The sequence below is a fragment of the Microbulbifer regidiadema (SeqCode) genome (genome assembly GCF_052466995.1).
The window spans coordinates 576714-634384 of the sequence record NZ_CP174297.1 but is presented as its reverse complement, the minus strand read 5'-3'; the positions used below and the strand labels follow the sequence as shown (position 1 = coordinate 634384).

At 52.0% G+C, this 57671-nt stretch carries 54 protein-coding genes, 2 tRNA genes and 2 pseudogenes (1 of these 58 only partly in view); 18 read left to right on the top strand and 40 right to left on the bottom strand.

Translation table 11 applies throughout. The features are described 5' to 3' along the window. The 18 genes from ACJJIK_RS02755 to ACJJIK_RS02670 all read right to left on the bottom strand — a co-directional run. Positions 1–313, bottom strand: the 5' portion of a protein-coding gene (locus ACJJIK_RS02755; RefSeq protein WP_444931288.1) for a helix-turn-helix domain-containing protein. Its footprint begins 134 nt before the window's first position; the window shows 313 of its 447 coding nt (coding positions 1–313); it begins with the start codon at positions 311–313; its stop codon lies beyond the left edge, outside the window. Positions 314–734: 421 nt separating this feature from the next. Next, a complete protein-coding gene (bcp, locus tag ACJJIK_RS02750) occupies positions 735–1211 on the bottom strand; it encodes a thioredoxin-dependent thiol peroxidase (RefSeq protein ID WP_444931290.1) in 477 nt (158 codons plus the stop codon). 83 nt (positions 1212–1294) lie between these two features. Further along, a complete protein-coding gene (locus ACJJIK_RS02745) occupies positions 1295–1816 on the bottom strand; it encodes a DUF2244 domain-containing protein (RefSeq protein ID WP_444944132.1) in 522 nt (173 codons plus the stop codon). Between the two features lie 173 nt (positions 1817–1989). Continuing rightward, the gene (locus ACJJIK_RS02740) at positions 1990–2970 is read right to left on the bottom strand and encodes a malate dehydrogenase (RefSeq protein ID WP_444931292.1); all 981 of its coding nucleotides are present in this window, start codon (positions 2968–2970) and stop codon (positions 1990–1992) included. A 133-nt stretch (positions 2971–3103) separates the two neighbouring features. Next, positions 3104–3727: a dUTP diphosphatase gene (locus ACJJIK_RS02735; protein ID WP_444932318.1), complete on the bottom strand. Its 624-nt coding sequence runs from the start codon at positions 3725–3727 to the stop codon at positions 3104–3106. 27 nt (positions 3728–3754) lie between these two features. Beyond that, positions 3755–4531, bottom strand: a complete 777-nt coding sequence (locus ACJJIK_RS02730) for a TatD family hydrolase (RefSeq protein WP_444944131.1) — start codon at positions 4529–4531, stop codon at positions 3755–3757. A gap of 7 nt (positions 4532–4538) precedes the next feature. Further along, a complete protein-coding gene (locus ACJJIK_RS02725; RefSeq protein WP_108733558.1) occupies positions 4539–4892 on the bottom strand; it encodes a PilZ domain-containing protein in 354 nt (117 codons plus the stop codon). 105 nt (positions 4893–4997) lie between these two features. Beyond that, positions 4998–6023, bottom strand: a complete 1026-nt coding sequence (locus ACJJIK_RS02720; RefSeq protein ID WP_444944130.1) for a DNA polymerase III subunit delta' — start codon at positions 6021–6023, stop codon at positions 4998–5000. A 59-nt stretch (positions 6024–6082) separates the two neighbouring features. Continuing rightward, positions 6083–6703, bottom strand: coding sequence for a dTMP kinase (gene tmk / locus ACJJIK_RS02715; RefSeq protein ID WP_444931295.1), 621 nt, complete (start codon positions 6701–6703; stop codon positions 6083–6085). Next, a complete protein-coding gene (gene mltG, locus ACJJIK_RS02710; protein ID WP_444944129.1) occupies positions 6703–7767 on the bottom strand; it encodes an endolytic transglycosylase MltG in 1065 nt (354 codons plus the stop codon). The genes tmk and mltG overlap by 1 nt, the downstream gene beginning before the upstream one ends. Next, complete coding sequence (locus ACJJIK_RS02705) at positions 7764–8534, bottom strand: aminotransferase class IV (protein WP_444944128.1); 771 nt, start codon at positions 8532–8534, stop codon at positions 7764–7766. Before ACJJIK_RS02705 ends, mltG begins: the two co-directional genes overlap by 4 nt. A gap of 45 nt (positions 8535–8579) precedes the next feature. Continuing rightward, complete coding sequence (gene fabF, locus ACJJIK_RS02700) at positions 8580–9821, bottom strand: beta-ketoacyl-ACP synthase II (protein WP_444931298.1); 1242 nt, start codon at positions 9819–9821, stop codon at positions 8580–8582. A 189-nt stretch (positions 9822–10010) separates the two neighbouring features. After that, entirely contained in the window at positions 10011–10247 is a 237-nt protein-coding gene (gene acpP / locus ACJJIK_RS02695) for an acyl carrier protein (protein ID WP_152453358.1), read from the bottom strand. 225 nt (positions 10248–10472) lie between these two features. Further along, positions 10473–11228 (bottom strand): 3-oxoacyl-ACP reductase FabG, encoded by a 756-nt coding sequence (gene fabG / locus ACJJIK_RS02690; protein ID WP_444944127.1) that lies wholly within the window; start codon positions 11226–11228, stop codon positions 10473–10475. A gap of 41 nt (positions 11229–11269) precedes the next feature. Continuing rightward, positions 11270–12214, bottom strand: coding sequence for an ACP S-malonyltransferase (gene fabD, locus ACJJIK_RS02685; protein ID WP_444944126.1), 945 nt, complete (start codon positions 12212–12214; stop codon positions 11270–11272). A 50-nt stretch (positions 12215–12264) separates the two neighbouring features. Next, positions 12265–13323, bottom strand: a complete 1059-nt coding sequence (plsX, locus tag ACJJIK_RS02680; RefSeq protein WP_444931301.1) for a phosphate acyltransferase PlsX — start codon at positions 13321–13323, stop codon at positions 12265–12267. A 3-nt stretch (positions 13324–13326) separates the two neighbouring features. Further along, the gene (rpmF, locus tag ACJJIK_RS02675; protein ID WP_108733564.1) at positions 13327–13521 is read right to left on the bottom strand and encodes a 50S ribosomal protein L32; all 195 of its coding nucleotides are present in this window, start codon (positions 13519–13521) and stop codon (positions 13327–13329) included. A gap of 73 nt (positions 13522–13594) precedes the next feature. Next, positions 13595–14137: a YceD family protein gene (locus ACJJIK_RS02670; RefSeq protein WP_444944125.1), complete on the bottom strand. Its 543-nt coding sequence runs from the start codon at positions 14135–14137 to the stop codon at positions 13595–13597. 105 nt (positions 14138–14242) lie between these two features. Between ACJJIK_RS02670 and ACJJIK_RS02665 the strand changes: the two genes are divergently transcribed. Continuing rightward, positions 14243–14839 carry a Maf family protein gene (locus ACJJIK_RS02665; protein ID WP_444944124.1) on the top strand — a complete coding sequence of 199 codons (597 nt, stop codon included), beginning with the start codon at positions 14243–14245 and terminating at the stop codon, positions 14837–14839. On the opposite strand, the gene ACJJIK_RS02660 is transcribed toward ACJJIK_RS02665, so the two are convergent. Together ACJJIK_RS02660 and rluC are read right to left on the bottom strand one after the other, a co-directional pair. After that, entirely contained in the window at positions 14836–15477 is a 642-nt protein-coding gene (locus ACJJIK_RS02660; protein ID WP_444931304.1) for an HAD-IA family hydrolase, read from the bottom strand. The two genes, ACJJIK_RS02665 and ACJJIK_RS02660, sit on opposite strands and share 4 nt — an antisense overlap. A 14-nt stretch (positions 15478–15491) precedes the next feature. Then, positions 15492–16487 carry a 23S rRNA pseudouridine(955/2504/2580) synthase RluC gene (gene rluC, locus ACJJIK_RS02655; protein WP_444931305.1) on the bottom strand — a complete coding sequence of 332 codons (996 nt, stop codon included), beginning with the start codon at positions 16485–16487 and terminating at the stop codon, positions 15492–15494. Between the two features lie 782 nt (positions 16488–17269). On the opposite strand from rluC, the gene rne reads away from it, so the two are divergent. Further along, the gene (rne, locus tag ACJJIK_RS02650; RefSeq protein ID WP_444944123.1) at positions 17270–20242 is read left to right on the top strand and encodes a ribonuclease E; all 2973 of its coding nucleotides are present in this window, start codon (positions 17270–17272) and stop codon (positions 20240–20242) included. 165 nt (positions 20243–20407) lie between these two features. Then, a tRNA-Ser gene (locus tag ACJJIK_RS02645) sits at positions 20408–20495 on the top strand. On the opposite strand, the gene ACJJIK_RS02640 is transcribed toward ACJJIK_RS02645, so the two are convergent. Further along, positions 20496–20732 carry a hypothetical protein gene (locus tag ACJJIK_RS02640; RefSeq protein WP_444931307.1) on the bottom strand — a complete coding sequence of 79 codons (237 nt, stop codon included), beginning with the start codon at positions 20730–20732 and terminating at the stop codon, positions 20496–20498. A 190-nt stretch (positions 20733–20922) separates the two neighbouring features. Then, positions 20923–21474 carry a hypothetical protein gene (locus ACJJIK_RS02635; protein ID WP_444931308.1) on the bottom strand — a complete coding sequence of 184 codons (552 nt, stop codon included), beginning with the start codon at positions 21472–21474 and terminating at the stop codon, positions 20923–20925. 2294 nt (positions 21475–23768) lie between these two features. On the opposite strand from ACJJIK_RS02635, the gene ACJJIK_RS02630 reads away from it, so the two are divergent. Together ACJJIK_RS02630 and ACJJIK_RS02625 are read left to right on the top strand one after the other, a co-directional pair. Then, positions 23769–23856: transfer RNA gene (locus tag ACJJIK_RS02630), tRNA-Ser, on the top strand. A 1139-nt stretch (positions 23857–24995) separates the two neighbouring features. Beyond that, positions 24996–25859: a sulfotransferase domain-containing protein gene (locus ACJJIK_RS02625; protein ID WP_444931309.1), complete on the top strand. Its 864-nt coding sequence runs from the start codon at positions 24996–24998 to the stop codon at positions 25857–25859. Positions 25860–26207: 348 nt separating this feature from the next. On the opposite strand, the gene ACJJIK_RS02620 is transcribed toward ACJJIK_RS02625, so the two are convergent. The 4 genes from ACJJIK_RS02620 to rmuC all read right to left on the bottom strand — a co-directional run bounded on the left by ACJJIK_RS02620 (position 26208) and on the right by rmuC (position 29702). Next, positions 26208–26822, bottom strand: a complete 615-nt coding sequence (locus ACJJIK_RS02620; protein WP_444944122.1) for a DUF1287 domain-containing protein — start codon at positions 26820–26822, stop codon at positions 26208–26210. A 103-nt stretch (positions 26823–26925) separates the two neighbouring features. Further along, complete coding sequence (locus ACJJIK_RS02615; RefSeq protein ID WP_444944121.1) at positions 26926–27390, bottom strand: DUF2489 domain-containing protein; 465 nt, start codon at positions 27388–27390, stop codon at positions 26926–26928. Beyond that, a complete protein-coding gene (locus ACJJIK_RS02610) occupies positions 27387–28319 on the bottom strand; it encodes an AEC family transporter (protein ID WP_444944120.1) in 933 nt (310 codons plus the stop codon). Before ACJJIK_RS02610 ends, ACJJIK_RS02615 begins: the two co-directional genes overlap by 4 nt. A gap of 6 nt (positions 28320–28325) precedes the next feature. Further along, positions 28326–29702 (bottom strand): DNA recombination protein RmuC, encoded by a 1377-nt coding sequence (gene rmuC / locus ACJJIK_RS02605; protein ID WP_444944119.1) that lies wholly within the window; start codon positions 29700–29702, stop codon positions 28326–28328. A gap of 258 nt (positions 29703–29960) precedes the next feature. Here rmuC and murI point away from each other — a divergent pair, with 258 nt between their 5' ends. The 3 genes from murI to ACJJIK_RS02590 all read left to right on the top strand — a co-directional run bounded on the left by murI (position 29961) and on the right by ACJJIK_RS02590 (position 37037). Continuing rightward, positions 29961–30794, top strand: a complete 834-nt coding sequence (gene murI, locus ACJJIK_RS02600) for a glutamate racemase (RefSeq protein ID WP_444944118.1) — start codon at positions 29961–29963, stop codon at positions 30792–30794. A gap of 88 nt (positions 30795–30882) precedes the next feature. Beyond that, positions 30883–33582, top strand: coding sequence for a PD-(D/E)XK nuclease family protein (locus ACJJIK_RS02595; RefSeq protein ID WP_444944117.1), 2700 nt, complete (start codon positions 30883–30885; stop codon positions 33580–33582). Beyond that, entirely contained in the window at positions 33579–37037 is a 3459-nt protein-coding gene (locus ACJJIK_RS02590; RefSeq protein WP_444944116.1) for a UvrD-helicase domain-containing protein, read from the top strand. The genes ACJJIK_RS02595 and ACJJIK_RS02590 overlap by 4 nt, the downstream gene beginning before the upstream one ends. A gap of 571 nt (positions 37038–37608) precedes the next feature. Here ACJJIK_RS02590 and ACJJIK_RS02585 read toward each other — a convergent pair. Then, on the bottom strand, positions 37609–37821 hold the full coding sequence (locus ACJJIK_RS02585; protein WP_444944115.1) for a hypothetical protein: 213 nt from the start codon (positions 37819–37821) through the stop codon (positions 37609–37611). A gap of 11 nt (positions 37822–37832) precedes the next feature. Continuing rightward, the gene (locus ACJJIK_RS02580) at positions 37833–38726 is read right to left on the bottom strand and encodes a WYL domain-containing protein (RefSeq protein ID WP_444944114.1); all 894 of its coding nucleotides are present in this window, start codon (positions 38724–38726) and stop codon (positions 37833–37835) included. Positions 38727–38806: 80 nt separating this feature from the next. Between ACJJIK_RS02580 and ACJJIK_RS02575 the strand changes: the two genes are divergently transcribed. The 5 genes and pseudogenes from ACJJIK_RS02575 to ACJJIK_RS02555 all read left to right on the top strand — a co-directional run bounded on the left by ACJJIK_RS02575 (position 38807) and on the right by ACJJIK_RS02555 (position 42218). Beyond that, positions 38807–39268, top strand: a complete 462-nt coding sequence (locus tag ACJJIK_RS02575) for a TIR domain-containing protein (RefSeq protein ID WP_444944113.1) — start codon at positions 38807–38809, stop codon at positions 39266–39268. 11 nt (positions 39269–39279) lie between these two features. Further along, the gene (locus tag ACJJIK_RS02570; protein ID WP_444944112.1) at positions 39280–40257 is read left to right on the top strand and encodes a caspase family protein; all 978 of its coding nucleotides are present in this window, start codon (positions 39280–39282) and stop codon (positions 40255–40257) included. A gap of 16 nt (positions 40258–40273) precedes the next feature. Continuing rightward, positions 40274–40768, top strand: coding sequence for a toll/interleukin-1 receptor domain-containing protein (locus tag ACJJIK_RS02565; protein WP_444944111.1), 495 nt, complete (start codon positions 40274–40276; stop codon positions 40766–40768). A gap of 35 nt (positions 40769–40803) precedes the next feature. Next, a complete protein-coding gene (locus tag ACJJIK_RS02560) occupies positions 40804–41514 on the top strand; it encodes a hypothetical protein (RefSeq protein WP_444944110.1) in 711 nt (236 codons plus the stop codon). 535 nt (positions 41515–42049) lie between these two features. After that, a pseudogene (locus ACJJIK_RS02555) lies at positions 42050–42218 on the top strand (carbon storage regulator). A 220-nt stretch (positions 42219–42438) separates the two neighbouring features. On the opposite strand, the gene ACJJIK_RS02550 reads toward ACJJIK_RS02555, so the two are convergent. Beyond that, positions 42439–42729: a hypothetical protein gene (locus ACJJIK_RS02550; RefSeq protein ID WP_444944109.1), complete on the bottom strand. Its 291-nt coding sequence runs from the start codon at positions 42727–42729 to the stop codon at positions 42439–42441. Positions 42730–43299: 570 nt separating this feature from the next. Here ACJJIK_RS02550 and ACJJIK_RS02545 point away from each other — a divergent pair. Together ACJJIK_RS02545 and ACJJIK_RS02540 are read left to right on the top strand one after the other, a co-directional pair. Continuing rightward, positions 43300–44286: a transposase gene (locus ACJJIK_RS02545; protein ID WP_444944108.1), complete on the top strand. Its 987-nt coding sequence runs from the start codon at positions 43300–43302 to the stop codon at positions 44284–44286. 208 nt (positions 44287–44494) lie between these two features. Continuing rightward, positions 44495–45592, top strand: a complete 1098-nt coding sequence (locus ACJJIK_RS02540) for a PD-(D/E)XK nuclease family protein (protein ID WP_444944107.1) — start codon at positions 44495–44497, stop codon at positions 45590–45592. Between the two features lie 156 nt (positions 45593–45748). Here ACJJIK_RS02540 and ACJJIK_RS02535 read toward each other — a convergent pair whose 3' ends face one another. Together ACJJIK_RS02535 and ACJJIK_RS02530 are read right to left on the bottom strand one after the other, a co-directional pair. Next, complete coding sequence (locus ACJJIK_RS02535) at positions 45749–46240, bottom strand: gamma-glutamylcyclotransferase family protein (protein WP_444944106.1); 492 nt, start codon at positions 46238–46240, stop codon at positions 45749–45751. A 181-nt stretch (positions 46241–46421) separates the two neighbouring features. Beyond that, positions 46422–46712 carry a hypothetical protein gene (locus ACJJIK_RS02530; RefSeq protein ID WP_444944105.1) on the bottom strand — a complete coding sequence of 97 codons (291 nt, stop codon included), beginning with the start codon at positions 46710–46712 and terminating at the stop codon, positions 46422–46424. Between the two features lie 411 nt (positions 46713–47123). On the opposite strand from ACJJIK_RS02530, the gene ACJJIK_RS02525 reads away from it, so the two are divergent. Beyond that, positions 47124–48047 (top strand): hypothetical protein, encoded by a 924-nt coding sequence (locus ACJJIK_RS02525; RefSeq protein WP_444944104.1) that lies wholly within the window; start codon positions 47124–47126, stop codon positions 48045–48047. After that, the gene (locus ACJJIK_RS02520; RefSeq protein WP_444944103.1) at positions 48047–48496 is read left to right on the top strand and encodes a hypothetical protein; all 450 of its coding nucleotides are present in this window, start codon (positions 48047–48049) and stop codon (positions 48494–48496) included. Before ACJJIK_RS02525 ends, ACJJIK_RS02520 begins: the two co-directional genes overlap by 1 nt. 504 nt (positions 48497–49000) lie before the next feature. Here the strand turns inward: ACJJIK_RS02520 and ACJJIK_RS02515 are convergent. The 5 genes and pseudogenes from ACJJIK_RS02515 to ACJJIK_RS02495 all read right to left on the bottom strand — a co-directional run bounded on the left by ACJJIK_RS02515 (position 49001) and on the right by ACJJIK_RS02495 (position 51933). Next, entirely contained in the window at positions 49001–49210 is a 210-nt protein-coding gene (locus ACJJIK_RS02515) for a hypothetical protein (RefSeq protein ID WP_444944102.1), read from the bottom strand. Then, positions 49210–49386: pseudogene (locus ACJJIK_RS02510) on the bottom strand (hypothetical protein); the annotation flags it as partial. The gene ACJJIK_RS02515 and the pseudogene ACJJIK_RS02510, both read right to left, overlap by 1 nt. Before the next feature lie 162 nt (positions 49387–49548). Beyond that, positions 49549–50001, bottom strand: a complete 453-nt coding sequence (locus ACJJIK_RS02505; protein ID WP_444931330.1) for a hypothetical protein — start codon at positions 49999–50001, stop codon at positions 49549–49551. After that, positions 49988–50662 carry a response regulator gene (locus ACJJIK_RS02500; protein ID WP_444944101.1) on the bottom strand — a complete coding sequence of 225 codons (675 nt, stop codon included), beginning with the start codon at positions 50660–50662 and terminating at the stop codon, positions 49988–49990. Before ACJJIK_RS02500 ends, ACJJIK_RS02505 begins: the two co-directional genes overlap by 14 nt. Continuing rightward, positions 50662–51933, bottom strand: coding sequence for a sensor histidine kinase (locus tag ACJJIK_RS02495; RefSeq protein ID WP_444944100.1), 1272 nt, complete (start codon positions 51931–51933; stop codon positions 50662–50664). The genes ACJJIK_RS02500 and ACJJIK_RS02495 overlap by 1 nt, the downstream gene beginning before the upstream one ends. Before the next feature lie 189 nt (positions 51934–52122). Here ACJJIK_RS02495 and ACJJIK_RS02490 point away from each other — a divergent pair, with 189 nt between their 5' ends. Next, complete coding sequence (locus tag ACJJIK_RS02490) at positions 52123–52950, top strand: DUF2306 domain-containing protein (protein WP_444944099.1); 828 nt, start codon at positions 52123–52125, stop codon at positions 52948–52950. Positions 52951–53022: 72 nt separating this feature from the next. On the opposite strand, the gene ACJJIK_RS02485 is transcribed toward ACJJIK_RS02490, so the two are convergent. The 4 genes from ACJJIK_RS02485 to ACJJIK_RS02470 all read right to left on the bottom strand — a co-directional run bounded on the left by ACJJIK_RS02485 (position 53023) and on the right by ACJJIK_RS02470 (position 56896). After that, complete coding sequence (locus ACJJIK_RS02485; RefSeq protein ID WP_444944098.1) at positions 53023–53901, bottom strand: DMT family transporter; 879 nt, start codon at positions 53899–53901, stop codon at positions 53023–53025. Between the two features lie 318 nt (positions 53902–54219). Next, entirely contained in the window at positions 54220–54765 is a 546-nt protein-coding gene (locus ACJJIK_RS02480) for a PIN domain-containing protein (protein WP_444944097.1), read from the bottom strand. Between the two features lie 135 nt (positions 54766–54900). Beyond that, complete coding sequence (locus tag ACJJIK_RS02475; RefSeq protein WP_444944096.1) at positions 54901–55590, bottom strand: type VI secretion IcmF C-terminal domain-containing protein; 690 nt, start codon at positions 55588–55590, stop codon at positions 54901–54903. Positions 55591–56578: 988 nt separating this feature from the next. Continuing rightward, on the bottom strand, positions 56579–56896 hold the full coding sequence (locus ACJJIK_RS02470) for a hypothetical protein (protein WP_444931337.1): 318 nt from the start codon (positions 56894–56896) through the stop codon (positions 56579–56581). Positions 56897–57671 lie beyond the last annotated feature (775 nt).

Genomic DNA, 57671 nt, shown 5'->3' with positions numbered 1-57671 from the left:
CTTTGAGGAAATGCACAGCGTGACGAAAACGGACGTGGTCACGTAAAGATGCAAAGCTGAGGTTGTGTTCCTGCAACCGGCGCTGCAGAGTCCGGGTGGACATGCTTAAGTCGGACGCTACCGGGCGAATAGCAAGAGAGGCCTTACCGATACGCTGCTCCAGCACATCTATCACCCGCGCAGCAATACCAAAACTGGTTGCTTCGGGGGGAGCCAACAGCTGGTCGAGAATATTCGATTCTCCGGATATTCTGGCCTGCTGAAGTGATTTGTCTTCAGAGAGCGAAGTCTGGTCGGGCTGAGTATGGTTCATCGAGCTGCTCCTTTTGAGTTCCGTGAGCCGCAGTTATTTTTCTATGTCCGCATCCAGCAAATCCCGGCTGCCCCTGCCCACACCAACACAACATCAACTTCGGCGGACGACTACATGATGCGGGATGCACCAAAAACAGACATCGAATCCTTCACAGAGATGTACAATTTTTAAACTAACCGCTCCGGCAATTCCCACAGAGAGACTCTCTCTAGCCGGCGCACCTTTCCTTTACAACTGCCAGTATAGACCAAGAATTAAGAAAGCAAGGGGCGACAGTGCCTTTTTTCATCTTATTGTGTATCAAGAGCCAAAAAAACGAACTTTCAGCACTTACCTGTCGCCTTTAAGTCTGAAAAATGGAACTCTGGTAAACCTAACACCAGGCCAGCTCCGCCCCTCAGAGTCTAGAGTCTGGCAATTAATCCAGATTCTCGCCAATCCAATTCAACACATCGGTGTCGTGGGTTTTGGTTTTCACCTTGTCGATAATGTGGCGAAGACGCCCGCTCTTATCGATAATAAAAGTAGTCCGCAGGAGCCCCATATACTCTTTGCCCATAAACTTTTTCAGACCCCAGCAGCCATATTTGTCTGCAATTTTGTGATCTTCATCGGACAACAAATCAAAGTTCAGTTCGTGCTTGTCGATAAAGCGCTGCAACTTGGCTTCCGGATCTGGGCTTACCCCCAGGACAACGGTGTTGGCGCTGTTAAATTCTGCCGCACTATCGCGAATACCACATGCCTGAGTGGTGCAGCCGGGAGTCAGTGCCTTCGGGTAAAAGTAGAGGACAACATGACTTTTGTCACGAAAATCCTTAAGCGACACCTTCTCGCCACTTTGGTTGGTCAGCGTAAAAGCCGGTGCCAAATTACCGATCTTCGGAAAAGCCATCTGATATCCCCTATGAAGCTTATTGAAGTAAAGCGGGGATTATAGCGAAAAGAAACAAATGGGACGTCAGCTCAAAGTAAAAATCAGAACTGCTGCAAGCGAAACTCCTTCTCTTTCCTGGCGCAAATACCAAAGCGACCCAACTTTTGTACCAACTCAGCTTTCTCTGCTTCAGAGAGGAATGTCCCAATCTCAAGACAGCCCTCCGGACCGCTAAAATTAACCGAGGCCATTTCAGTAACGGTGCTTCCCATACGCACAAGAACTGCCAGCTTGTCGCGGTCGAACTCCCGGTGATACACCGTCTGCTGCCGAAATCCTTTACAGCAATCCAGTATTACCCGCTTTTCACTAATACGTATCACTTCCCGGCGAGTACCCTCAAGGTATACATAGGTAAAAAGGACACCCAACAGGAGCATTTCAATCCCGGCAAAAGGCAGAATCATCCAGGCACCGGCCAGTGCAAAAGCGAGACTAATACCGAGAGACACCCCAACCAGAGAGAAGAACACCCACAGGTTGCCGGAGAGGGACAGGGACTGGTTGGGCTGTAATAGGATACAGGCACAACGGGCGGTGTTGCGTCCAACTTCAGTGACCATAGCAGGTACACTCCGGCAGACATATACAGCTAGTGTAGTGCCGACAGCGGCCGCCCACACTGAGATCCAGGCCAGCGGGCCCCGCAGCGCAAGTTTCAGGCATAAAAAAACCCACACCAAGGTGTGGGTTTTGGGGTGCGCCCCGGGCAAAGCCCGAGGCAGGCCACGCCTTATTACGGCAGCAAGTGTGCTACTGCATCACGCTCTTCCGCCAGCTCCTGCTCGGTAGCAGACATTTTCTCGCGGGAGAAGTCGTTGATGTCAACGCCCTGAACAATTTCCCAGTCGCCGTCTTTGCAGGTGCAAGGGAAAGAGTAAATCAGGCCTTCCTGAATGCCGTAAGAACCATCGCTGAATACAGCCATGCTGGTCCAGTCACCTTCAGCGGTGCCCAGAGCCCAATCGCGCATATGGTCGATGGCAGCGTTGGCAGCGGAAGCCGCAGAGGAAGCGCCACGGGCTTTAATAATAGCCGCACCGCGCTGTTGAACAGTGGGGATGAAGTCGTTTTCGTACCACTCCTGCTCCACTTGATCCATAGCCGCAGCACCGGAAACCTTCACTTGATGCAGGTCTGGGTACTGAGTGGAAGAGTGGTTACCCCAAATGGTCATATGGGTAATGTCGTTAACGCTGGAATCCGTTTTGTTGGCCAACTGGGACAGAGCGCGGTTGTGGTCCAGACGGGTCATCGCGGTGAAGTTACGCGGATCCAGGTCTGGTGCATTGCGCTGAGCGATCAGGGCATTGGTGTTCGCCGGGTTGCCAACAACCAATACTTTTACGTTACGAGAAGCAACGTCGTTCAGGGCTTTACCCTGCGCAGAGAAGATAGCAGCGTTAGCTTCCAGCAGGTCCTTACGCTCCATACCCGGTCCACGGGGGCGCGCACCTACCAGCAAAGCGTAGTCGGCATCTTTGAACGCAACGGTAGCGTCATCGGACTGAACGATACCCGCGAGCAGCGGGAAAGCGCAGTCTTCAAGCTCCATGGCAACGCCTTTCAGCGCTTCCAGTGCTGGGGTGATTTCCAGCAATTGCAGAATAACTGGCTGATCTTTACCCAACATTTCGCCAGAGGCGATGCGGAACAGCAGCGAATAGCTAATCTGACCGGCAGCGCCGGTAACAGCAACACGTACAGGTGCTTTCACGATAGTTCTCCCTCGTTTGTAAGCGGCCGCATTATAGGGCTTCGCGAGTAAATTTCATCTTACACAGGCGAAATAGCGGCTCAATTTGTATGACAAAACCTCTCAGACTGTAATGGACAGTCTTTGCGAGTGATTATGTCAGCGCCAATTCCCGGTAGCGTTCTTGCAAAGCCTTGTACACCTGCTCGCTGTAATCAGCGGCAGATGCGTCCAAAAGTCCGGCAATTTCCGCAAGGTGCTCATTGTCTTCGCGGCCCGCCCAGTTTTTCACATAGCTGCCATCTTTGTAGCCGTTATCCTGACGGAATCGGTTGAGTACATTTTTACCAACATATCGCTGGTACAACTCGGCAAAAGACATTTCTGCATCGGCCAATAATTGAGCAAAACCAGCCACATCAAACTGCTTGCCCGCCAGGGTGTTGAGGGTGAAAGACTCGAGGTTTTCACGGAAATCGCCCGCTGTGCGCTCGGAATCTGCAAACGCCTTCAGCATGATTTCAGCCACTTCCTGCGGAGAGCCTTTTTGCAATTCCAGGCTCAAACCGAAATGCCAGATATCCACCAGCTCAAGCTTTACCTGATCCATTTCCGGAAGTTGCTTTTTCCACCACTTCCAACCGTAGTGATCCAGCAGCTCTGCACTTTCCACCCAAATTGCGCGGTACCAGGCAAAGTTTTGCTCACGCCAGTTTTCATTAACTACCGTATTAATCTCATCTTGCAGAGTCAGCATGACTTGCAACTGCTGCTTCATCATAGGGGTACATCCAATAGATCCGGATCAAACTGCCCGGGGGAATAATCTGAAAAAGTTTTCTGAGGTAATCTCGGCCAGCTGCTCGTAGGGAATACCGCGTAAATCAGCGATAAATTCCGCCACTTCACGGACGTAGGCCGGAATATTGGGCTTGCCCCGATAGGGCACTGGCGCCAAATAAGGGGAGTCAGTCTCAACCAGCAGGCGATCCAGCGGCAGCTTGCGGGCAACATCCCGCAGCTCCTCGGCATTTTTAAACGTGACGATACCGGACAAAGAAATATAGTAATTGAGATCCAGAGCGGCCTTAGCCATGTCCCAGCTCTCGGTAAAGCAGTGCAGAACACCTGCCGTATTGGTATTGCCGTGCTCTTTAATCAGGGCCAGCGTATCTTCCCGCGCATCTCTCGTGTGTACAATAACGGGGAGTTCAGCCTGCCCCGCCGCCTTGAGGTGTGCGATAAAACTCTGCTGCTGGGTTTCCTGGGTATCGGTACTGTAGTAGTAATCGAGCCCCGTCTCCCCCAGTGCGACGACACCGGGCTGATTAGCCATTTCCACCAGTCGCTCAACATCGGCCATACCGGAATCGACATCCAGCGGATGTACACCAACAGAGCAGACTACATCCTCGTAGCGGGATGCAATTTCAACAACGGCATCGGCATTTTCCAGACTGATACCGACACAGAGAAATTTGCCAACGCCGCGACTGCGAGCCAGGTCCAGCACGGCATCCAAGTCGCCGTCAAATTTATCGAGCTTAAGCCTGTCCAGGTGACAGTGAGAATCAACAAGCATGGGAGAATTACAACGTATGGGTTGGGCGGCTGGATTCTAAGGTTCCCGCCAGGTGGGTTTCAATCTTGTTTTGCGCGATATTGTCCTTATCGCCAAATTGAACTCCGATACCGGGAGTGCGGTTGCCCTGAGCCCCATTAGGGGTGATCCAAATCACCTTGCCGGCAACCGGAATTTTCTCCGGCTCATCCATCAAACTCAAAAGCAGAAAAACCTCATCGCCGAGGCTGTACGACTTATCCGTACTAATAAACAGGCCACCATTCTTTACGAAGGGCATATAGGCCGCATAGAGCACCGATTTATCCTGGATTTTCAGTGACAGGATGCCGTTGCGGGCACCGCCTCCCATGGCTTTCATGGACAACCTCAATGTTAATATTTCTTAAATGATGCGCTAACTTATCTAAGCCCGCTGCCCGTGTCCAGACAGCGTCACAGAGCCACCCCGGCTGGGGCGGCACGTCTAGGCAAAAAGTTTTGCCCAGCGGATAAACAGTTCTTCCAACAGCAGGCGACGATTCGGGTTGGCGTTCCCCAACAATCCTTTGCGCGCCTGGAGCAGGTGATCGTAGAAGGCAAAAACCGATTGCAGGCTCTGCTCCCCCGCCCCCGGCAACCTCTGCAACAGGGCCATTAGCTGGGTATCACCGCTGAGGTCACAGCTGCGAATCTGCGCCATCTGGGTCAACCAGTGCTGCCAGAAAAGTAACAGCTGGACCAGCTCCACACCGTCGGCTGGCGTCTCCCAGCGGCCCGCGCTAGAAACAGGGCTCGCCATCCCCTCGGCCACAGCTACCAGGTCTTTGAAGAACTGCTCGCGCACCTCCCTCGACTTGGGCTCCGCCAGTTCGGCAGCCAGTAGTGGCGCCCCGCCAGCCAGGGTCAATACGCGCTGCGCCAGCGGCTCTTCAAGACCACTGCCGTACAACCACTGTAGCGCGACCTCTTCGCTTGGCGGTGGAAAAGCAATGGACTGGCAGCGACTTCTAATTGTCGGCAAAAGGCCTGTGGGCGCATCGGTGATCAGCACAAAGATAACGGAGGACGCCGGCTCTTCTAAGTTTTTCAACAGGGCATTAGCCGCGTTGATATTCATGGCCTCCGCCGGCGACAACCAAACCAAGCGCGCCCCGCCCCGTCCACTGGTGCGAGAAACAAAGTTACCCAGCTGGCGGATTTGCTCCACCTTCAAAGGACCACCGGGCTTTTCGGGCTCAACTTGCAGGAAGTCAGGGTGCGAGCCCGCCATCCACAGGCGGCAATCCTTACACTCCCCACAGGCCTGCCCCGCCCTCGGCTGCTCACATAGAGCCAGCGCAGTAAAGGCCGCTGCAAACTGGCGCTTGCCCAAGCCCTCCGGCCCCGTCAACAGCAAAGCGTGCGGACAGCGGTCCGCCTGCAACTGCAAACCCAATCGCTGCCATTGCTCGGAGTGCCAGGGTAAAGGTACCGGTATCGATTTATACTCAAAAGTTTCAGGCACGGACATCAGCCATAGTTTTTATCATTTAAGAAGAAGCTCAGGGCGCAAGATAGCGCCGCTAGCATTTAAAGCAATAGCTCCAGCTGCCTGGCCAGGTCCACCTGCACCTGTTGCAGCGGTTGGCCGGCATCCACTATCGCATAATGGGCTGGCGCCGCTTCAGCGCGCTCGCGATAGGCGGCGCGCACCCGCTGAAAGAACGCGAGATGTTCACTTTCAAAACGATCGGCCTCGCCGGTGCGCGCAGCTCGCTGTAGCCCCACTTCGGGATCGAGATCCAGCAACAGCACTTTATCGGGGCGTAAATCTCCCTGCACTGTCTGCTCCAGCTGCTCGATCAACTGTCGATCCAGCTTGCGGCCACCGCCCTGGTAGGCATAGGTGGCATCGGTAAAGCGATCACAAATCACCCACTCCCCGCGCCTCAAGGCGGGCAAAATAACCTGCGACAGATGCTGGGCTCGGGCTGCAAACACCATCAGTAGCTCTGCGGTGGGATCAACCGCCTCTTCCCGCTTGCTCAACAGCAGCTCGCGCAGCTGCTCCGCCAGCGGCGTGCCCCCGGGCTCCCGGGTCTGAACAAACTTAATATTGTGCTTTTTGAGCCACTCGGTGATAAAGAGTAAGTTGGTCGACTTCCCCACGCCCTCTACACCCTCGAGGGTAATGAACTTGCCGTGCGACACTAATTTTTTCCTTTTGCCGGACTCGAGCGATAATCCGCCCGCCTCTTCAGCTGATACTCCCGCACCGCACGGTTGTGCTCGGTCAGAGTTGCTGAGAAATGATGGGAGCCATCCCCTTTGCCGACAAAATACAAACTCTTGCCGGGCTTCGGATTTAAAGCGGCCCGAATTGCCGCCCGCCCGGGCAGGGCAATCGGCGTGGGGGGAAGGCCATTGATAACATAGGTATTATACGGTGTTGGCTGACGCAGGTGGGTGCGAGTCAAATTCCCGTCAAAATCCTCACCCAGGCCATAGATAACCGTGGGGTCTGTTTGCAAGCGCATCCCCATATTGAGCCTGCGTACAAAAACACCGGCTATTTCACTGCGCTCGGAGGGCTGGCCGGTCTCTTTTTCGATAATCGAGGCCATGATTAAAGCCTCATAGGGAGACTTATAGGGCAGGTTATCCCCTTTTAACTGCCACTCCTCATCCAGGACTTGTCGCATCCGATCATGGGCCTGACGCAGCAATTCTACGTCTGTAGTACCGGAGCGATAGACGTAGGTATCTGGAAAAATCCAACCCTCAACCTGATGCTCCTCTAGGCCCAGTGCCCGGGCGGCCGCACGGATATCACTGCCCGCTTCAGACTGGACAACACTTTCCCCGGAGCGGATTTGTTGCAGGGCCTGGCGAAAAGTCCAGCCCTCCAGCAAGGTGACCCGATAGCGGGTGACTTCGCCGCGATTCAGGCGCGCCATCAGATCCCGCGCACTACTGCCGAAGGGGACCAGGTACTCGCCGGAATGGATTTCTGTTGTCCCCTCCCAGTAGGCGTAGGCGAGAAGTATCTGCGGCCACTGGATAACGCCCTCCCCGTGCAAGCTTCGCAGTGTCCGAGACAGACTGCCGCCCTTTTCCACTTGGAGTTTAAGCCCCTCCTGCCCGATCGGCAGAGGAGACTCCAGGGCCTCCCTGGCCACCCAAAGGGAAGCTACGGCAACCAAGCAGGCCAGTACCAGCCCGCCAAACAACAGCTTTAATACCCGCCAAGCGAAACTCGCTTGCTTTTTCTTCACCACAATTTATCCAATATCAGCTTCTGTAGCCTGCGAGTCTCCGAACCCACAGCCCAATTTTTGTAACCGATGATCTCGATCACCGGCAATACACCCCGGACACTGTTGCAAAGGACCAGCTCATCGGCCCCACAGAGCTCTGAAAGATTTATGTCGCGCTCCTGCCAGTGGAGGTGCGGCAAAAGCCAATGCCGCATCACGCCGTGAACACCGCAGCGGTGCAGCGCCGGCGTCACCCAGTCCCGACCAAACCGGGCCAGAATATTACAGCGCAAGCTTTCGATTACCCTTCCGGCAGAGTCCAGCATCAATCCATCGAGAAACTGCCCTTCTGGCAGCTCCGCTTTTGCCGCATTATATCGGTTGCGGAGCAAAGTTTTGCAGCCCTGGTTCGAATTACTATCTATTGGTAAGCGGGTCGAACAGGGGTATAACCTGGCGCCCACCTGTGCCTCAGCGGTCAAATCCAGGGGCCGAAGGGTCAGATCCCAACACCTTTGCCCATCGACAAGACCGGTGCGCAAGCGGGCAATAGCCTCGGGCCAAGGGCAGTCAGCAGCCAATTCTAGCGTCAACCGCTCAATGTCCCCCAGACCGGCTTTATCGAGCACGCCTGAGCGCTCCAGACGAGCACGGTGCAAAGACCAAAGCGGGAGACTTTTGTTGTGACAGCGCATTGTTTCGAGGATTCCACCCGCGTAATCAGCATCATCTGGCAACTGATCAGCGGCCAGCCCCCGAAAGTACATTTGAGGTAACTGGTCCATGGAATCCCCAAGGCAGGTGTGCCCACCGCAAGGTGGGCGCAGAAATTAGACTCGCTTGAATATCAGTGACCCGTTGGTGCCACCGAAACCAAAGGAGTTAGAGAGGACCGCATTGATCGCCATTGATTGCGCCTCATGGGGTACCAGATTGATACCGGCGCAGACCTCATCCGGAGAGAAGAGATTGATTGTAGGAGGGGCAACCTGATCGCGCAGCGACAGCACCGAGAACACAGCCTCAATGGCTCCGGCAGCGCCCAGCAGGTGGCCCGTCATGGACTTGGTAGAGCTCACCGCCAGTGAATCCACTGCGGCGCCAAATACTTTCTGTACCGCCAGGACCTCAGCCTTATCCCCCAACACTGTCGAGGTGCCGTGGGCGTTGACATACTGAATATCACTGGGGCTCATACCGGAATCTCTCAGGGCATTCGCCATCGACAGTGCAGCGCCAGCGCCATCTTCCGGTGGGGAGGTCATATGGTAGGCATCGCCACTCATACCAAAGCCGGCAACTTCCGCATAAATTTTCGCGCCCCGCGCCTTGGCGCTTTCGTACTCCTCTAAAACAAGTACCGCTGCCCCCTCACCCAATACAAAACCATCGCGGTCTTTATCCCAGGGGCGACTGGCAGATTGCGGATCATCATTGCGAGTCGACAGCGCCCTGGCCGCACAGAAGCCGCCGAGCCCCACCGGGGTGGTAACCATCTCTGCACCACCACAGACCATCACATCCGCATCACCGTGCTGAATTGCACGGACACCGAGGCCAATTGCGTGGGTTCCCGTAGTACAGGCTGTTGTCACTGCAAGATTGGGGCCTTTGAGGCCGTATTTAATCGACAGGTTACCCGCCACCATATTGATAATGGCACCAGGTACAAAGAAAGGAGATACGCGGCGAGGGCCCTTTTCCGCAATTAGCAATGAATTGTCTTCAATGGCCTGAATACCCCCCATACCGGAACCGATGCAGGTGCCCACGCGCGGTCCGAGCGCTTCGGTAACTTCCAGGCCGCTATCTTGCATAGCCTGAATACCGGCAACCAGCCCGTACTGCAAAAAAGTATCCATCTTGCGCGCGTCTTTTGCGGGCATATATGGTGTGGGATCAAAATCTTTTACAGTAGCGGCAAAGCGGGTCGAAAAAGATGAGACATCAAATGTATCGATCGGAGCAGCGCCATTTGCCCCCTGTAAAACCCCGGACCATGTATCTTCTAGGGTGTTACCCAGCGGGCTAACAGCCCCCATTCCGGTTACAACAACTCTCCTTTGTGACACTACACTTCCCCCTAAAATTTTTTACTACCGCCCAGCGCCAATGCAGTTAAAAGAACAAAACCCGGCCAGCAGTCACGATTTCACAGCTCCAACAAAAAGAAAGCCGCACTATGAAACATAGAACGGCTTTCAGAATCGCTTGGCTAGTACAGCATATTGAGCTGCCGAGCCTAAACTACCCAGCAGGAATTAACCAAGGTTGTCCTTGATGTAGTCGATTGCCAGCTGAACAGTAGTGATTTTCTCGGCTTCTTCATCGGGGATTTCGGTTTCGAATTCCTCTTCCAAAGCCATTACCAGCTCAACTGTGTCGAGTGAGTCAGCGCCCAGATCTTCAACAAAAGAGGCTTCAGGCTTAACGTCTTCTTCCTTAACGCCCAGTTGTTCAGCAACGATCTTTTTAACGCGCTCTTCAATGCTGCTCATGATTCAATTTAACTCCTAGTGGGTAAAAATCTGTTTTAGTCGCTATTGTCTTTCACCGTATCCAATATTGTTGGTGATAACGACCGGCTCTCACAGCTTTTGGATAATTCAGAGGCCATTGTACCCCAAGTTTTTCGGGATGTAATGTGCGGCCTCTGAACACCCGCAGCCAACACAAAAATATCTCTAAAATCAATAGGTTAAAGAGACATTCTGAAACACAAACTACGCCATGTACATACCGCCGTTGACATGGATTGTCTCACCGGTGACATAGCCCCCCGCATCGCTGGCCAGGAAGGAAACCACCGAGGCGATCTCTTCGGGCTTACCGAGTCTAGCGAGAGGAATCTTGCCCAGAAGCAGTTCGCGTTGCGCCTCGGGCAAGACTTTTGTCATATCAGTATCAATAAAACCGGGAGCTACAGTATTTACGGTGATTCCACGGGAACCCACCTCTGAAGCCAGAGAGCGGGCAAAGCCTGCCACCCCCGCTTTGGTCGCCGCATAATTGCTCTGACCGGCATTACCCATACTGCCGACGACGGAGCTGATATTAATAATCCGCCCCCATCGCGCCTTGGTCATATCCCGCAGGCAAGCCTTACTCATGCGATAGACCGCTGTCAAATTGGTGTTGACAACTGACTCCCACTCATCGTCCTTCATGCGCATCAACAAGTTATCCTTGGTGATGCCCGCATTATTGACCAGGATGGTGGGAGCACCAAACTCATTTTTAACGGCGGCGTGAAACTCAGAAATACTTTCGCCATCGGTTACATCCAGCACTTTTCCCGCACCGGAAATACCCGCCTCAGTAAAGCGAGCACTAATTTTTTCAGCGCCGGACTCACTGGTGGCAGTGCCAACCACTGTAGCACCCATACCGCCCAACATATCCGCAATTGCCGCACCAATACCGCGACTGGCGCCAGTCACCAAGGCCACTTTACCCTGAAGGGAAATCTGTAAGGTCATTCTCACTTATCCTTTTTCGATTCTGAACTGCTTCGAGCGGCTTAAACCGCTGTAGCTCGCAGGGCTTCATTAAAGTTACTGGGACTGTCGATTGCATGGCTGGAAACGCTTCGATCGACACGCTTGATCAGACCGGATAAAACTTTACCCGGACCACACTCGACCATCTGCTCTACGCCAGAGGCGATAATTTTTTGCGCACAAGCTGTCCAGCGCACCGGGCTGTAAATCTGCTCAATCATCAGCGATTTAATTTTTCCCGGCGCCGCCTCAAGCTCGGCGTGGACATTGTGTACGACAGGAATCTCTGGCGCGTTAAATTTTGTCGCCTCAATTTGAGAGGTTAACTTTTCCGCTGCCGGGCGCATCAGCTCGGTGTGAAATGGCGCACTCACCGGAAGAGGCATAGCCTTCTTGGCACCGGCAGCCTTACAAGCCTCAATAGCGCGCTGCACTGCCGCACCGCTGCCGGCGATAACAATCTGGCCGGGAGAGTTATAGTTCACTGCGGCAACCACTTCACTCTCGGCAGAAGCGGAGCACGCCTCTTCGACAGCTTTATCCTCGAGACCGATGATCGCCGCCATAGCGCCCTCCCCTGCGGGGACCGCCTCTTGCATCAGGCGACCGCGCTCGCAAACCAGGTGAACGGCATCTTTAAACCCAAGCACTCCCGAACACACCAGCGCAGACCACTCGCCCAGGCTGTGGCCCGCCATAAATGCCGGCTGGACACCGCCGCGAGCGCGCCACAAGCGATAGAGGGCAACACTGGAAGTCAGTAAGAGGGGTTGGGTGCGCTGGGTGAGGTTAATCGCCTCCTGCTCGCCATTCTGGCACAGGTCCCAGAGGTCATAACCGAGCACATCTGAAGCCTCGGCAAAGGTCGCCTGAATCTCAGGCGCCTCTTGGGCAATCTCAGAAAGCATACCTATCTTCTGGGAACCCTGCCCCGGAAAGACAAATGCAAGTGCAGCATTGGTCATAAGATGTCCTTAACCTAAATGTGGCTGATTTCAGTAAGGGATACGACTTCTTACCCTTCATCCATGGAGCGCCTTTCGCCGGATTGCGCCATAGCGGCATCAACCCTGGCGGCCAGGTCAGCGTCGGCACACTCCTTCGCCGTAACCATCGCCCGATAAAAAGCTTCGCTGCTGGCACCGCCGTGACTCTTGATCACGTTGCCCTTTACCCCTACAAAGCTGGCGCCATTATAGCGAGCAGGTTCCACCTGTGTACGCCATTTTCGCAACAGCTTTATGGCCAATTGGCCAAAAAAACGCTTAAAACACCCTCTTTTCTCGATTGTGAACGCTTTTTGACCCATTAGTCTAATGACACCCTCGGCAGATTTCATTGCAACATTGCCCATCAGGCCATCGCAAACAACCACATCTACCGAACCGGCAAAAATATCATGGCCCTCGACAAAGCCGACATAATTGACCCCGGGGTCCGCATGGAGCAACTCTGCCGCCCGGCGAATTTCCGCACTGCCCTTGTGCGCCTCCGCCCCGATATTGAGCAGCGCCACCCTGATATCCTTTACGCTCTTGCGCGCGGTGTGAATGCGCTGAGCCTCGATACCCATACGGGCAAACTGAAGCAAATCCTCAGCACTGCAATCCACATTGGCTCCGAGATCCAACAGGTAACAGGAGCCCATCCCCGAAGGTACAGACTTACCGAGCGCCGGCTTCCTAACACCTTGAATATTGCCGAGGATACTGCGGCTCAGCGCCAGCAGGGCACCGGTATTACCGGAAGTGACCGCAGCCTGCGCCTCTCCTGAGGCAACGCTCTTCAAGGCCATAGCCATGGTTGAATCGCGCTTGTGGCGAACCGCCTGCAACGGATTGCACTCTTGCGTGATGATTTGCTCGCAGTGGACGATTTCGAGACGGCGGGTAATGCGGCGACGGTGAAGCTGCAGCTCTTGCTGAACCAAAGCCTGAAGTTCTGCACGCGGGCCAAATAGCTTTAGCTGCGCCTTGGGGAAGTGTTGAAGGAATCTAATACAGGCCGGAACGACAGAGCGGGGACCTAAGTCCCCGCCCATTGCATCCACGGCCAATCGCAATTGGCTGGACAAAGCTTACTCTTCTTCAGAGCCGCCGCTAACTTCGATCACTTTGCGACCACGGTAGAAACCGTCTTTGGTCACGTGGTGACGACGGTGCTTTTCACCGGTAGTCGGATCGACGGAAAGGGTAGCACCTGCGCCCAGCGCATCGTGGGAACGGCGCATACCGCGACGGGAACGAGTCTTCTTGTTTTGTTGAACAGCCATTGCTAGCTCCTAAAATAAACAAATTTCACTGGAACCGGGGCGCCTACCGGCGAGCCCAAACTCATCGGAAAACCTAAGGTTTACCCGACGAACCCTTCAACTGCTCCAGCACTTTAAAGGGGTTTGCCTGTTGCTCATCCGCCTCGGCAACTTCATCACCAAAATGAAAGCTCTCCTTGGAGACACATTCTTCCTGGTGATAGGCCACCATTGGCAAATTGAGCAAAATTTCATCTTCAAGGATTTGGTGCAAGTCCAGCTCATCGCCGTCCTGGATCACCGGGTCCAGATCTTTGGGCAGGGCCTTACCCTGCTCCTCAGTCCATACGATACCCCAGCTAAACCGAGCCTCGATCTGCTCGTGGACCGGCGCAAGACAGCGCTGACACAAAAGATCAACCGCAAGCTGGACTTTGCCGCTCACGGTTTGGTGACCTTGCAAGTCTCGCTCGAACTGCAACTCAGCAGAAATCTGTCCGTGGACAGACTCAACTGCACTACTGACCCGAGGCAGGGACTCCAACGGCAAAACGCCATCGAGCAACTGCTCTCGCTGCACCAATTTCCGAGCATCAATGCTCTTTGGTAATACTGATTTAGAGGGGGCTATCGACATAAGCGCGCAATTCTATGGACTCGCCCCACCCTTGTCAAAACAAATCAGACATTGCAGTATCACCCGGTCATAAACATCCACTCGACCAGCGGAAAATTCACCAGAATGCCCCTCCCTCTGATACTAGCCTCCAGCTCACCTTACCGCAGATCACTACTACAGCAGTTAGGCATCCCCTTTCAGCAGGATTCACCCCATATAGATGAAACACCTCTCGCAGGAGAGGATGCGCACGCACTCGCCCAGCGCCTCGCTAGCGAGAAGGCCCGCGCCCTGCGCGACAGACACCCCGAGGCGCTTATTATCGGCTCAGACCAGGTCGCCTCCTGCAGAGGACAAATTCTCGGCAAACCTGAAAACAGAGAGCGCGCCATCAAGCAGCTGCTAGCCTGCAACGGTGAAAAAGTGGCCTTCCACACCGGCCTGAGCCTGCTAAACAGCGCCAGCGGGGAACAGCTGAGCTGTGTCGAAACTTTTACCGTCTACTTTCGCCAACTGAGTAACGCGCAAATCGAGCGCTATGTCGAGCTGGAGCAACCCTACGATTGCGCCGGCTCATTCAAGGTGGAGGGGCTGGGTATCGCCCTGTTTGAGAAACTGGAAGGGAAGGACATCAACACCCTGGTTGGACTGCCGCTTATCCGCCTAACGGCCATGCTAAATCACTTCGCTATCGACCCACTGGGCCCGCAGAGCACCTAGAGCAACGGGGGCCAGCTGAGCAGCTCGGGAAAACGATCAATAATAACCCTGGGACCGCAATCCCTTAACCGGGTCGGGCAGTGGGCGCCGTAACTCACACCGATGGAGGGCATACCTATGGCCGCCGCCATCTCCAGGTCGTACACGGTATCTCCCACCATAACCGCCCCTTCCGGGGTGCATCCGGTTTCATCTAGCAATTCATTCAGCATTAAGGGGTCCGGCTTGGAAGCGGTTTCATCTGCGCAGCGGCTTGCCGCAAATAGATGTCCGAGCCCGTGCTCTTCAAGCTCCCGATTGAGACCGCGCCGACTCTTGCCAGTAGCCACCGCCAACCGGTGACCGCCGCACAACAGCCGATCCAAGGTGTCCAAAACCCCCTCAAATAAAGGAAGGGGGTCAACCCGGGCGAGCATCCACTCCTCGAAGTAGAACTCGCGCAGGGCGAGCCTTTCATCGCTGGCAGCCTCTGGAAAAAGGGAAGAAATCGCCTCCGGCAAACCGAGCCCGATAATATTGCTTACCGCCTCAGGGGCCAGCACCGGCAGCCCCGCTCGCTCCGCCGCGCGCAGCATACACTCGACGATGCGCGCCTCAGAATTACAAACCGTTCCATCCCAATCGAGGACAACCAACATAACGATACAACGCCCTACTCTTGCCGCAATCGGTTTAACACTGCATCCAGCTCTGCCGGTAGGGGTGCCTCCACCTCGACCTTGGAGCCATCGGGCAGCGAACAGCGCACCGACGCCGAGTGTAAAAACAAACGCTTAAGGCCCCGCTCGCGAAACTCTCGATTAACCTCATCCGGCGTGTACTTACTATCCCCCGCCAGAGGGCAACCGACAAATTGTGCGTGGACACGAATCTGATGTGTCCGCCCGGTAACCGGCTCCGCCGACAGCAGGGTCGCCGCAGGGAATCGCTCGATCAGCCCGAAACGGGTCTCCGAAGGTTTTCCCTCCGGGTGCACCGACACCATCCGCTCACCGCTTTTCAGCGTGTTTTTACGCAGGGGCGCCTCGATAACCCGGCGGCCTCGCGGCCATTTACCCACCGCCAGCGCCCGATAGGACTTGCCAACGCGCCCGGCCCGCAACTCCGACTGCACATGCTGTAGCACCGAGCGCTTGCGGGCCACCATAATGGCACCGCTGGTATCCCGGTCCAGGCGGTGGACCAGCTCGATAAACGGGCTCTGCGGAAACATCTGCCGTAAAACTTCGATCAGGCCCAGCCTGACACCGCTACCGCCGTGGACCGCAAGGCCCGATGGCTTGTTGATCACCATCAGCCCATGCTTATCGTAGAGTATGGACTCTTGAATCAACTGGCGCAGAGATTCTCCAGCCAGAGGCGCCTCCGACTGCTCGGCGACACGAATTGGCGGCACGCGCACCATATCGCCCGCCTTTAACTTGTATTCAGCCTTTATTCGACCTTTATTTACCCTTACCTCGCCCTTACGCAGGATTCGGTATATACGTGAACGGGGCACACCCTTGAGGCGCGCCAGAAGGAAATTGTCGATCCTCTGTCCCGCCAGCTCTTCAGGCACAGTTAAAAACTGTACGCCGCCAGATGGAGTTGAGGTTTTTGATGGGGTCTCGGCCGGAGCCTTTTTTTGGGGGGGTATACTTCGCATGACGCGCATCATAGCGCTGCCGGGGATACAATTGAAGCACCTCCCGGCCCGTGCTATATTCGGCCGTCCTGAATTCGGCGTATTTTCAGTCACCGGCGGCTTCCCACATGAAGAGACAGTCGTGGCTTCGGAGAAAATATCGCCATTCGGTCGGTGCGCGGGGATGCCGCGTCATTGATGAAACTTAGCCGTTGAGGCATCCCCCAACTACCAGAACCTGAGGGGAGCTCACCGGCAACAACAGCTCGCAGTTACGCGGGTAATTATCGCGAAGGTAAGACGGGCCGTGACCCGCAGCGCTTGAAAGGACGACTCAAACTTGCGTCCGGTTTTGCAGAATACGACGAGCCAGCAACCGAACTGGCAACCAGGGCAGCACAGTTTCCGCAAGCCCGGCAAAAATTAAGAAGAATGGGTATCAGCCAAAAGCTGAACTGCAAAACCTTTGACGATTGACGCAAACCTTGCCGCCCAGTATGAAACGAACCGAGGGGCGGCGCCCAACCCAGCCACAGAAGTCTGCGGCACAGGTACAGGGCAGTACTAACAAAAGGTATTAAAGGTACCAACGGATGGCGCGATAGCAACGCGCCTCCGGAGTTTTTGCAGAGCGAATAACTGGTGAGCACCAGCCTCAACAAGCCGCATAGATCCATGGCGCGGTAGAGCTGGCTTACCTTATCTCCCTGCCCTATCCAGTGGTCCTCTCCACCGGGTAGCCGACAAGCAAGCCTGTGAGTAGCGGTGTCACACCTTTGCGCAACGCAAGGAAAACGACACGCATGAAAAGAATGCTAATCAACGCAACCCAACCTGAAGAGTTGCGTGTTGCCCTGGTCGACGGCCAGTGGCTCTATGACTTGGATATTGAAAACCGAACCCGCCAACAGAAAAAAGCGAACATCTACAAAGGTAAAATTACCCGCGTAGAACCCTCCCTCGAGGCCGCATTCGTCGACTACGGCGAAGAGCGCCACGGGTTCCTCCCCCTGAAAGAAATCTCTCGCGAGTACTTCCTCAAGCAGCCCAAAGACATCGAAGGCCGCATCAAAATCAAAGATGTTGTCAAAGAGGGTATGGAAGTTATTGTCCAGGTAGACAAAGAAGAGCGCGGCAACAAAGGCGCCGCCCTTACCACCTTTGTCAGTCTCGCCGGTCGCTACCTGGTATTGATGCCCAACAACCCCCGCGCCGGCGGCATCTCTCGCCGCATTGAAGGCGATGAGCGCTCCGAACTGCGCGACGCACTGGCGAGCGTAGAAGTACCCTCAGGTATGGGTATCATTGTGCGCACCGCCGGCGTTGGCCGCAGCGGAGAAGAGTTACAGTGGGATCTCGACTACCTGCTCAAGCTGTGGAACTCCATCAACGGAGCCGCAGAAAACTACAACGCACCCAAATTCCTCTTCCAGGAAAGCGACGTCATTATCCGCGCAATTCGCGACTACATGCGCGATGATATCGGCGAAGTTATTGTCGACGACAAAGGCGCCTTCGATCTTGCCAAGGGCTTTGCCGAGCAGGTAATGCCTCACTACACCAACAAGGTGAAGTACTACGAAGACGCAATCCCGCTATTCAATCGCTACCAGATCGAAAGCCAAATTGAGACAGCATTTGAGCGCGAAGTAAAACTGCCATCTGGCGGCTCCATCGTTATCGATGTGACCGAGGCCCTGGTATCTATCGACATCAACTCCTCCCGCGCAACCAAGGGCGGCGATATCGAAGAGACCGCGCGCAATATCAACTTGGAAGCCGCCGATGAAATCGCCCGCCAGCTGCGCCTGCGCGATATGGGCGGCCTGGTCGTGATCGACTTTATCGACATGCAGAACAAGTCCAACCAGCGCGAAGTTGAAAAGCGCATGGAGAAGGCCCTCAGCATGGACCGCGCCCGCGTTCAGGTTGGCCGTATCTCCCGCTTCGGCCTGCTGGAGATGTCCCGCCAGCGCCTGCGTCCCTCTCTGGGTGAAACCACCTTCCGCGTCTGCCCGCGCTGTAGCGGCCAGGGCACCATTCGCGGCACCAAATCTCTCGCCCTCTCCATTCTCCGCCTGGTAGAAGAGGAGGCGAAGAAAGAGCGCAGCGCCGAGATACGCGCGATCACCCCGGTGAATGTCGCAACCTACCTGCTGAATGAGAAGCGCAAAACGATCTCCCAGATCGAATCCCGCAACTCCACTCGTGTAGTGGTTGTACCCAGTGCCGAAATGGAAACTCCGCACTTTGAGGTTCAGCGCCTGCGCGACGACGACACCGCCACCCTGGAAACCTCCTACAAGATTTCTGGCACTGCCGAAGAAGCCGTGACCAAGAAGGAGGAAAAACCCCAGCGCCCAGCGCCAGTGCAACAAGCCGCCGTGCAACAGATTGCCCACACGGCCCCGGCTCCCACCCCAGAGAAAAAAGAAGAGCCGGGATTATTCAGCCGGCTGATCAGCGCCATCGCCTCACTCTTCACCCGCGAAGAGGAAGAGCCGAAGAAGCATCAAAAATCCAAGGGACGCGGCAAGGACTACCAGCAACGCAATCGCAACCGCAACCAGCGCGGAAATCGCAATAACCGCAACGGCCGCCCGACTCGCCGCAAGGATGATCGCCGCGACGACAGCAAACGCGACGATCAACGCGAAGAGAAGCGCAGCGCCAAGCTGGATGAGCACGACAACGCCGCCGAGCGCCAGGGTGAAGGCCAGCGCCGCCGCCGTCGTCGTCGCAACGACAACCGCCGCAAAGACGACAACCGCACCCAAGCCGTTGAAACCCAGAGCCCGGTTGATACTGACGAGCAGACCGGTGAAATGACCGAACAGCAGCGCCCTGCCCGTCGCCCGAGCAATGTGCGCGGCCGCCCGCAGGCGCGCCGTCGCGGAGGTCGCCGCAGTGAAAACACCGCAGCGGCAGCGGTAGCTCACAACCAGGAAGAGCTGAATCGCGAAGTTCACGAAGCTATCAATGAAGCGGAAAGTGAGGCTCGCAAAACCAAGGAAGTAGTCAAAGAGGCTCGCGCCGAAGCTCCTGCTGAAAAACCCAAAGCCAAACCCAAGGCGGCGGAAGCCAAACCACAGAGAGCCCCCAAACCGGCAGCTGCCGAGCCGGCCGTTACCGTTCCGGTGCGAACCGCCATTGAGGAGCGACCAAAAGCGCAAGCAGCGGCCAAACCTGCTCCCCAGCAACCGAGCAAACCGGCAACCGCCAAGCAACCGCCGGTAGCCGAGCCCGCAGAAACCAAAGCGGCAGAAGCCGAAACAGTAACGACACCGGCCTCAGAGCCCGCAGTGGTAACGGCACAAGCTCCGGCGCAAGAAGCTGCTCCAGTTGAAGCGTCAAAGGCCCCCAAAGCCGAAACCGCTCCTGCCGAGGCGAAGGCGGATATCGCCGAGGAGATCGTACTCGAAGAAGCTCAAGCCGCAGTTGAGGTACTACAGGAGCAGACTGGCACCAGCGAACCGGAGGTCCAAGAGGCCGCAGTAGCCGCTGAGCAGGCAGCCTCAGAGGAAGCGACTGCACCCAACCGGGGGCGTGCAATTAACGATCCGCGCATCAACCCCAAACCTCTGGGTGAGTTTTCCATCGTTACCGAGCGCCGCGCAGTGGGCTCCCAACAACCGCTGGATACCGCGCAGCCGGCAGCGATTGAACACAGCCCCCGCGCCCTCGCCCGCCCAGCCAACGACCCGCGTATCAGCCGCAAGGCTGTGGACGTTGACGCCGGTGTAGATATCGATCGCAACTCCGCAGAAGCGAGCTAAGCGATATCTACAGCGCCGCCCCTGCCGATGCCGGGGCGGCGCTGTCAACCTGACGGCAAGCTCTGGGCTGGTCAATAAACCAGCTAACTTATTGAACTATATAAAAAATTTTTAAAATGACGCTTGTACATCCTGAGAAGCCATGTATAATGCGCAGCACAATTTGGTGGGGTGGCTGAGTGGTCGAAAGCGGCGGTCTTGAAAACCGTTGACTGTAACAGGTCCCAGGGTTCGAATCCCTGCCCCACCGCCATTATTCATACAGAAAGCCCTGATTTTTCAGGGCTTTTTTGTTTCTACCCTTTGCAGGATGACTCCGTAGCGTTTCAGGCGATGCGTACCCTACGATCACCCACCCCTTAACCTTATAAAAAGCCCATACGCTGACACAGAAGCCAGAGCGTAACTTCTGGCCGATCTGATCAATGGCCTGCATGGTCTCACCGGTGAACATATCGCCCTGGCCTGGCGAGCAGGGAATAAGCTCCACCAGCCCCACCCCGACTTTCAGGAACCCATGCCCCTGCAGAAATAGCCCTGAATCTGTATGCCTGTTACGCCAAGCCCGATAGCTACTGCGATGAATACCAAATACCAGGCAAAGGCGTTGGACAGGGTGACTTTTCCACAACCGCTGGGCTATCGATAATTTTTCAGCGAATTCAACATCAAGATTATAACTACCCAGTTATCAGCTCGTAGCGTGGCCGGTATAATTCATAGTATTGCTCTGCCCTCCGAGTTTCAGAGCTTGATAGATCAGGATTATTCATAAAGAGCAGCTTTGATGACCTGCCAGCGGTATATATCATGTAGGCATGTATGGCAAAAAAGAGGGCGTCCAAAGTATTCGCATCAAGAGCCTTATGTATAGCGAAATATTGCAAGACAAGGTTGCTTTCCCCTTGCTTGTAAGCCCCCAAGGCGAGACTTGTCACAACGTCCCCCTCCCAGGAGGCACATTCAAATCGCCTGTGGTTCCCTTTTAATCGATTCAGCCCACCTAAAAATATCTTTTTAGTTTCGCCTGAAAAATTTTTATACGCGGGGTTATCAAAATGCCCCTCCCAAAAATCATCAAAATCGAGGTTGGGCGGGAAAGCTAAGTTTATTTTCCTGGCACGATCCAGACCATACTGGAATGATTTTTGCCTATTCTCGCTATTATCACCCTCCGGGTTCTTTGAGAGCCGTAGACACATTTTGGGGTGTTGTTGGTTGTTGTAGCTCATAAGGAATCCTTTCCATCGCCAAGGTCGGGGGTGAGCCTGCAAGCTAGCACTCCCCCCCTGATCAAGTCCAGTTAAAAATTAGAACCTATTGGTCCACGCGGTTAATTCTGTAACGATTAGTTTTCCTACCCGGCCACCTTTAGAGCCTGCATTCAACTCTGAAGTACATCATCCTTAGATATTCAGCCCCCAGAATCACCGCAAGAAGCGACAAGTATCCAGCAGAAATCAGCGCTATAAGTCCAAGCTGCCTTGCAGCAAGCTGTGGAGATGCACCAATCAATGCCATCAAAAAGTACGTACAACAGCAGAGAATACTACATTAGCCAGCTATCTCCGCCGCGCTTTCGATAAAAACCTATGAATACAGGGTTCAAAAGCCTCAGGAGTTTAAAAAGCACTCCACCTACAGATGCCTTATATCTATATTTAGCTTAATGCAGCCCACTAGATTCCAATTTTTAACTGGACCTAGTCAAGGGGGGTCAGCTAACTTGTAACTCCCACCCAGCCCTAGAGATGGAAAGGATTCCACGCAATGTCTTACCCTCCAAACCCAAACCTCCCAGAACCCCCCAAACACCCATACCCACGTACAGCACCGCCCCCTCTCTCAAGTCGCAGCTATGACGAGATCAGATTTCTAGCGCTCTGCAAAGGAATACAACTTGCCAAAAGACATCACCCCGACCTCTCGTCTGAAATAGAATATATACTTCTTCAGACAACGCTCATTCACGAACCTCCGCGCGAAAATTATTCACTGGGTCCCAAAAATATTCCACCCCAAATAGCAAGATGGTTTTCACGGAGATGGCGCTTTGCGGAAAAACATGAACCCGACCGATTTGAATGCGCCACCAGGAATAAAGAGACAGGAACCGTAACAGGCCTTTTCATGGCGACCTGCCAACGTGACAAAGAGATTTTTCTCTTAGAGGATTTTGTCTTAACCAAATCAGACCATAGAATTTTTGACTTCCTCTTTTATTCCATACATGCCTATATGAGGTACGTTAACCACGATAACTGCGGAATTTTTACACTAGTCTTTTCTGTTCATCCCGGACCAGAAAACCTTACGGCTAATTTTGCAGAAAGCTACTATAGACATAACGAATTAAAGTACAGCCTGGCAACCGGCTTCTTACCTATTTACACATCATAAGGGGGAGGCACCTTAAACTTCTTACCCCGCCAAATAGGAGATCCCCCATCGCTAGTCTCAAAAGTGTATCGCCAACTGTGACTGCATTAATATAACCCATTAAAGATGACTTCCATTATAAAAAGCCTATGAACACAGGGTTTAACAACTTCAGGAATTTAAAAAATAATCACCTCTATAGGGATCTTATATCTAGCCAAGAGGAGTCGACCGACTTATAGCGTTGGCCCCACCTTAAAGATGGAAAGGATTTCACATGAATAATTACCCCCCAGAACCCCCACGATACCCATCATCACATCAATCGCGTCCTATCTCAGAGGAAGACCATAACAAGGTCAGACTTCTATCACTCGCCACAGGGGTACAATTTGCCAAGGAAAGAAGTCCCAACTTCCCACCTAGTATTAAGTTGACACTTTTTGACCAAACCCCTGTTTACGAACACCTAAAAACAGACATCCAACCATGCGGACGCATTCCATCCTATTTCACACTATGGTTTTCACGTAGGGGGCTCCTTGCGAAAAAATATGAACCCGATCGCTTCGAATGCGCCATCTGGCACAAGGAAACCCTAATAGGCCTTGTCATGGCAACCTACGATTCGCAAAAAAAGACTCTTTACCTGGACGATTTTCTTTTAATGATTCCGGATGTCGACGCACACATTCTAGACGCCATCTTTTTTGCCATGCGCGCTCATATGAAATACATCGGCCGCGACTCATACAGGGTGATCTTTAAGGTAAGGAAATTCTTAGTATCCCATATAAGTCATTTTGCAGAACGCCATTACCGTGACAACTATGAAAGATTTTTACACAGAACAAGAAGCCTACCTAATTACAACCCATAGCGGAGAGGGGGGGGTAAGTGGAAACTCTCCTACACAAACACAAGCCAGGCCCAATCACCCTTATAGAGCAACTCCTGGGCTCGACTGATATTAGAGAGCCAACATACGGCATCGCTTGAGGCCGCATCCACCGACCGATAGATAGGGCCACTCTCAAGCCAAGCCCCAAAACTGTCCAATAAATCGCCTAAACTGCTGAATTTCTTAAAAAATTCAACATGGCACTTGTATATTCTGAAAAGCCATGGATAATGCACCGTTCAATTTGGTGGGGTGGCTGAGTGGTCGAAAGCGGCGGTCTTGAAAACCGTTGACTGTAACAGGTCCCAGGGTTCGAATCCCTGCCCCACCGCCATATCAATAAAAAGCCCGGCTATATGCCGGGCTTTTTGTTTTTGGGCAAGAGCTCCACACAAGGCGCAGCCAATCTCTACCTCTCCACCATTAAATATTTACAGCTCCGCGTCTAACTGAGGAGCCTCTGAACAACTCCGCGATGGCTCTGGCCTTCAGAATACCTCCCGCCAAGACATGACTTCGCAGGAATAGGAGTTCTATGGAGTCCCTTAAAGGCCGCAACTACTCCATTGCGACTCTTGTAAAGGAATACGACCATACGCCTAAGACTATACTCACCAAGACCCACAAAGATGCTACAGAGTTCTGAATGCTAGCGAGAACCTCTAGATACCAACCAACAAGCCGACACAAAACGCAATAGTACTCTTATCTGTTTGCACTATCCGACAGAGTAATCCAGCCGGAAAACTGCTTTACCGCCCTTTAATAAGCTTGCATTTTATTTAATACTTTTAGCAAAGAAAGTACTGACTTTTAGGAGCCCTTTCTCCAGACACAAAAGCTACGGCACCTTTCATAGTTTCTGATTTAAAATACCAACATCCCCTTACTGTCATATTTCATCTCGCCGGACAGCTTTTCTGTCTTAACCAAGAGCCCAGAAGCATTAGATCACTACATGGCTCAACTCAATTTGATCAGATGACTGAGCAGCCAAAAGAAATAGCCTTGGAAATCATTGCCCCAAACAAATCCCAAGTTCAAACACCCACTCCTCCATCATTAATATAAAAAATCCAGTCATATACCGAGCTTTCAACTTTCGACAAACGGATTTAGGCCGAACCTTATTTAAATACAAGACGCAGAGACTAACAGTTCCCATCCCTTTTTTATAGGTAGCCAGAAAAAACGTCTACCAAACTTCATCGCGCAACTACATTCGCCTAAGAAAACCGAAAATAAAGCTATTAACCTAAAGCCAAAGTACGCCTGAAAAACCCAACCAAAGTCTACCATCGCGAATACAGCGAAGATAAACACTGGTTAAGGCCAAGCCCCCACACAACCCCACTATTCAGTACCAAATACCGCACAACTCAACACCCAGGCCAGCTTTGCTTCTTGCCTTATGAATAGCAATCGGCATAATAATTACCCATCGATGTACATCTAATACAGCAAGGGCAAAGCGTGGAAAAGAATTTTATCCTAGGGGTTGGATGCCAAAAAGGCGGTACTTCATGGCTACATTCCCAACTGAATAAGTCGAAAAATGTTGATACGGGGTTCAAGAAGGAGTATCACGTATTTGATGCCTTACATATTCCAGAGTGCAAACACTTTTTAACCCAAAAATTTAAGGATCTAGAGGCCGCCCCAATTACCCAAGAAGCATCCCCCGAAAAAGGCCGACTCCTGAAATACCTCAGCTTCTACATGGACACTCAAAATTACTACGATTACTTTGACTACTTGTGGCACAAAGGAGGTCCAGAAGTTACTACTGTTGGAGATATCACTCCAAGCTACTCAGCCCTCCCCCCGACAGCACTAAACGATATCAAGTTAAATCTTGAGGAGCGAGGATTTAACGTTAAGGTCATATTTATAATGAGGGACCCTATAGAGCGATGCTGGTCAATGGTTAGAATGAAACGAAGAAAGAAGCTGATAGCAGACCCATCTGCCCATCTACCAGATGAACAAAAACAACTAGAAGCAGAGTTTGGACTCAGAACTACAGAAATGCGCACTAGGTATGAAACAACAATCCAAAATCTAGAGCTTATCTTTCAACCAGAAAATATTTTTTACTCACTTTACGAAGAGCTTTTCGAAGAAAATACCATTGCCAGAATAAAGAAATTCTTAGCGCTAAATGAATTTGAAGCCGACACAAAACAGAGAGTTAATGTATCCAAAAAAAGTGACTCTCTTCAGGAGCTAAACCGGGATTTAGCTGAACGCATTTTCCAACACTACCGAGAAACCTATGATTTTTGCCAGTACAGATTTGGAGTTAAAGATCAATGGTCCGGATGGAACTATGCATAAAATTTAATCACCATGCCACCCGTATAGCGGATGGCATGGTAAAATTCCCACAAATTCATTACTCCAATCGCCATCGTGCAACTCAAACCTTATAAGTATATAGCATTACCGCAGACAAAGGTTCAGTGAGAAATCCTTATTCAGAAGAGTTTGCGCCAATCATAGTTAGCGCTTACCATCCGCCACCAATATAAAACCCCGCTTGCGCCTTACTGCCAACCCTAGGAAGCCACCAAGTAATTCCGTACCCCCTAAATTTCGGAGTAGCCCCCAATCAAGGCACCGCTTCGCAGGAATATAGCCCCTTCAAGAAATCACAATACAGAACGTGGGCACCCTACGCCCCCCTCAATACATCTTACCAAACCCGGCCAATATCCAACCTCTATTGATAGGGGAAGCCATATCCACCTCTTGCGCAAGCACAGTTTTGGGGGCTGATTCCATGATTTTATAGCCGTTACCATCCACCTCCGTGACCAAGGCCACATGAGCAATATATCCATTTTCGGACTTTCTATAAAACACAAGATCTCCCGGCCTTGGCTTATAGGAAGCAGGCTTCAGAGATTGGATGGATTGAAAATAAGAGTATAAATTTCGCGCCCGCCGGTGAAAAAATGGATTGGCAGGGTTGTTTCCATTACGAGAATCATAGAAAGCAGCATTCTTACTGAAGCTCTCCCTCATCACCACCTCAAATGAGTACCCAGCCATACCATATGCAATATTAGGCACATCGCTGCATACAATAAATCCGAGCTTCCCCCCAATATTATTATACATCCCCATCAATGGATCATAGGGTGTATATGAAAGGGAGCGGGCATTTCGAACAACCTGATTTACATCAGGTAACCCACCGTGCTCCTTAAAATTTCGCTCACCTTTGTAGGTCATCCAATAAAGGGAGAGAGCTGCCACCACAACAATAAAAAGAAAACTTCCAATTAATCTTTTCATACCACTTCTGGTAGGACCTTATTAAGTTTCTTCAATCAACAGGCAGTCACCTGCCCGCTGATTCACAACGCCACCCCCAAACAGAGGGCGGTTCCATTCAAGACTAAAACGAACGCCCCAAAATGCGCTTGGCCGCATCTATTGCAAAATCTTTATAGTCCGCCTCTACCTGCGCCATCTCCCGCTCATACTTGAACTGCTCTTTGCGCGGCAACTTTTTCCAGTCTTTCAGAATAGGGATATGGCTGGTTTTCTCTGCGATAGTGTAAAAAGCCACAAACTCTTCACGCACTTTGTCTTCAACCTGAAGCGAATCCAGAAGAACACGAATACGAATCGACGCCTCGGTGAGCCCCACCCCATCATCCAGCAGTGTACGGGCGATAATCTGAATACTGTCGTTGACCCTTTGGCGCTGATCCTCTGCGGCTTGCTCCAGCTCGGCTAGCTGTGCGGCCTGCTCTTTCTGTGCGACGGATAATTTGCGCAGATAATAACCAGCCACAATCGCCAGAGAGAAGATAACTAAAGCCGCAATCACCAGCAGCCAAGTAGGAAACACAGTCATTTAATATACACCTTAAGTAACGCCAGCCCGATGCTGGCCGAAATAACAGAGAGCACTGTACTGAGGCCAATAATATTGGCCGCCAACTGGCTATTGCCACCCATGGTATGGGCCATTACAAAGGCCGATATGGCACAGGGTGAGCCGGTGATCAGCATCAGATAGCCCAAGTAGGTCGGGCTCATTCCCATAGCCCAGCCTATCAACACAGAGAGTATCGGTACCCCAATCAACTTCAACGCCGAAGATGTCAGCGCTGTTGGCGAGCTGCGCAATAGCTGGCCCAACCTCATGCTGGCACCGATACAAATCAATCCCAACGGCAAACTGGCAGAGCCAAGAATTTTAACCGTATCCAACACCACTTGCGGGACTTTGAAGTCCAGCACACGGCACAATATTGCCAGGAAAACCCCGATAAGCAATGGGTTCTTTGTCAGCTCAGTAAGGAGCAAGCGCGGCCCGAACTTTTTCTCTTCATTGTAAAAAACGAATAATATCACCGCGAAAATATTGAACTGTATTGTCAGCGCAGCGACCAGTACCGCAGAGTGAGAAACCCCGGATGCGCCAAAGGCTTTCTCCACCCAGGCGAGCCCCACGATGGCAACATTTCCGCGAAAAGCCCCCTGAATAAATGCACTGCGATCTTTAACCGCGATCGGTCTGGCCATCAACCAGGCAATGGGAATAATGACGCAAGTCCCCAGAATTCCCGCAGTCAGCAGAGGGATCTCATGGGTGGGATTGGCACTCGACGAGTAAATGCTATCGAATAACAGCGCCGGCAACATTACGTTGAAAACCAGCACCATCGCATCGTCGAAAAAGCCTTTTCGCAGGACTCCCTGCCGGGATAACAGGTAGCCGCCGATAATCATCAAAAAAATCGGGCCTGTCACCAGCAGGGCAAAGGCAATATTTTCCATAGGGAGTTAGCTTTCCGCAACGATCCCCTCTTCCCGAGGCAGCGCCTTTTGTCCAGGGTCCTCAGCCTGTTCGCGCAGCTGGGCAGAAATCTGCTTGCGAGTTTTAGCCCCGAGCTTGCGCAGACCATCGATGCGCTTCACTGCATTGCCTCGGCCTGTCGCCAGCCGCTTGTATGCTTGCTGATAGGCGTCATCCGCCTGGCGCAGGCGATCACCGAGAAGATCCAGCGACTCCAGCACCATAGCAAACTGGTCGTGCAGCTTGCCGGCCTCGTCGGCGATCTTTTCCGCATTCTTGTTTTGCTTCTCGTAGCGCCAGATATTCTCGACCGTGCGCAGAGTCACCATCAGGCTGGTGGGGCTCACCAACACAATTTGCCGCTCGTAAGCAAAGCGGAACAAATCCGGGTCCGCCTGCATAGCCAACATATACGCAGCTTCAATGGGTACGAAAATAAAAACGAAGTCCAGGGTGCGCACCCCCTCCAGCTGCTCGTAGGCTTTCTTGTTGAGGCCGGTAATATGCGCGCGCAGAGAGGTCACGTGCTGCTTTAGGGCCTGAGCGCGCTCCTCGTCGGTCTCCGCCGAACTGTAGCGCTCGTAATCCACTAAGGAGACCTTGGAGTCGATAATCAGATCTTTGTTTTCCGGCAGGCGTACAACCACGTCCGGCTGACGCCTGCGGCCATCACTGGTGAGGGTCACCTGGGTTTCGTACTCGCGGCCCTTCTGTAGGCCGGATTCCTCCAACAGGCGCTCCAGCACCACCTCCCCCCAGTTACCCTGGACCTTGCGGTCCCCTTTTAGCGCCGAGGTCAGGTTCAGGGCCTCATCGCTGATGCGCTGGGTCTGTTCGCGCAGCGCCTTGATCTGTCCGAGCAGACTGTTGCGCTCGGCATTCTCGCGATCGTAGACATGCTCAACCCGCTTGCGGAAATCCCCCAGCTGGCGCTCCAGCGGATCGAGGCTCTTGCGCAGGCTGTCCTCACTGCGGCGAACAAAACTCTGCTGCTTCTCTTCAAAAATCCGGTTGGCCAGGTTTTCGAACTGCTCCCCCATAGCAATGCGCATTTGCTCCATCAGTTTGCGCTGCTCCGCCAGGGCCGCCTCCCCTTTTTCCACCAAAACTTGGCTGCGGGTCAGCTGTTGCAACTTGTCCGCCAGCTCGGTGCGCAGGGACTCCACTTCGAGGCCAAGCTGAGACTCCCGCTCGCGGCTACTATCGATACGCGCCTGGGCCACCTGTAGCGCAGCCTCACTCTGCAACAGGGCGCGGCGACTACTCGCCCGCGCCAGCCAAAACACCAAGCCCACCAGAAATAAGATGGCAACAGCCACCATCACCGCATGATCGGCATTTAATTGCAGCGGGAACGCTGACATAGAGTGGTACTCCCAGACCCGGAAAGAGATGAATAAATCAGGATTCTGCCAGGGGCCCCAGCCACTGACCTGCCCGGGAAGTCACCCAGGCAAAAGTGCCATTCTAGCAGCTTGCCCCCGGGAAAGTACCCCGCGCCAGCGCAAGCAGCGGTTCGAGTATCGGGGGCAAAGTCCAATACACAGGAGACCCAGCGGGAATTTTTACCGGGTTTTAGGTATTCTTGAAGGATTGGTTTCGATGTTGATATTCCAGAACGCATGCACAAACACAGCCCCCATTCAGATAGCCCCGCCCCCAGCGCCCTGATCTTTGACTCCGGTGTGGGCGCCATCAGCATTGCGCGGGAGATCCGCCAACTGATACCGGGCCTGACTTTGCACCTGGGCGTGGACAACGGCTTTTACCCCTACGGTAACAAGAGCGAAGAGGAGCTGCGCCCCCGAATTGTCCAGCAAGCCCAGACCATGATGGAGCGCTGCGCGGCAGATATTTTAGTCGTGGGTTGCAATACCGCCAGCACCCTGGCCCTGCCCCAGCTGCGCGAATCCCTCCAGAAACCCGTAGTCGGGGTGGTGCCCGCCGTTAAGCCCGCCGCTGCCGCCAGCCGCTCCCGCACCATTGCCTTGATTGCCACCGAGGGCACCGTCAACCGCCGCTACACCCGCGAGCTGATCGAGCAATTTGCCAACGGCAATCGGGTGATCAATGTGCCCGCGCCGGAGCTGGTACACCTGGCAGAGAACAAACTGCGCGGCGAAGCTATCAGCGCAGAGGATTTAGAGCCGGTCTTGCACCGCGTCTTTCACACCGCCGGTGGCGACCAAGTGGATATTGCCGTATTGGCCTGCACTCACTTTCCCCTGCTGCGCGAAGAACTCGACCAGTTCGCCCCGCGTCCGATCCAGTGGCTCGATTCCGGCGAAGCCATCGCCCGGCGGGTGCGCTGGTGGCTGGAAGAACTTGAGCTGATGCTGCCGGATACCCCCGGCACCGGCCGCCTGATCACCAGCACGGCTGATCAAACCGGCAAGCTCGAACAGGCATTTCGCGAGTTCTCCCCCATTGCCGAACCCCCGATATCCCGCTGCTAAATGATAAGAACTGCGCACTAAGGTTGACAGTCCCGTCACAAACCGCGACCGTTCTCGGAATAACAGGCCCTAACCGGTACCCGAATCCATGTTGAAGCCGGCATTTCCCGCTCTCGATATATTTGCGCAGCTGCCCCCAGGAGGGCTGCTGCTCACTCCCAACAACCGCCTGCGCAACCGCTGCCAGCAGGTGTTTGCCGCACAGCAGCCGCCGGATGCCTGCTGGGTGCCGCCACCGGTGGAATCTCTGCGCAGCTGGCTGGACAAACTCTGGGCTCAGCTGCAACAGCGCAACTGGCAACCCGCCTTGCCACAGGTACTGAATCGAGAGCAGCGGCAATTACTCTGGCAGCGCGCCCTGGATGGATCCCTAGACCGGCAATTACTCAACAGCCAGCAACTGTGCCGGGATGCCGACAGCGCCCTGACACAGCTGTTCCAGTGGCAGTTGATCCCTGACCTCACGCAAATAGATGAAGCGCTGACGCCCCTATTGGAGCAGTTCGCGCTCTCTATGCGCAGCGACGAACTGCCGCTATGCGCCATGATCAAAGCCTTTGCCAGGGAGCTTCAGAGCCACAACGCCATCACCCCCGACCAGCGCGACCAGCTGATCCTGCGCGCCTTCCAAGAGGGTATCCTGGAGCCGCTAACACAGATTGATACCGCCGGCTTCGCACAGATTTCGCCCCTGGCCCGCGCCCTGATTCACGCCGGTGCCGAAGCCGTTTTTGAAAGGCCGGGCCTCACCCAAGAGAGCGATTTATCCGTATCCGCCTGCGCCGATTTAGATGAAGAGCTCTACCAGGCCGCCCTTTGGGCCGGGCAAAAGTTGGCCGAAAATCCCGGCCACAGCGTCGGCATAGTGGTGAACAATCTGGGCCAGTGCCGCGCCCGGGTGGAGGCGGTATTTTCCCGCGTGCTCGAACCCCAATACCTGGACCCCAGGCAACCGCGCTACACATTGCCATTTAACTTTTCCGCCGGCACCCCCCTGGCGCAAACACCGATTGGCAGTGCCGCCCTGCAATTGCTGTCGCTGCTGCAAGACGAGTGGGACTACCCCCAATTGCAAAATATCCTGTTCAGCCCTTTCTGGGGCGACGACAGCGAAATCTGGCTGCGCAGCGCCCTATTCCGCCGCTTACAAAAGCTGGAACTGCGCCGTATCGACGGCGCAACCCTGCGCTACTGGGCCGAGCACAGCGCCGGTGTACTCCATTTGGAGGCACCGCAACTGCCGCAACAGCTGGAGCAAATCGCCGAGCGCGCCCGCCGCTGGCAGCGGGCCCCGGCAGAAGTTTGGGCCGCGCGCTTTTCCGAAACCCTCAGCGCACTAAACTGGCCCGGCAGCCGCAACCCGGATAGCCAGGAGTACCAACAGCTGATGCAGTGGGAGTCGACCCTGGAAGAGTTCGCCGCAATCAGTGCCTGCGGCGGCAACCTGCCCCTCACCCAGGCCCTGCAATTGCTGCGACAGATTGCCAGCCGCACCCCCTTCCAGGCGGAAACCCGCGATGGCCCCCTGCAAATTCTCGGCGTGCTGGAAGCCGGCGGCCTCGCCTTCGATCACCTGCGCCTGGTCGGTTTCGGCCAACAGCAGTGGCCGCCGGCACCGGCGCCCAACCCGCTGCTGCCGATTCAATGGCAAAAACACTGGAAGATGCCCCGCGCCAGCGCCGAGCGGGAATTGGAACTGGCCCGCGAACTCACCGCCGACCTGCTCAATGCCAGCGGCGATATCGTCGTGAGCTACACCTGCGAAGAGGACGGCGTGCAGCAGGGTCTGAGCAGCCTGTTTGAACCCCCGCACACCGCCCAGCCCTTTGCCGACAGCGCCCTGCACCACCACTACCAGCAATTGGCGCAAACCAGCTGGCTGGAAAAAGTCGCGGATAAAAAGCTACCGCCGCTCACCCCCGCCGAATGCGAGCGAGTGCGCGGCGGCGCCTCGGTACTCAAGGCCCAGGCCCTGTCGCCCCTGAATGCGCAGTTGCGCTTCCGCCTCGGCGCCAGCAGTTTTACCCAACCGGATATCGGCCTCGGCCCCGCCGAACGCGGCAATGTGGTACACCAGGTGCTGGCGGAATTCTGGCAGCAGTGCGGCACTCTGGCGCAGCTACAAGCTATGGATGACGAGCAGCGCCAGGCGCAAGTTGAACGGGCGGTGGAGCGCTCCCTCGGCAGCGTGCGCAAAAAATACAATCACCTGCCGATTGGGTTTTGGGAGATGGAAAAGCAGCGCCTGGAGCGCCTGCTGCAACAGTGGCTGTCCGTCGAATTAGACAGGCCCAACTTCTCCGTAGAAAAAGTGGAGTGGGAACAGGCCGTGGAGATCGGCGGGCTGCACTTTAATCTGCGCCTGGACCGGCTGGACCAACTCGCCAGCGGTGAACAACTGGTTATCGATTACAAAACCGGTGTTCCCAGTATTCGCGACTGGTTGACCCAGCGCATCCGCGAGCCCCAGCTGCCCCTCTACGCCCTATTCCAACCGGACGCCCATGCCATCGCCTTCGGCCAGGTGCGCAACGGCAACTGCAAATGGAATGGCTGCGGAGACCTGGAGCACCCCATCACCGGCATTAAAGCCGTGGGCGATACCGAAAAAGAATCCCCCTACGGCACCTGGAGCAATCTGGTGGAGCACTGGCGCTACAGCCTGGAATCCCTCGCCACTGAGTATCGCAGTGGTATCGCCACCCTCGCCTTCGACCGGCCCACCGATAACCACAGTGAACTCTGGCCCCTAAACCGCTGGCCGGAAAGGGAGCAAATAAGCGAATGAACGAAGTTGTGACCACTCCCGCCCTGCGCCGCCCCATTGACGCCGATGCCCGCAGCCAGGCCCTGGATATCAGCCGCAGCTTTGCCGTCTCCGCGCCGGCGGGCTCCGGCAAGACCGGCCTGCTCACCCAACGGGTATTAAAGTTGCTCGCCGCCTGCCAGCAGCCGGAAGAAGTGCTCGCTATTACCTTCACCCGTAAAGCCGCCGGTGAAATGCGCGAGCGCCTGATCGACGCCCTGCACAGCGCCCGCGACCAAGCCCGCCCAGACAACCCCCACGACGCCATCACCTGGGATTTGGCCCGCGCCCTGCTGGAGCGGGATCGCGAACTGGAGTGGGAGCTGCTGCAAACCCCCCAGCGCCTGCGCATTCAAACCATCGACGGTCTGTGCCGCAACCTCGCCAGCCAACTGCCCATCGAGAGCGGCCTGGGCGCACCGGGCGAACCCCTGGAGCGCACCCAAATTGCCTTCGAGCGGGCCGTGGTCAACCTGCTCAAACACCTCGACGGCGAAACCCCAGATACAGACTTACAGCAACTGCTACTCCACCTGGACAACGACCTGGGCCAGCTCAATAAGCTGCTGCGTATTTTGTTGGAAAAGCGCGAGCAATGGCTGGGCCCACTGCTGAGCGTCAACTTCGCCGGCGCCCAGGACTATTTCCATTTTGTAATCGACGAATTGGTGGCAGAAAAACTGCAGGACCTCACTGCAACCCTCGGCAGTTACGCCGGGGAACTGCTGGAACTGGCCTGTTATGCCGGCACTAATTTAAAAAGGGAAAATCCCGACCACGACCTGTGCCTTTTCGCCGAACTGGACGATTTCCCGGCTAGCGACAGCAGTGGCCTACCCGCCTGGCTCGCCCTCGGCAACCTGCTCCTCACCACCGCCGGCGATCTGCGCAAAGGCGGCGGCATCAATAAAAAACTCGGCTTTGGCCTGCCGGATAAAAAAGATCCCGAGCGCCCCATCGCCGAAGAGTACAAGCAGCGCATGAAAGACCTGCTGGCGGAACTGACCGGCAACGAAGCGCTGCTCGCCGCCCTGCGGGAAGTGGGCAAGCTCCCCAGCGGGCTGCAACAGAGCCAGTGGCAACTGCTGCAAGGGCTCGCCCTGGTACTGCCCAAGCTTGTCGCCGAATTAAAACTGGTATTCCAGCAGCTGGGCGCCACCGACTATACCGAAGTGGCCCAGGCCGCCCTGATCGCCCTGGGCGATAGCGATAACCCCACAGACTTGGCGCTAAAACTGGACCTGCAAACCCAACATATTCTGGTGGACGAGTTTCAGGACACCTCCCACACCCAACTGCAACTACTGGAAAAGCTCACCGCCGGCTGGCAGCCGGGAGACGGCCGCACCTTATTTATCGTCGGCGACGGCATGCAATCCTGTTACGGCTTTCGTAATGCCAACGTGGGTATTTTCCTCGACGCGCGCGAGCGCGGCATCGGCGAGGTCCCCCTGGAAGCCCTCGACCTCCAGGTCAATTTCCGCTCCGAAAGTGCACTGGTGAACTGGGTCAACGAGACTTTCCAGCGGGCCTTTCCACAGGCGGACAATATCGGTCGCGGCGCCGTGCGCTACCTGCAATCCGAAGCCTTTAAAGACAGCCAGTGGGCCGAGCCCTCGGTAAACTTTTACGGCTGTATTGATGACGAAGAGCGCAACCGCGAAGCAACCCAAGCCGCGCAGCTGGTACAGCAATTACAAGCGCAAGATCCCGACAGCCGCATCGCCATTCTGGTGCGCAAGAAAAAGCACTTGCAACGGATTCTAGCGACCCTCAGCGCCAACAATATCGCCTTCCAGGCCCCGGAGCTGGCACCGCTCGCCAGTAAAATGGTGGTGTTGGATTTGCTCAGCCTCACCCGCGCCCTACTCGACCCCAGCGACCGTATCAGCTGGCTGGCCGTACTGCGCGCCCCCTGGTGCGGACTGCAACTGCCAGACCTCTACACCCTGGCCAACTGGGGCAACGGGGATATCAGCGCAACTGACACCAGCGCCCGCCCGCTGCTGATGACCCTACAGGAAGTGGGTGATATCGCCCTGCTCAGCGACGAAGGGCGCTACCGCCTGGCCCAGGTGGCCCCCAAACTGCTGCACGCCTGGCAACAGCGCGGGCGCAAACCCCTGCGCACCTGGATTGAAGGCCTCTGGCTGGAACTGGGCGGCCCCGCCACCGTTGCACAAAAGTCCGACCTGAATAATGTGCAGGATTTTCTGCAATTATTAGAGGCCTTTGATACTGGCGGCGCCATTACCGACTGGCAACAGTTCACCCTGGCCCTGGAACAACTCTACGCCCGCCCCGCCCAGGATGCCAAAGTGCAGGTAATGACGATTCACAAATCCAAAGGTCTGGAGTTTGAACACGTACTAATTCCCGGCCTGGACCAGAGCGGCAAACCCGGCAGCGATCAACTGCTGCGCTGGAGCGAATGGCTCAACCGCGAAGGCGAGAGCCGCTTCCTGCTCGCTCCCAAAAATGCGCGCGGCGGGCAGGACCCAGTATTTGAATATCTAAAGCACGACAACAGCGAGCGCGAACGCCTGGAGGGCACGCGCCTGCTGTATGTGGGCTGCACCCGCGCCATCCGCTCGTTGCACCTGTTGGCCTGCATCAACCGGGATGAAAAAAAGGGCAATTTAAAGGCCCCCGGCAGTGCCGCCCTACTCGCCGGTATCTGGCCCAGTATTGTGCAACACCAGGAAAGCGACTGGTGCCACTGGCTGGAAGCCCAAGAAGCCGAGCTCAACCCGGACGACGCCGGCAGAGATCACGACTACCTGCTGCGCCTGCCCAATCAGTGGCGAGCCCAAGCCATGCCCCGGCAGGAATGGCTGGCCCAATACCGCATGCCAGACTACCAAGCCAAAACGGAGGAAGAGGACAATATTCCCGAACTGGGCCAGGTAGCCCTGCGCTGGCTCAAACACGCCGGCACCGTCGCCCACGAAACCCTCGCCACCATTGCCGAGAGCAACCTCCACGACTGGACCCCCAGCAAACTGGAAGCCCAACGCCCCCTGTGGCAACTGCGCCTGAAACAATTAGGGCTATCCGCCACCAGCCTGGAGCGCGCCGCCGAGAAAGTGGAGATCGCCGTGCGCAACAGCCTCAGCTGCCCCACCGGCCGCTGGCTATTGGATGGCTCACTGAGAGAGTCCGCCTGCGAGCTGGAACTGCACAGCGGTGGCCGACAGTTACGACGCTCCATTGTGGACCGCACGTTTATCGACAACGAAGGCACCCGCTGGATTGTCGATTATAAAACCGCAGAACCCAGTGCTGGAGAGAGCCAGGAGGAGTTTATTGCCGCACAGCTGGAGCAGTATCGGAATCAGTTGGAGAATTACCGCAAGCTCTTTTATGCGCGGGGGGAGCGGAATATTCGCTGTGCGCTGTATTTTCCGTTGATGCGGAAGTTGGTGGAGTTGGATTAGGGTCGATTAGGCTTAAAGCAACGATGGGAAGCACCCGCAGTAACATATGCATTGGAGTTTTCCAGGAGCATTATTAAAACCGTTACAGACAGGTTGCGACCTAAAACTTCTAGGTTGGCGTGAATACGCCTTAATAGCCAATATTAAAAGCACTTACGCTCAAGATCGCAAAACATACGCTGGATACCAAATATCCGATGGTGATTAAGTCATTACCGATAAATGGGCAACTGTCTCGGCCTAGTTTAAATACCCGGAATAAATCCGCCCTCCCCCCCCGATCTATACGACTATTGCGGTGGAGGCCGTACACGGGCTGTTCCGCACGCTCACCAAAACCAAGTGCAGTTTCGGAGATGAGAGTAACTGAAGCTGCTTAATTGACACAGAGTTTTAAACATCCTCAAAGCTCATCAATGAAACATACTCTATAGAAAACGAGATTATCAACCTGTTCGATCCTTCGGTGTTTGATCTGATCCCGGAATAAGTTATTGGTGAGTGCGCCAAGGTCGTAGAAAAAGCCAATTTACAAACCAACCTAAGTTAAATTGGCTTAATCTGGATTAGTTTAGATCAAATCTAACACTTCGATACCCGACCAAATTCTGAGTGGAAAGAGGGTGTTTTTTGGTACCATAGTGTTTTTAATTGCCACTTTTCTAGGTATAACATCAACAACAGGCTCACCTCTGTTGGCCATTGTTAACAACTCTCCAGCAATTACCTGCTGCGGGATTTCAGAAAATCTTGCGCCGGTTTGATTGAAGCTAATCCACTCCACCAATACCTCCACTATTCCTTTCCGTATCCAGAGAGACCTGGAGCAATTCCTCGACTCTCAACATCATATAGTGTCTGATGATTTCTCAGCCAAAGCTGGTAATGATAGCCTTCCAAGCTATGATCCACTGTACAGTCCACATTCCAGTGTCTCAACCAGTACCCTGCGACAGTGGCCCTTACCATTAGCTTCAGAACTCCATCAACCATATCAAAGTCATACTCAATAGTTTTTGGCTGTTGGACATTCGCAGGATTGGGATGAGGCACCAACTCCAGCAAAACCATCCTTCCCCATTGAAAGTCCTTATTTTTTTGATCAAGAAAATTAGTTTCAGAATGATCAATCTTCACCGTGCAAATCCGGGTCAGAGCATACGCCATGAAAGCTTCTTTATCTAAATCATAAGCCCTCATATACCAATGAATACCATTATCAAATAAAGCATGAGGTACTAACCGCTTAGCAGATTGTCCATTTTTTACTGAGCGGTAAGTCGTCTTTAAGACAGATCCTTGAGAGATAGCCCTTGTGATAGTGGAGAGAATATCTACATCCGGCAGCACCAAGCGAGGCGGGCACAGAACTCCATCCGAATCACCCATGCCCAATGCTTCACAGATCTTGCCTCCTCTCAACTTTGAAAGGGCAGACTGAACTTGCAAATCAAAAATAGGTTGGAAAACCGACTCTTGGATCTCATATTTCTTAGTACTTTGATTTAGCACCATGTTGTCCTGCGTCAAATCACGATAAAGCCTGATATCTCGGGTAGCAGCAGCCTCCCCCAAACCAAAGCGCTCGGTCAAATCAGAACGCGAAACCCACCCACGAAAACGCAGCATGAATTCCAAATATTCCAGCCTGTCATGGATGTTTTTTGGTAATTCCCCTAACTGGCTCATACACCACCTTATACATCATATCTTTGCCAACATCATAGCATCAATTTTCAATGTTGACCTCATCATATTGATTAGGTAGTATGACTAATAAGTTCGGACTATCTGATAACTTTAATTTCAACCTAAACGAGACTACTATTTTGAACACACACAATCTCTTTATTAGTCATTCATGGGCTTACGATGACTTATACCAGCGATTAACCAACCTTCTGGCCAATCGCCCTTACTACAACTTTAAGAACTACAGCGTTCCCAGGGCAAACCCCATAATTGGAGCCAATACAGACAAACAGCTGGAATCCGCTATCGAGTCCAAAATGAAAGTATCCAGCGCAGTAGTTATTTTGGCTGGGGTTTACTCCACCTATTCAAAATGGATTAAGAAAGAAATTGCTATAGCCAAACGGCTTGGTAAACCGATCATCGCAGTAAAGCCCTGGGGGAGTAATAAAATCTCTTCAGTCGTTCGACAAGCTGCTGATGTGGAATGTGGCTGGAATGCTGACAGCATAGTCAAAGCCATTCGTAAAGTAGTATAGGGGCATTTCAAGTGAGCGGTAGAAAAGCCTTAGTTATCGGCATTGATCACTATCCATCCCATCCTCTCCATGGATGTGTGAATGATGCAATAGAAATGTCTGGTGAGCTTAAGCGCCATGGTAATGGTAGTGTCAATTTTGATGTACTAACCCTAGAGAGCGGCACCCAAAGTGTTACTACAGGTGCAATCAGGGAAAAATTAGAGCAGTTATTACACGGCAATCCGGCCGTCGCAGTGTTCTATTTTGCAGGACATGGCACTGTCGTCAACGGAGAAGCCTACCTGTGTACCGTTGACGGAACCCAGCATGCACCCGGGCTTCCAGTCTCGGAGCTCACTCGCATGATCAGCAACACCTCTGGAAAAATTCAAAATTGCGTGGTACTCCTTGATTGCTGCTTTGCTGGTGGCGTAGGTAACCTAATTAATATTAACAATAGCGTGGCCGGACTGGGGAAAGGAGTTACCATCTTAACCGCATGCCGAGAAAATGAGACCGCTCAAGAAATGAATGGGCATGGCCTGTTTACGTACTTAATGCTGGATGCTCTTCGGGGTGGAGCAGCTGATATCCTAGGACGCATAACCCCCCCCTCGATATATAGCCACATTGATCAAAGCCTTGGAAATTGGGATCAAAGGCCGCTTTATAAAAGTCACGTAGACTCATTCCTCACACTCAAAGAGATGCCCCCAAAAGTGGAGCTTAAAACTCTTCAACGACTACCATACTTTTTCACTACGCCCGCCGATGAATATGAATTAACACCAGCTCACGAACATACAAATGGTGATGGAAGCCCCAACACAGAAGGTGATCAAACCATTAAAGCCGAATTCCGTGAACTACAAAACTGTAATCGAGCCGGACTGGTAGAGCCTATTGGCGAGCAGGATATGTACTGGGCAGCCATGAATAGTAAAAGCTGTCGCCTTACAGCGTTAGGAGCACACTACCATCGCCTAGCAAAAAACAACCGCATCTAAATAAAGGAAAGTGGAAATGCCAGTATTTATTAGCTACCGTCATGCTGACGTCAATTTAGCCACTAGAATATACAACCGATTGAATACATCAGGTATCAATGCTTATCTAGATAGATTTGATGGAGAGTCACAAACTACTGACAATATCACGCAAGTTATTACCCAGCGGATCAAAGAAAGCACTCACCTTATAGCTGTTGTATCTAACACTACTAGCCAATCCTGGTGGGTACCTTTTGAAATCGGTGAAGCGACAATTGCTGAACGGCGCATTGCAACCTATCAAGCCAGCCATGCTTCATTACCTGAATATCTCGAAAAGTGGCCCATCATGAGATATGACCGGCATTTGGATTTTTTCATACAGGCCTACAGGGAAGAAGGAGCGAGTATTCGAAGCAGGGTCTTAAATGAACCCCTAGACCCGCATGGCAGACAACAACAGAGGCCTAGTGCCGGCAACTTCCACAGGTCTTTAAAATCCAGCATTCGGAATAGCATGGTCTTTTAATTTTAACGCGACGCAATTAAGTATAAGGAGGCACAGTGCTACTTTCGATACTAGTATTTTTTCATATTATTTCTGGACTGGTTGCAGGCGAATCTAGCATCAGGCAGACCCCCGAGGGTAGAAAAAGCCTTGACGTCCTATCTGGTGCCGGACTGTTCTTCCTTAAGTGGAGGGCCTATGCCGATTACAAAAAGGAACTAATCGGATTGCGTAATATTTGCGGAATCACTACCATCATTTTTACAACACTACTATTTATTATTGGCCCAACAGACCCTCCCTCACTACTTAACGCTCTTCCAATGTTATTTTTAACTTTGTGGTCAACAATGCAGTTTGGCACCAATTTCAAGAAAAGTGTTAGAGAACAGTTTTCAATTGTAGGAATAATGCTTATTGGGCCTTGGTTAATTCTAGGTATTGACTACCTAACGAACTTTCAATTTAATCAATTTCAGACAATGACCTCTCCATTTAGACCTTTCGGAATTCAAAATTTAGAATACTATCAAGCTGCTATAATTATTAGTTTGCTTGGCGGATTTATAGGCATTATTATAGCCTTACTTTCAACATTACTATTCTCAATGATACCTCTTTTCTTTTTGTTTTTAATGGTAACTCTAACCACCCTCTCAAAGTCCGCTCTAAACACACCCCCCAAGACCGGAAAAAATATAGCATTACTTTATTGCTTCATCATCGGCCCTATACTCATGGCGCTAGAATCCAAGGGAGCTCTTTAACTTTTTATGGAAGACTTCACGACAATCCAGATAAATGAAATATACAAAAGAAGTAGCGAGCAGGATAAAGTAGTCATCTGATCAAATTAATATCGAAGCTATAAAAGTTAAATAACTTCAACTACAGGCAATAGTCATCAAGATTTAAGGTATATAGCGATAGCTTTTCCTACCCCCCCTCACCACTCCACCTCTAATTTCTACGGTCGCTACCCTCTAGCAAAGACCCCCAAATTTCTGAAGAGTCCATACTTTCAATAAGAGAACCACAATATGAATTAAGCAGCCAAGCAAATTGATAAGTAGACTATTAAGATGGCTATATGCATAGTACGCTAGAAACCCGTTCATCTTCAATAAAGTGGAACACTATCAGCAGCTTGGAGCAACTCCCCAGGCTCTGGGAGCCTAGCGCCCGCCTTTTTCTATTCTGCGCCCACCGTCCCCGTGCCCCACTCTTCCACCAAGTATCACTTACCAGGCTTCCCCATCAAGGAATGCCCACCCACAGCTTGAGTATCGCTAGGAAACACACATGTTGCTCCTAAAGCGCCGAACAGGCGAGAACCTAAAAATTGGAACGAATGTCTCGACCACAGTGCTGGAAGTGAAGGGAAATCAAGTAAAGATAGACACCCCCCCCGAAATCCCTTCCCGTTCATCGCGAAGAGATCTATGTGCGTATCAGAACGGGCAAAGAGTAAGCAACGGAAAGTGTTGAAGATATATTATCCAAGAACGGAGGGCACATTCGAGCCTACTATAAAGAGGCCAAGTATTCTTAAGCAGAAAGATACACCAAGCTTCGATTATCGGCCTAACGCACACACAATAAACAAATATACTGGTTAGATAAAATCCGGGACACGGCGTAAGAACTAACCAGTATTTGCCCCTACCTATGTGTTTGTTAGCTACAGCAGGTTAAAGCTCAGCAAATATATCTTGCATGCCCCTATCACCACGCTTATAACCAGGCGGATTAAAAGCAAAGGTATTCCCAGTAAGTTGTAGATTTGATATTTTAGATAAGTAGCACAGATCCCATTCATGTCCTGAAGTAATGTGCCCACCTTCAGTCTGGTAACATCTTAAGACCTCATTACCTCTAGTTGAAAGGCCAACCGCTGCCGGCTGAGCAATACGATTCAAGCCACTATAGGTAAATGAGATTTCTTTGCGATTATTTATTGCTGAAATAATATCTTCAATCATATTCACTCCTTCGATCTATTTTCGTTAACTGTCCGAAATAATAGTAAATAGAATATTATGGGCACTTAACTGAATTTCAAGGTATCCTGCATTCAACTCTGAAGTGCATCACCCTTTAGGCTGCTGCGGGAGATTCTGGACACCCACTAAATAAAATAGCCGCAGGGCTGCAGAAACCAGATGAGAAAATAGGCATTGAAACTATAAAAATGTTTTAACTTCAACAACTTATCGTGAATCACCAACTCAGAAAGACAAGCATCCATCCTGTACCACTACAGCCGCTTCCCATCTGCCAAGCTTGCCCACCAAGGGGTACCCACCCACGGGTTGAATACGACTAGAAAGTAAATAAGTTGACCCTGAAGCTCAGAGCTGGCGAAGGCCTAAAAATTGAAACAAATGTACCAACAGGATCTTTTCTGCACCCACTGGATCTTTTCTGCACCCACTGGATCTTTTCTGGATGGATCTTTTCTGGACACCCAGTAAAGATAGAGCTTAAAGCGTCACTCCCATTGACACAACACCAAGCCCACAATAAAAATACTGAATGATGATTTCCACCCGATGACTCAGCCTCGCCACTCACAAATTTCTCTCGACGCAACACCTTACTATCACTGTGTCTGCCGCTGTGTACGCAGGGCATTTCTTTGTGGAAAAGATGCTCAATCCGGGCAGGATTACGAGCACCGGCGACAGTGGATTGAGGCAAGAATGCAGGAACTAGCCGATATCTTTTCCCTGGATATTGCCGCCTATGCGGTGATGAGCAATCACTACCATATCGTGCTCTATATTGACGCCAAAACAGCCAAATCCTGGTCTGATACTGAGGTTATTACCCGGTGGCAGGCGCTATTCAAAGCTTCCAGCTTGGCCCAGCGCTTTATTCAGGGCGAAGCTCTGGATCGCAGTGAAAAGGACAAGCTTAATGAACAGATCAGCCTGTGGCGGGAAAGGTTGATGGATATCAGCTGGTTTATGCGCTGCTTGAACGAGTCGATTGCCCGCCAGGCCAATACAGAAGATCGTTGTACTGGTCGTTTCTGGGAGGGCCGCTTTAAGTCTCAAGCGCTATTGGACGAAAGCGCCCTGGCCGCTTGTATGGCCTATGTCGACCTCAATCCCATCCGCGCCGATATGGCGAAGACTCCGGAAGATTCTGATTACACTTCCATCCAACAACGCATTCGCGCTGCCGTTTCCGGTGAGCAACCGAAAGGGCTACTTCCTTTTGTAGGCGACGAGCACCTCAATATGCCGAAAGGATTGCCGTTTCAGTTGGATCACTATTTGGAGTTGGTAGACTGGAGCGGTCGGCATTTAGACCCTAAGAAACGAGGCTCCATCCCTCAGAACACACCACCCATCCTTGAGCGATTGGGTATCTCGGAAAAGCACTGGCTGTATCTCAACCGGAACTTTGAAAGCCGCTTTAAAAGCCTGGTGGGATCTGCAGAGGCGGTGCGACAAGCCTGCACCCGCCTCGACAAGCGCTGGGTACACGGGCTGCGGGACTGCCAGCAATTTTTTAGCCCTGCTCCCAGCTGACCTGAATAAGAAAATTTTCGATTATTGGCTGCCAGCGTAGCCTTGGCATTCCCGCCTGCCCCACACCTTTTTGCCTACAGCCTAAAAGAGCGATCAGCGCCATATCACCGCCCACCATGCCGACAATTTACCCGAATTTCTCCATCTAGCCATCCTGTGGCGTGTAACTCCTTGCCTGCAACTGGCTCATCAATCTATGCATCAATCTATGCAATCTATAGGTGTCCCATCATCATCCCCCATCATCATCCCATCCCATCATCATCAACCCGGCAGCGATCAAGTGCTGCGCTGGAGCGAATGGCTCAACCGCGAAGGCGAGAGCCGCTTCCTGCTCACCCCCAAAAATGCGCACGGCGGGCAGGACCCAGTATTTGAATATCTAAAGCACGACAACAGCGAGCGCGAACGCCTGGAGGGCACGCGCCTGCTGTATGTGGGCTGCACCCGCGCCATCCGCTCGTTGCACCTGTTGGCCTGCATCAACCGGGATGAAAAAAAGGGCAATTTAAAGGCCCCCGGCAGTGCCGCCCTACTCGCCGGTATCTGGCCCAGTATTGTGCAACACCAGGAAAGCGACTGGTGCCACTGGCTGGAAGCCCAAGAAGCCGAGCTCAACCCGGACGACGCCGGCAGAGATCACGACTACCTGCTGCGCCTGCCCAATCAGTGGCGAGCCCAAGCCATGCCCCGGCAGGAATGGCTGGCCCAATACCGCATGCCAGACTACCAAGCCAAAACTGAGGAAGAAGATAATATCCCCGAACTGGGCCAGGTAGCCCTGCGCTGGTTAAAACACGCCGGCACCGTCGCCCACGAAACCCTCGCCACCATTGCCGAGAGCAACCTCCACGACTGGACCCCCAGCAAACTGGAAGCCCAACGCCCCCTGTGGCAACTGCGCCTGAAACAATTAGGGCTATCCGCCACCAGCCTGGAGCGCGCCGCCGAGAAAGTGGAGATCGCCGTACGCAACAGCCTCAACTGCCCCACCGGCCGCTGGCTATTGGATGGATCACTAAGGGAATCCGCCTGCGAACTGGAACTGCACAGCGGTGGCCGACAGTTGAGGCGCTCCATTGTGGACCGCACGTTTATCGACAACGAAGGCACCCGCTGGATTGTCGATTATAAAACCGCAGAACCCAGTGCTGGAGAGAGCCAGGAGGAGTTTATTGCCGCTCAGCTGGAGCAGTATCGGAATCAGCTGGAGAATTACCGCAAGCTTTTTTATGCGCGGGGGGAGAGGAATATTCGCTGTGCGCTGTATTTTCCGTTGATGCGGAGGTTGGTGGAGTTGGGGTAGAGCGAATTTAGTATAGTGCAGGGCTTGTACCTGCACTTTTTATAAAGCCGCCAGAGATCAGCTATCTCCAACACTGTGCCTTACATCCTCCAGTACGCACAAGCTTGCAGCAAAAGAAAAGTTGCAACGCAATAGCCATTATTGCGCCTGAGTTTTTCAACTGTATATTGCACGTTCTCTTGCATCCCGCTCTCTATCAGGGTCTTCCTTACCCTTGATTGTTTCCAATCTATTTAGATAGTCCGTAGGAATCCCCGTTTCTTTCGCTCCATATATTACGTGATATAGATACCAAGAATAAGGTTGCAAAGACGGATCCGTATTCGCTGCATAATAGGTTACTGCTTCGAGGGAATTTCCTTTGACATCAGTTACCCGAACCCTCTTTTCCTTATAGCCGTAACCTAAACCCTCTACCTTATCTAGAGCACCTTTTTCTTTATCTGATATTTCGAACAGTGCACCAATCACACAATCTTTGGAATCTTGGGTAAACAGTGCATCACACTTGCCAGAACCGTCTTTGCTCACCTTGTGAAAACGAAGAGAATGTTCAGCAAGAGTAAACATTCCTATTCGCACAGCGCTAGGAACCCTTTTTTTGAGTCTTGGAAGAGACATATTTGACCCGTAAGCAAAATACCTCATGCTGACTCCATACAGTTAACAGTGAATGCAAAAGCAGCATCTATATGCCACGCTTCGCTATAATTTCAAAGCACGCCAGCCCAACGACCTAAGAAGTCAGCGGCTTTGAGCCATACCGCTTACCACCCCATAAGCTTACAACCTCATCCTCAATGGCTAGCGTTGCTACAACCTGTTTACACTAATTTTTATCAGTTACCTCTTCCCATTCATCTTCATAACCGGCTGAACGAAAATAGGCCATTAGCGTAATGATGATTTTCTCAAGGATATACTCACTACTCTCACCTTGCTTTTCATCTTGCCTGCTAGACTCACTGACAGTTCTCCAGAAAAACTCAGCGAAGTGAATGGCCTCTTCTTTATTAGCCAAAGATCCCGAATTGATAATATCAAGACTTTTTTCATCATTGAATAAATCTGCATAATGTAAAAGAAATTCTTTCTCCTCGGGCAATTTATAATTAATCATCCTATTACCTTCGCGTCATCTCTTATTGACTCATACGATCAGCAACCAACTGGAGTTCTTGGACTAACCGAGAAACCGTCATATCTTCGTAACGGATAGAAGATAGCATCTATTATCTTTCTAATAATCTACAAACCTCAAATTAAGCGGCAAAAGCACAGCAAAGGCTTGCCGCCAAATGTGGTAGAAGAAAAATTTCGAGATACTCAAAAGAAAGTAGCCAAAAATACTTGACCACTACACTGGGGCAGATTTCATGATTTTCATGTATGTGCTCAAGTTCACACTCTGGCCTTCCCAGAACACCACTAAAGTCTATTAGTAACTGAACTAGTGATGTAGTCTAATGAATGAGCAGCGTGACTCGTATGCTCTGAAAGCACATAGGGAATGTGAAGGAAAAGGAATTCCATGAACAGCAATAATTTTGCGGTATCACTACCCAGCTCTACCTACAAAGAGTCGCTTCTCAAGCAGCGGCTATCCCACGAGATTGATTTACCTAAACTCTTCAAGTCTATCGATGATACCTATGAGCTGAATGGGGCAGGTGTTTCATATATAGACTCTGATTTTACTTTAGTAACACTAAGGGAGTTTCAGCCCTTGTGCAGGCAAAATCCAATTCATATTGTCTTGAGGGAGCCTCCAGAAAAAAATGCCGTAGATACTTTCACTGCTTCGCTAAAGAATAATAAACGAGAGTCTCAACTGGTCGGAGAATTAGTTGGGACAGGGCTAAGTTGCGGCGCCGCAATACTATCTTGGATCGTTGTTGTAGGCGCTACAGCGGCAATCCCTATCTCTGGAGGCACTAGCGCTGCCGTGACCTACTTGGGTTACGCGGCCGCTACCGCAAGTACACTTCAGTGTGCGAATGGATTAGGAAGAACTGCTTTAGAGATATCTGATTCTCAAACTAAGGATTGGCTTGATAGTCAGGAATGGTATAACAATGCCTCACATGCAGTTGATGTCATTTCCTTAACTGGTGTGGCGGCTTCTTCAGTTGTAATATTGAAGACAGTGCAAACGCTTAAGAAGGCCTCATCTAAATCTACACTCGAAATATTGAAAGGGCTTACTCGTCAAGAACGTAAGCGATTGACTGAAGAAGTTATACGCCTGAACCACCAAAATGTTTCTGGGAAGGCGATGAAGGCATTAATTCGATCTGGGCGCTACCCTAAGCGCTTTCCTCACGAGAGCATTAATCAGGCCTTGACACTAAAGTTAAAAGAGGCTATTGCTGCTAGCATTAGCTTTACCGGAAGCGCAACATCTGGTTCTGTAAGTGCGCTAGCCGTAGGTGTTTACGAAGAGGTTAGTAATTGATGAACTCTCAGATTAATGGGGATGACAAAAAAAGGCCGCCGCTTGTTTTCCCTCCTAATATGTCACGCTTTTTGCTGGTTACCCTCGCTCTAATGGTAGCGCATGGCCTATCTATCTCTATTGCAGTAATCTATCTAACCGACATTAATCCCAAGTTGGCGATTCCTATTTCTGCCCTCAGCATCCTGATTTTTATTTTGTTTAATATTCTGGTTACTCGCGGAATTAGACTTGGCGTCTTGGGACTTAAGGCTCTTTCAGTTTTATATCTGGGCTTATCTTTGATGAGCTTGATTTTTTCTGCGGGTGTTACTTTATGCTTAATTTCTGCAGCTTGTTCCGTGGCAAGCCTGATTATAATAAATAGCGTCAAATACCGAGATTTTTTTAGCTATATGAAAGAAGCCAGGGCTTTGAGAAATGTCAAAGCTGAAGTATCTGAATCCTGATTGAAGAGTATGGGGATGGAAGAACTAAAGGTAGAAAATGGACATCCATAGATAAAGGTCAATCTACCTTAAGCCCAAGCGTAAATTTTTTGGACACACAGCGAAAGCTAATCACATCACTATATTTCTACTCCCTGAGGCGCTTTTCTGTCTTAAAAAATCTTCTGAACGTATATACCATTACGGCAATATAAAGGGCAATCACTATCGCCATAGCAGAAATATCATAGACATTTATCACCCAGCTTTCTGGGTGTTGATCTCCTTGCACCAATAGCGTAGTAGTTAGAAATGACACTAACAGCAGCAGTATAAATACAGCGGTTATCAATAGAAGTTTGCATGCCAGGAGTATAAATCTCTTCATAAAACAAAAACCTAGGTTAGGCAGTTGAAGGCAGATGCAACCTGTACCTATATTTGTCTAAATAATTAGCTCAATACGACCTCCCTACATAAGGGAGGCCTTAACTACTTTAACCTTTTTACTTTATGTCCTGACCTTCAGACTGAGGTTAAAGTGGGGCCCTTATACTCCCACTCGTCAATCATTCTTTCGGTCAGCGCCCTCAAACGTCCCATGTACAGAATATCTTCTTGAAGCTCTTCAGCTTCTTCATCATCACATTCGTTAATATCAACATCACACAATTTCTCTTCGTAGCAAGCAAGGGCTTCTCGTATGTAGTTCAAATCTTTGTAGTTATAAGACATCACTTAACTCTCATATATTTTTTTAAGGCGGCAAGCTTTTCAAAATACTCGGAAACAGGCATATCGATTTCCGCTTCAATCGAGTAGTGGGTATTGCCTTCTGCATCGGGAAACATATCTTTTGCAATAATCAACCCTGGTTCCAATCTCGCATCTTTGGTAATTATCCACCAAGCATCCTTTCCCTCTCTAAATGGAACTTTACTTCCGCTCCACTACGGCCGCTCCCCAACAAAGGAGTATCCCCCACGCTTGAGTATCTTCAGGAAGAAATCATGTTGAGCGCAAAGAAACCGATGGAAGCCGTAAAAATAGCTTCTCCCAAAAGAGCGCACGTATTACTGCCTACCCCGCTCAACCGGCACTTCTACAACCGCAGGCCAGACCAGTCCGGTCCTTATTCCTGCGAGCAGTATTACAAAAGACATCTCCAATGCGAGAAAAACGCCGATAGGGTGATTGGGAACGCCGCGTATCATCAGATAGAGCAAGTAGCTCATCACGAGCAAATTACCCGCGAGCGCAACGTTGAGTGCGTAGCCACGTTCTTGCCAGAGCGGTTTGCAGAGCAAGAGGTTAAGCACTACTGTGCCGGCGAGCATTACGCCGGGCAACATCAACAGCAGGCGACGGGATAAACCCATTTCGCCGCTAGTTACCACTGGCCAGATGGCAAAAAAGTGACCCTGGGCTCCGAGGGTAAAGAACAGGCCCAGAATAACTGCGCCAAAGGCGGCGAGTCGATACAGTGCATTGCGCTGGAAATCGCCCCTCGATCTAGAAGCCAACATCGCACTCCCCTACGGTGGCTAGGCCACATTCGTAAGCGAACACCACTGCCTGTGCACGGTCGCGCAGCCCCAGTTTGGAGAGCAAACTGGAAACGTGGGTTTTTACCGTGGCGGGGCCAATAAATAGAGCCTCGGCAATCTCGGCATTACTCTTGCCAGCGGCAATGGCCCCCAGTACTTCGCGCTCCCGGGTAGTCAGGCGTTCCAGCCGTTCCGCCAGGTTGCGCCCAGTTCCCATCTTCTGTGCAAACTGGCTGATCAGGCGTTGAGTGATGCCCGGTGCAAGCATGGCGCCGCCCTCAGCTACGGTGCGCACCGCCTGTACCAGCGCCTCGGGGAGAATATCCTTGAGCACAAAACCACTGGCCCCCGCCCGCAGCGCGCGAAACACGTATTCATCGGGATCGAATGTGGTCAGAATAATAACGCGGCAAGTTGCATCACCAGCTTCCAGGATACGCGCCGTGGCTTCCAGCCCGTCCATCTCCGGCATACGAATATCCATCAAGATGATATCCGGCTGATGTGCTTTTGCGGCTTCAATTGCCTCGATGCCGGTAGCGGCTTCGGCGACCACCTCAATATCGGGCTCGTTATCCAGGATCAGGGCAAAACCGCGCCGCACCAAAGCCTGGTCATCCACCACCATCACTCGCAACATTATGTTTTCCCCATTCCTGTGGGCAATTGTGCATGCACCTCAAAAGCACCGCCATCGACCGCGCCGGCATAAAGATGCCCCCCGAGCAATTCCGCGCGCTCGCGCATACCAGCGATGCCATGCCCACCACTGGATTGCTCGTCAATAGCTGATACCACCATGGGCCGCTCGCCGATGGTGTTTCCGTCATCGCGCACCCGAATGCTGAGAATGCCATGGCCTACGCACAGGCCCACTTGTACCCGCGCTGCGGCACCGACATGCTTAATGACGTTAGTGAGGGATTCCTGAACGATGCGATAGGCGGCGAGCGCAACACTGGCCGGCAGTCCATCCAGCGCGCCGTGGGTTTCGTAGTCGACCTCACTTAATACCTGCCGGACCTTTTCGATCAGAGCTGGCAGGTCATTGAGATCCGGCTGCGGGGTGAGTCCGGTGTCGTCACTGGTCGGACGCAGTACGCCGAGCAAATGACGCATTTCTGTCATGGCTTGGCGGCCAGCCGCTTCCACAGAAGCCATGGCCTCACTGGCGGCTTGCGGGTTATTGCGGCTGATAGCCCTGGCGGCACCGGCCTGCACGGTCATAAGGCTCACCTGGTGCGCCACCACATCATGCATCTCGCGGGCGATTCTAGTGCGCTCGGCCGCTACTGCGCGCTCGGATTCGGCATTGCGTTCGCGCTCCAAATATTCGGCCCTCTCTTCCAACAAGCGCAGATATTCACCGCGAAAACGCAGCCGGCGGCCGATATACCACAGCGCCCATACCAGCATCACCGCTATTGTGCCGGCAGCGGTTGGCTGAACCGGAATCCCCTGGTCAAACCCCACAAAAACCAGCGTTGCGATAACCCCGATAAAGCTGGCCCGAGTATTGGCCTCGTAGCGGCCAAGGCTATATAGCGAAACCGCCATGGCCACGATGCCATCCGCCGGTAAACCCAGCTCCAGCAATATTGTTGCGCCGAGAATAACGCCCTGTACCTGCCAGGGGTGTGTGCGGCGCCACAACAGTACGAAACAGCCGACGAATGCGAGCTGAAAAGCCATCACATCCCACAGGCTCTGCATGGCCAGCACTTCGCGCGCGCCGCCATGCGACCACATCAGCAGCGTCAGCAAGAACATAAGCAGGACGATGAGCAGGTCAGTCAGGTGGGGCCAACGCTCGAACGGTCCACGGAATGGCTGCCACACCGGAAGCTTAGGTAACCCCAGGCTGGCGTTAGGCGGGTTCGATGCAGGCGTATTTAGGGACGATGATTTCATTGGCGCATGCTAAACCAGGCGCACTTAGCTGTCATGAGACTTTCGAGGGAGACGGAAGCGAGGGCATCTCCACCTTTTGGGGGAGGTCAGATTCCCGCCTGTGGCCGATGTGCGCATGCATGAAAAAACCGAACATGCTCGGCAAGCACATTCAGCCCGAACACGCACTATTGTCACCTGGAGAAACCCATGAACAACGCTGTACTCAGCCAAACTCTGCTGCGGCCATTAAACACCCGGCGGGCCGTTAGCCTATCAGTAAAAATCTGGTTCTACATCGCGGCCATCGGCCATGCAATTTTCCTTGCCTATATTCTGGCCGTATTCTACCCACCCATCGCCGAGTCCGGCCTGTATGGTTTGAAGGAGCTGCACCTACCGACGGGCTTCCGCGAGGGCGATACACTGGGCAACCTGGCTTCGGTGAGCCATGTGCTATTGGCCGTGATTGTGATTGGCGGCGGGCCCCTGCAACTGATCCCCTCGGTGCGGCGGTATGCCCCCAGCTTCCATCGCTGGCTGGGGCGCAGCTATCTGCTCGCGGCCGTTATCACAAGTGTTGCTGGGATGTACATGACCTGGACGCGGCACACCTTTGGTAATCTGGTATCGCAAATCAGCATCACCATGGACGGTATACTGATTCTGGGGTTTGCCTTTCTGGTAGTGCAGACCGCGATGGCTCGGCGCATTGCTGAGCACCGCCGCTGGGCTTTGCGTCTTTTTATGGCTGCCAGTGCAGTGTGGTTTTTTCGTGTAGCCTTGATGGGCTGGGCAATGCTCACCGGCGGCTGGGGAATCGACTGGAAATCCTTTAGCGGGCCTTTCCTGTATGCGCTGGGCTTCGGCCAATACCTGCTCCCACTGGCCATGCTGGAATGGTATTTTCACTGTCAAAAGCGTAAAACCACACAGGGTACCCAGATTGCTTTTATCAGTGTGCTGGCACCGCTGACCGTATTTATGGGCATTGGTATTTTTGCCGCTACGATGGGATTGTGGTTACCTCGGATCTGAGGCTACAGCCTGGACGGGTGCTGGATTTCCTTCGACTCCTGGGATGCGCGAAGTTATTCAGGGGGCCTTTGATTATTCGAGCTCTTTCGCCCGCAACCAGGCCAGCCCGAGCCCAGCGGCAACTGTAATTCCCATGCCAATCACTCCATGAATGCCAAATTCAGTGCCGAATATAAATCGATCGGCTAACACACCGACGAGGATCGCACTGTAAAAGAGCGCGCCTACGAGGTAAGCGGGGGCGATACGGTTAGCAATTGTGTAAGCAAGATTCTGCGGAACGAACAGCAGCGCGGGAATCGCCAGAATCCATAGTGACGACGCCTCCAGCTTCACACCCTCCCAGGACACAATAGACAGGCTAAAGACCAGCATCCCAACAGCAAAATAGAACATGATGCGCTCAGGCGGCTCGGTCCGGCCTGCGACACCGGTTGTGATACTACCTGCGGCACGCGCTACTCCCGCCAGCAACGCAAGAAGTGAGTAAGGGCTGAACATACCCTGGGCACTGTGCTGGAGTAAAATAAGGCATACACCAAGAAACGCCACCACCGCCAGAAAGATAGTTGCAGTACTAACCCGGTGGCCGAGAAATACCTTGGCCATCAACATAGCGAAGAATGGATTCGTACTTTCCAGTACCAATGCATCCGCAATTGGTATTCCTTTTAGCGCCCAGTAGAAGGCCGAAAAATAGATAAAACCTGATATTGAGCGAAGGATAAGGATTTGTGGATTCACCGGCTTTATACCCGCCAACCCTTGTCGTATCAGGAGAAGCACCCCCGACAATGGAGCAAGTAGTACGACCTGTGCAGCTAACAACAGAAAGGGGCTGAGGCCTGCGCCAGCACCCAGCTTACCGGCAATGCCGACACACCCCATCAACACTCCGCCGACGAGAGCCAGGCCAACACCCAGGGAGTGATTTTGATAAGTAGAGGGCAAGGTGTCACTACCTTCAACAAATAGAGGGCAAGCCTGCCTGAGACGCAATAATCAGGCCCTCATTCACGCTTCGGGCGGATCATTGTAAAACAGGGCTCTTATAACATTAGCCCCCGATTGATCTATTTCCCATCAGGCTTGCCAAAGCTATTATGGCGGCAGTTCCTTGCCAACTGGCGCTAGTTTCTTAGCCCCATAATTTACATATAAGATACAGCGTGTCGATTCCAGCAAGGTGAGCGATCAACTATCCCCTTAGTGAAGAATGGTAGCCAATACAGAGCCAGCTAAATATAGGCTGCCACATACAATCCCTTGTTAACACTGATACTCCACAGACTCCCCATTGAGGATCAATTTTCTCTCTTGAACCAATTTATTTACTTGGCCTTGAACAGCTACCTCATTGCCCTGCAATTTCAAATGCGCTGCAATATGATTTTTTAATGAAGTAACTGTTTTTGGTCTCTTCTCCTTGGGTGACTTCATAAGTGAAGTTAACAATTTTTGAATGGGCTCTTCAGCTACTACACTTTTAACCTGCGTACAAGTTCTGCCATTTGCCTTCAGATGTGAAATCAATGGTGCAAATCCATTGTCATTCGTAATAACTTCAAAAATAACCTTTTTTCCTGCTTCACGATCAAACTTACCGAGGTAGTAAGCCAGATGAAAATCAAGATTATTTGACTGGGTAGCTTTGATTTGAATTACAACAAGATCAATGGGGCTATCATACTTTGAAGCACCAAAATCTAACCTCGGCTGCTTCGCACCGAGAAACACAATAGTTTTCTCATATTTGGATAGATCTATTTTCTCCATGCCGCCAATATTTTCATAGTCGACAAATGCCCATTTCATTACGGAGTTCCTCCTGCGTTAACACTGACAGCAATCCTTGAGAATTAACACACAAAAGTATAAAACGCCAAAACCACCAATCAAATAGAAGGCTCAAATAAAGCACTGGGAACCAACACCCGCCTCAGATAAAACTCACAGAGAAATTTCTGCAAGTTCTTCAGGGCAAGAAAAACTCTGACGCACCTCCCCCCAAGCCGATAGCCCCGCTATCTCATAGGTAAGAATACTATTTTGATCCAGCTTAAAGTTAGCCTGCTGTAGATTTTGTTTGATAGACACAACTTCTAGTTGATCATAAAAACGGGATATAGACCAGTCACCGGGAAAGGTTCTGGTACGCACCACCCCATCCAGAGTTTGGCTAGTCAGACTTAAAGGTTCACTCACATTTGGCCACTGATAAGTAAATTTAAATCTCGGGCCAATAATATCAGGACCTATACGCTCCCCAAAACTCAGGTGCGCATATTGATAATTTGATGGTCCTGACAGTAACCTAATATCTATGATTAATGATCCCTGGGGAAAACTTTCGGAAAACAGTAGCCTGCGAATCTCTTGCACAGTTTCTAAATGCTGCTCCTTTTTCCCTGAGATCTGCGCCTGCCCCTCCTGCCATTGATCCATCTGCCCGCCGTGAGAAAAATAGCCTCTAAAAGTTTTCAAGCTAACTTCTTCTTGGCTATCAATGTTGACCGGGTAACGAGCGGCAATGGTTTGGCAGACTTGCAGCAAGGTTGTATTTTCCTCACTGGTGAGTATTGGATTTCGATAGGTGAAAGCGCACAACAATAGTGCGCTGATGATTATAAGTTGTTGCATCGGTTATTATAATACCCAGTTTAAAGGCAAGTGTATGGTATACACAACACCGAGATCACCATGTATTGTAAATACGTCATTTTACTATGGTAGTCAACCACTGTAGACCACCGGTATAGCTGTAGTAACTAGTGATATAACTGTGATCCCCTAGCTTTAGTGAAACAAGGTTCCTCTCGCACCCCATGATTCGTAGGCCATCGTAAGCGCCCTTTAGCCAAAATTGTACCAGAGATAACGCCAGCAATAACTTGATAGGCTTGCGTACAGAGAGGTCAATAACTACTACAAGGTGCACCCATAAGGCCCCAGATATACTTAACCTCAGCGGTCCACGCCTTATGGGGTTCATTTTAGATCCGACATGTCAATCTGTGGCTGCTTGGCTTTCCGCTATTAGTTGTTCAGCAGCCTACTCCACTGAAATCGATAGCCATCCCCAGCTTGAGTATTCACCTCAAACAAACAGGTTGATCCTAAAGTACCAAACTGGTGAAAATACCGGCATCCTTTTAAGGAATTTCAAAGAAAAAAGTCTTGTTATTTGTATACAGGCTCTACAAACTGCTATTAAGTTTAATGAATTTTTAAGTCAGTCCGAGACCACTGAAAATGATAACTACGAAGAGAGCTCGTACATGTATGAGCTAGAGCCATACCGACAGGAAGAAGCAGCAGGGAGTATAACGATTCCTTTATCCCCCTGTTAAAACCACCATTTGATGAATTGAAAACAAACAAAAATTGCACCAACAAAGAGATCTAAACCCGAACTAAAAGAGAATAAAGCTGGTCCATAGCGGCTGTTAAGAGCAAATGCTTCAAGGATAACACGACCTGATAGTGAAGGATTCTACCCGAGCCTCTATCTGGTAGTACCATTTATACTGAACCAGGATTCTTGTTTTTTGGGTAAATACAAAGTTTATAGGTGCGGAAAGATTATTAGCCGCAGCACAGCTGCGGCCCTACCTATGCTTGTTAAGCTTTAGCTGTAATCTGGCCCCCAATCTCTGTCGACAAACCAATTCGCTGTCCAAGTGACAAATTCATTAGGATTAAATGCTTCATCCAAAAACTCCATATCCTTCACCTGGCCAGGCAACAGTGAAAGAACGTGATTCTCCTTATCACTTTCATAATCCCATAGATGGTACCTTTCATCTTTATTGTGTGCTGATCGGCTTGGTCCGTAATCCATCGGTGCACAGAGCCGAACCAAATTCTTGCCATCTTCTTTAGAGTAGAAAGTTAGGCGTACCTTAGTCATATTTCGGATTGCAGATTTAAATTGTTCTTTGTACATCAAGCCACCTCCCCAGGCCCATTGATTTAAACCACAAAGCTCACCAAGCGTTAAAATTCTTGTTTCTCAGATAAATTTACTAATCTATTGTGGCTAACAGAAGAATTTTCAAGGCTTGAGGGAAATAATTTAATCGCTAATTAAAAATCGGAATATATAGAGCACCCGCCTCTTAGAGTAATAAAGCTTGTCAAGCTCACCGGTAAAAATAAGCATATTGTTACCTGCGTCCCAAGTCAGTTGAAAACCTGTAAGCGGAACAGGTGTATCAGTCAGAACCTGGGAGCAAGAGCCAAGCACAAACAGACGCCCCTTCCTTGCTCACCGCTAAGAGAACTACACGGTATAAGAAGTGACTGACAAGAGGGGGGGGTAAATTGTCAAGAGATAAGGCTCATTTTGAGCCTTATCTCTTGCTGGATATACCTCACCAGTAATACTCATGAGGTCTATTATTTCCTAATGGAAAAACTAAATTTTCAGGGTCTTCACCCCTAAATATAGACTTGCATAACTGCTTACTCAATCGCCTCCGGGGTTTAGTCATATAGAGCTGAACCCACCACCTTGGAGTATGGTTAAAGCAACATGTAGAATAAGGTCCTGTATACTTGCGCCGAATCCGACCATTTAGATCGCGATCTTTCCATTTGTTTTTCACGGACATCATTTAATCCTCTAGCTGTAAATAGCTAGAAGATGTCTTTGCTGTAATAGCCCTCTAAGTTGCTAGTCATCCTATTTCCTGCTGTTTTTAATCCGATTGTCTGAAAAA

Bases quoted from the DNA above. Each gene is read 5' to 3' on its own strand.
- bcp (WP_444931290.1), bottom strand. From the start codon at position 1,211: ATGGCTTTTCCGAAGATCGGTAATTTGGCACCGGCTTTTACGCTGACC.
- ACJJIK_RS02745 (WP_444944132.1), bottom strand. From the start codon at position 1,816: ATGGTCACTGAAGTTGGACGCAACACCGCCCGTTGTGCCTGTATCCTA.
- ACJJIK_RS02735 (WP_444932318.1), bottom strand. From the start codon at position 3,727: ATGAAGCAGCAGTTGCAAGTCATGCTGACTCTGCAAGATGAGATTAAT.
- ACJJIK_RS02730 (WP_444944131.1), bottom strand. From the start codon at position 4,531: ATGCTTGTTGATTCTCACTGTCACCTGGACAGGCTTAAGCTCGATAAA.
- ACJJIK_RS02725 (WP_108733558.1), bottom strand. From the start codon at position 4,892: ATGAAAGCCATGGGAGGCGGTGCCCGCAACGGCATCCTGTCACTGAAA.
- ACJJIK_RS02720 (WP_444944130.1), bottom strand. From the start codon at position 6,023: ATGTCCGTGCCTGAAACTTTTGAGTATAAATCGATACCGGTACCTTTA.
- ACJJIK_RS02705 (WP_444944128.1), bottom strand. From the start codon at position 8,534: ATGGACCAGTTACCTCAAATGTACTTTCGGGGGCTGGCCGCTGATCAG.
- acpP (WP_152453358.1), bottom strand. From the start codon at position 10,247: ATGAGCAGCATTGAAGAGCGCGTTAAAAAGATCGTTGCTGAACAACTG.
- fabG (WP_444944127.1), bottom strand. From the start codon at position 11,228: ATGACCTTACAGATTTCCCTTCAGGGTAAAGTGGCCTTGGTGACTGGC.
- fabD (WP_444944126.1), bottom strand. From the start codon at position 12,214: ATGACCAATGCTGCACTTGCATTTGTCTTTCCGGGGCAGGGTTCCCAG.
- rpmF (WP_108733564.1), bottom strand. From the start codon at position 13,521: ATGGCTGTTCAACAAAACAAGAAGACTCGTTCCCGTCGCGGTATGCGC.
- ACJJIK_RS02670 (WP_444944125.1), bottom strand. From the start codon at position 14,137: ATGTCGATAGCCCCCTCTAAATCAGTATTACCAAAGAGCATTGATGCT.
- ACJJIK_RS02665 (WP_444944124.1), top strand. From the start codon at position 14,243: ATGCCCCTCCCTCTGATACTAGCCTCCAGCTCACCTTACCGCAGATCA.
- ACJJIK_RS02660 (WP_444931304.1), bottom strand. From the start codon at position 15,477: ATGTTGGTTGTCCTCGATTGGGATGGAACGGTTTGTAATTCTGAGGCG.
- rluC (WP_444931305.1), bottom strand. From the start codon at position 16,487: ATGCGAAGTATACCCCCCCAAAAAAAGGCTCCGGCCGAGACCCCATCA.
- rne (WP_444944123.1), top strand. From the start codon at position 17,270: ATGAAAAGAATGCTAATCAACGCAACCCAACCTGAAGAGTTGCGTGTT.
- ACJJIK_RS02635 (WP_444931308.1), bottom strand. From the start codon at position 21,474: ATGAGCTACAACAACCAACAACACCCCAAAATGTGTCTACGGCTCTCA.
- ACJJIK_RS02620 (WP_444944122.1), bottom strand. From the start codon at position 26,822: ATGAAAAGATTAATTGGAAGTTTTCTTTTTATTGTTGTGGTGGCAGCT.
- ACJJIK_RS02615 (WP_444944121.1), bottom strand. From the start codon at position 27,390: ATGACTGTGTTTCCTACTTGGCTGCTGGTGATTGCGGCTTTAGTTATC.
- ACJJIK_RS02610 (WP_444944120.1), bottom strand. From the start codon at position 28,319: ATGGAAAATATTGCCTTTGCCCTGCTGGTGACAGGCCCGATTTTTTTG.
- rmuC (WP_444944119.1), bottom strand. From the start codon at position 29,702: ATGTCAGCGTTCCCGCTGCAATTAAATGCCGATCATGCGGTGATGGTG.
- murI (WP_444944118.1), top strand. From the start codon at position 29,961: ATGCACAAACACAGCCCCCATTCAGATAGCCCCGCCCCCAGCGCCCTG.
- ACJJIK_RS02595 (WP_444944117.1), top strand. From the start codon at position 30,883: ATGTTGAAGCCGGCATTTCCCGCTCTCGATATATTTGCGCAGCTGCCC.
- ACJJIK_RS02590 (WP_444944116.1), top strand. From the start codon at position 33,579: ATGAACGAAGTTGTGACCACTCCCGCCCTGCGCCGCCCCATTGACGCC.
- ACJJIK_RS02580 (WP_444944114.1), bottom strand. From the start codon at position 38,726: ATGAGCCAGTTAGGGGAATTACCAAAAAACATCCATGACAGGCTGGAA.
- ACJJIK_RS02575 (WP_444944113.1), top strand. From the start codon at position 38,807: ATGACTAATAAGTTCGGACTATCTGATAACTTTAATTTCAACCTAAAC.
- ACJJIK_RS02565 (WP_444944111.1), top strand. From the start codon at position 40,274: ATGCCAGTATTTATTAGCTACCGTCATGCTGACGTCAATTTAGCCACT.
- ACJJIK_RS02550 (WP_444944109.1), bottom strand. From the start codon at position 42,729: ATGATTGAAGATATTATTTCAGCAATAAATAATCGCAAAGAAATCTCA.
- ACJJIK_RS02545 (WP_444944108.1), top strand. From the start codon at position 43,300: ATGACTCAGCCTCGCCACTCACAAATTTCTCTCGACGCAACACCTTAC.
- ACJJIK_RS02540 (WP_444944107.1), top strand. From the start codon at position 44,495: ATGCAATCTATAGGTGTCCCATCATCATCCCCCATCATCATCCCATCC.
- ACJJIK_RS02535 (WP_444944106.1), bottom strand. From the start codon at position 46,240: ATGAGGTATTTTGCTTACGGGTCAAATATGTCTCTTCCAAGACTCAAA.
- ACJJIK_RS02530 (WP_444944105.1), bottom strand. From the start codon at position 46,712: ATGATTAATTATAAATTGCCCGAGGAGAAAGAATTTCTTTTACATTAT.
- ACJJIK_RS02525 (WP_444944104.1), top strand. From the start codon at position 47,124: ATGAACAGCAATAATTTTGCGGTATCACTACCCAGCTCTACCTACAAA.
- ACJJIK_RS02520 (WP_444944103.1), top strand. From the start codon at position 48,047: ATGAACTCTCAGATTAATGGGGATGACAAAAAAAGGCCGCCGCTTGTT.
- ACJJIK_RS02515 (WP_444944102.1), bottom strand. From the start codon at position 49,210: ATGTCTTATAACTACAAAGATTTGAACTACATACGAGAAGCCCTTGCT.
- ACJJIK_RS02505 (WP_444931330.1), bottom strand. From the start codon at position 50,001: ATGTTGGCTTCTAGATCGAGGGGCGATTTCCAGCGCAATGCACTGTAT.
- ACJJIK_RS02500 (WP_444944101.1), bottom strand. From the start codon at position 50,662: ATGTTGCGAGTGATGGTGGTGGATGACCAGGCTTTGGTGCGGCGCGGT.
- ACJJIK_RS02495 (WP_444944100.1), bottom strand. From the start codon at position 51,933: ATGAAATCATCGTCCCTAAATACGCCTGCATCGAACCCGCCTAACGCC.
- ACJJIK_RS02490 (WP_444944099.1), top strand. From the start codon at position 52,123: ATGAACAACGCTGTACTCAGCCAAACTCTGCTGCGGCCATTAAACACC.
- ACJJIK_RS02480 (WP_444944097.1), bottom strand. From the start codon at position 54,765: ATGAAATGGGCATTTGTCGACTATGAAAATATTGGCGGCATGGAGAAA.
- ACJJIK_RS02475 (WP_444944096.1), bottom strand. From the start codon at position 55,590: ATGCAACAACTTATAATCATCAGCGCACTATTGTTGTGCGCTTTCACC.
- ACJJIK_RS02470 (WP_444931337.1), bottom strand. From the start codon at position 56,896: ATGTACAAAGAACAATTTAAATCTGCAATCCGAAATATGACTAAGGTA.